The organism is Leptolyngbya sp. BC1307 (assembly GCF_002286735.1).
In the GTDB taxonomy this organism is placed as follows: Bacteria; Cyanobacteriota; Cyanobacteriia; order Phormidesmidales; family Phormidesmidaceae; genus Phormidesmis.
Genome location: NZ_NRTA01000036.1, coordinates 1 through 45,812 on the forward strand (window position 1 = coordinate 1; position 45,812 = coordinate 45,812).

Genomic DNA, 45,812 nt, shown 5'->3' on the forward strand with positions numbered 1-45,812 from the left:
CTATTTGCCTATTTTCGCAGTAGTGAGCACAAGTCCCGGCAAAACTATCTCAAGCTCCTGCGTCATCCGTTTGAGGACTATGTGCTCAACGAATATGCCCAAGCCTACCTGAGCGCTCATGGGCTAGCGTCTCGCCATTTAGAGAAACTGAGCTTTTCTGAGCAGGTGATTTGTCAGGGTGAATCGGCATGGGCAGCTTATTTAGAGCGCCTTGATATCGTCACCCCGCTCGCGGTTAGGTTGGTCACCGAAGCGGCTTTGCTCGGCAGTGTGATTAGCCATGGGGTGTCACCTGAGTTGATTATCCTCAGTGATGGTGCGCCGCAGTTTGTCTTGTTCGTCCATGCCCTGTGCTGGATACATATGGAACGTACCCTGCGCAAATTGAGCGGCGAAACCCCTGCGCAGCTCAACGAAATTGAAGCCCTGCGCTATCAGCTGTGGGCCTACTACCAAGCCTTGAAGTTTTATCGCCAAGACCCCTCTGCTGACGATATACCTGCATTCAACCGAGGCTTTGATGCCATCTTTGCACAGACCTTCGAGGACAATGCGCCCTTAAACGCGGTGCTCAAGCAGTTTACCAACCACAAGGCAGAACTCCTGCGCGTCCTGGAGATGCCAGCGCTGCCTTTGCATACCAATGCCGCTGAATCTGATATTCGCGAGATGGTCACTCGTCGTAAGATTAGTGGCACCACTCGCCATGACTTGGGCAGGCAGGCGCGTGACACCTTTGTCGGCCTCAAAAAAACCTGTCGCAAGCTGGGCTTTTCGTTCTGGCAATATTTGACCTCCAGGCTCAAACACGATGACACTGTTCCCTTGTTGCCTGATGTCATTAGACAAAGAGCGGCTCAGGCAACGGCTCAGGCCCTGCCTGCTGAGTCGGCTTGTTTTGTTGCAAGCTAAAACAAGCTTGCCTTCTACCAGCGGTTATTGAGCTATTGCGTCAAGCCTACCTAGCGTCCTTTTGAGCAAAAGCTGCGAGACACCGCTATCTAACGCCGGACATCGGGCAGTTTGTATCCAAGGAATGTCGCTATAATTGCGTCGGCCTGTACAGTTCAAACTTCAATGTCAGCGCTGTCTTCATTCTTCGCTAATCGGGTCGCGGTGATTGCGACCATGCACCGCAAAGAGGACGTGATCACCCCCCTCATAGAATCGGCGCTGGGGATCAAAACAGTCGTTCCCACAAACTTCAATACCGATAGCTTCGGTACGTTTACCCGAGAGACCGATCGCCCCGCCGACCAGCTGACGACAGCCCGGTTAAAGGCAGAGGCCGCCTTAGAGCTGACTGGGGAAACCCTGGCTATTGCTAGCGAAGGCAGCTTTGGCCCCCACCCTCAAATTCCTTTTGTTGCGTGCAACCGCGAACTGGTGCTGCTGTGTGACTACGAGCATCAGATAGAAGTCGTCGGCGAGGCTTTATCGACTGATACAAACTATCAAAGCCGCGTAGTTGACAGCCCTCAATCCGCACTTGCCTTTGCCAGGTCGGTTGGCTTTCCTGAGCATGGCGTTGTGGTGATGCACGCTGCTGGTGAAAATCCTAAAAACGCTTTTGCGAAAGGAATCACGACAGAGGCCGACTTGTCCCAGGCTGTGACCGCTGTTTTAGAGCGATCGCCCGAGCGAAAAGCCCATATCGAAACCGATATGCGCGCCCTTTACAATCCTACCCGGATGGCGGTGATCGCCCAGGCCACCCAAAATCTGATTAAGACACTGCAACAGCGGTGTCCCAACTGCAACTACCCAGGGTTTAGCATTGTGCAGCGTCGCCCCGGATTGCCTTGCAGCCTGTGCAAAGCACCCACCTTATTAACGCTATCTGTTCTTTATCGCTGTCAGCACTGTCAGTTTCAGCGAGACAAATTGTTTCCAGACTCACTACAGGCTGCCGATCCGGGTCGCTGTCTTTACTGCAATCCTTGAGCGTTGTTTCAGCTTAGAATGCCCTATACAGATTCAGTCGGCGGCTCTAGGGGAAAAGCTATCCAGCACCAAAAATACAGTCCCAAAGCCAGGATAGATGTGACGATGAGCAAGACGACCGCTACTGTGCGGACGGCTAAGACGGGCAGACTCCATCTCTGCGCAATGGCGGCACAACCAGTGGGCGAATACCATTAATGAAATGATTTCAGATAGCTGGGGAGCCGTAGCACACTGGTAGGTAATGCTGCTCACCGAGCATTCGAGGCGATCTCCTAAGCTCATGCCGAGCCCAAGCAATAATCAGTGGGAACATGCCGTAGAAAATGCAGACACTCACTAGAGCAAACTGCTGACGAACCGAGAGCGATCGCCGGATTGCGACCGCCGAAAGCACCGGCCCCAAGAAAAGCAGTATTGCCAGTAGCGGCATATAAATCATGTTGGATTGCTCGTGATTGACGAGCGAGTAGCCGCACGGAGCGCTTATTGCCTTCAGTCGCGCAAGAGCACAATTTTGCCAACGGCTTTTTTCTGTTCTAGCCGATTATGTGCTTGGGCTACTTGAGAGAACCTGAAATTCTCTGTATCCATGAGCGGCCTGAGGTGCCCTGCATCTACCAAGTTAGCGACTTCGCGCAAAATAGCCCCGTGACGCTCTCTGCCCACATCTTTTAGCATGGGCAACAGCATAAAGACAACGTGCAGCGAGAGACCTTTAGCATGCATGATCGAGAGATCGTAGGTATGACTAGAGGAGGGGGTTACGACAGTACCGTTGGGCTTTGCCGCTTCAAATGAACTCGGCAGATTCGCTCCCCCGGTGCTGTCAAAAACAACGTCGAAGCCTTTTCCATCTGTGAGTCGCTCTACGTAATCGGTGACGCCTTCCTCGCGGTAGTTTACGCCTTCATCCGCACCAAAATCTTTGGCAATCTGCAGCTTTTCAGGTGTTGATGCGGTTGCTGTCACCTGTGCGCCGCGCCATTTGGCAAGCTGAAGTGCAATATGGCCTACCCCTCCGGTGCCACCATGGACAAGAACGCGCTGCCCTGGCTGAATATCTGCCTTCTCGATCAGTCCCTCCCAGGCCGTAATCACGACTAGAGGCAGGGCTGCGGCTGCGGCAAAGTCAAGGCTTTCGGGCTTTTTCGCAATTAGCCGAGCATCTGCCAGCATATAGTCTGCGAGTGCCCCGCCCTGACCTTTCACACCGCCTGCGCAGCCATACACCGCATCGCCAGGTTGGAAACTCTCAACGCCTTCACCTACTGCCTCAATCACTCCGGCCACATCCCCATGCAGCACCGCCGGTAGGTCAGGGGCAAACGGTAGCCCGTAGCGTCTGATTTTGTAATCTACCGGATTCACGCTTGAGGCTTCTACGTGGATAAGTACATGCCCTTTCTCTAGCTCCGGTTTGGGCACATCAGCCTGAGTAAAAACAGTACTATCTCCAAATTCCTTAATGAGCATCGCTTTCATTGTGGTGTCCTCTTTTGCTTCTGATAGATGATTTGGGTAGAGTATGGAATGCTAGAGGGCAGAAATACAAGCACTTACATTGCGAGGTTTATAAGCAGGTGCCGCCCAAGATGGAGTATTCGCTGACGGCGTATGGGCGATCGCTCGAACCCGTTATTTTTAGTCTTCGCACCTGGGGAGAAATCCATATGAAAAAGATTGAGTGCGCAGATTTGACGACATCTCGCTGATAGTTGCTCTTGAGATGACTGGTGTTTATTTGCCGATGCAAAAACGGCTAAAGATTTCGTCGAGCATGGATTCAGTAATCTCTTCGCCAGTGACTTCGCCCAGCGCTTGGATGGCCGTTCGCAGGTCAATCGTCCAAAAGTCTAGCGGTAGTTCGTCTTGTATTGTTGACTGAACTTGAGCGATCGCCGTCTCAGCCCGCACCAGCGCCGCCGCCTGCCGCTGATTGATGGCAATATCGGTATCGGCAGCAGCCAGGTTGCCACTACGAACGGCGCTCAGAATAGCTTTTTCTAAGTCTTCAATACCCTGATTTTGGGCGGCGGCTGTATAGACTGTCGCAGCGTTAGGCAGGTGAGTGTCTGACAAAGGATTAACAGATTTAGCACGCGCATTCTCTTTTTCATCCAGCAGATCTATCTTGTTTATAACGAAAATATGAGGCTTGTTTTTAATCTGTTCATACAGTGTTTGTTCGGCGTCGCCCCAGCCGAGAATAGCATCAACGGTTAGCAGTACCAGATCAGCCGCCTGCGCCGCCGCTTGCGATCTGGCAATGCCAATCTTTTCAACTTCATCGACCGATTCGCGGATGCCAGCAGTATCGAGTACCTGTACCGGTATGCCGCCGACGATTAGCTGAGATTCAACAACGTCGCGAGTGGTGCCCGGCAGATTGGTGACAATGGCGCGATCGCTCCGACTCCAGGCATTCAGTAAGCTAGATTTGCCCACGTTGGGCTGGCCCACGATGGCAACTTTGAGGCCGGTGCGCAGCAGCTCACCCTGGCTGGCGGTCGCGAGCAGGTGAGTGATTTGATGATGAATAGACTGCAGTTGCGATCGCACTTCTATCTCATTCAAAGGTGGCAGATCATCGGCAAAATCGACCCGCGCTTCGACTTCGGCTAATACGTCTAAACATTGGCTGCGCAACTGACGAATCGCCTTGGCCAGCTTGCCGCGAATGCCCATCAGCGCAGTTTGAGCCGCCTGAGGCGACTGAGCCCCGACCAAGTCAGCGACGCCTTCTGCCTGCGTGAGATCTAGCCGACCGTTCAAAAACGCTCGCAGGGTAAATTCTCCCGGCTGGGCCAGCCTTGCTCCCTGCTGCAAACACAGCTGCAATACCTGCTGCACCGCCATAATGCCGCCATGACAGTGAAACTCCACCACATCTTCGCGGGTATAAGAGCGCGGCGAATACATCAGTAAAAGCAGTGCTTCGTCAACGGGTTCACCAGAGGGCCGCTGCACTTGGCCGTAGAGAATTCGGTGGCTCTCCCAGGTCTGCTGGCCCGGCGCATAAAAAAGCTGCTGAGCAAGGGCGATCGCCGTCGCGCCCGAAAGCCGCACGATGCCCACGCTGCCCTGCTGCGGCACAATAGCGGTGGCGATCGCCACGATTGTCTCCCTCTGGGATATTTTCTGGGATATTTTCTGGGATATTTTCTGGGTCAAACCGGGTTAGATCCCTGCTAGCGATACGGGTCACTCGATGGGCCAAAGCCCCTGATCAAGCGTAAAGCCTTCACACTGTAAAATGAACCCTGCCGGTTTGTAATATTCAGCATAAACTAGCGGCTCAGCGACGCTGGAGCTAGAACCTTGCTGTAGCATTGGCTCATAGGCTGATAGACAGATATCCTTCTGGTCTCCTGTCAAAAGCGTGGGCAAAATGCAACACTTGTATAGATAGAGGCCTCGTTAAAAGGCCCTATTGAAGAGCGCCGCTTACAAAGACTCAGCCCCAGTCGCTAAAGTGCCATGCCAGACTCGTTCTCAAAACCTAACGCGGTAGGCGACCGGAGAAAAGACGCTTACAGAGAAGACGCTTACTCGGGCCAGTATCGCTCAGGAAAATTGCCGTCTAGATCTTACTCACTGATGGATCGGCCTACCACTCAAACGGGCGCAAACAGCGGAGTTAAAAAAAGACCAGCGAAGAAAAACCGGCGGCCATTACTCCCTCAAAACTTCTTTCTCAAACGGTTAAACGCGCTGTATTGGAAACGGCTGCTGCGCTACCTTTACATTCGGTTTTTGCGGATGGAGGGCAGTCCTGAGGCGATCGCCCGGGGTGTGGCTGCTGGCATGTTTGCGGGCGCTTTCCCACTATTAGGCTTTCAGACCCTGATTGGCATTGCCATAGCAGTGCTGGTTCGAGGCAACAAAATGATGGCCGCTGCAGGCACCTGGATCAGCAATCCTTTCACCTACTTACCGCTGTTTGCACTCAACTTTCACATTGGCTGCTGGCTACTGCGCCTGCCGACGGTCGATGTGCTCCCGACTTCACCCGCTGATCCGCGTGAGTGGATGAATCTGGGCATGTCGGTCACAGCAGCACTGATGGTAGGCTCGTTTGTGGTCGGTATTATCGCCAGCATTTTAGGGTACTACGGCGGGCTGATCGTGGCCCGGCGCATTCGCACGGCTCGGGCTGCAAGAGCGGCAAGACGACTATAGGTCTTGACTATAGGTGTCAGGTGCGCTTTGTTACTAAAACTGAAACCCTCCTTTTTTCTCCTCTATAGCTGTGTAGTCTGTGAATGTTCTATTCATTTACTGCTTGAGGAGTTGTGATGTCAAAGATTTGTCTTAGCCGCCGGTGGGTGCGATCGCTCACCATCGCCACCTTGACCCTAACGCCCATTGCGGGCGGCGTTTTGTTTTCGCCAGCTGCCATGTCTCAACCGCTCTATCAACAGCCCGAAAGGGTGCTCAGCGTCACCGGGCAAGGGATCAATTCGATTCCGACGACGCTCACTCAGGTCAATTTGGGTGTGGTAGTAGAAGCAGAAACCGCTGAAGCAGCCCAGCAGCAAGCAGCTCAACAGTCTACGGCGGTGGTGGAATGGGTGCAATCGCAAAATGTCGAAAAATTAGAAACCACCGGCATTTCGCTCTATCCGCGCTATGACTATGTGGATGACCGGCAGGTGCTGCGAGGCTACCGGGCGACCAATACGATTAGCTTCAGATTGCCGACCGAGAGCGCTGGCGCTGTGATTGATGAGGCCGTTAAAGTAGGCGCGACGCAGATAGACGGCGTGAGCTTTGTGGCAGATGACGCTGCGATCGCAGCCGCCCGTCAACAGGCTTTAGAGCTAGCCGTTCAAGACGCTCAGCAGCAGGCAGACACCGTACTGGCAGCGCTGGGGCTTTCCCGCCAGGAAGTCGTCAACGTCTCAGTCGGCTCAGTCAGCGCGCCGCCCCCCCAGGCAGTCCCTGAAGCCGCTAACCGGCTCCTCAGCGCAGATCAGGCAAAGACACCTGTCGTCGGCCAAGAGCAGACGATCAGTGCTCAAGTCACGCTGCAAATTCGCTATTAGTGGCTGAGCCGCTACGGCTCTAACCGTTACGACTGATACGGAATTCAGATATCATCATAGGCGTAAATCAAGAGAGACTAGGGCAGCAGTGCCGCTGGTCTCAACTGTGAGGTTTGCCTATGGCCGTCAATACGCGAGTCGATATTCCGCTGATCGATTTTGCGCCGTTTCTCTCAGATGATGCAGTAGGCCAGCAGCGGGTGGCTCGCGATATCTTTCGGGCCTGTCATGATGTCGGTTTTTTGTATTTGAAAAATCACGGTATTGATCCGCAGGCGATTGCCCAAGCCTTTGAGCAGTCACGCGCCTTTTTTGACCTGCCGCTGGCCGAAAAGCAGCAGGTTGCCTGGGCTGGCGAATTTAGCAACCGTGGCTACGTGGGCGTGGAGCGAGAACGGCTTGATGAGAGTCAGCCCGGAGATCTCAAAGAGGCTTTTAATGTCGGCAAAGAAGGCTCTCCAGCCGCTGCCGAAAATGCCGCGCTAGTCGTCAATCGCTGGCCTGCTGGTCACCCGCAGGTTCAGCAAACGATTAACGAGTTTTTTGGGCAGTGTGCGGTGGGGGCGGAACGAGTATTTCGGGCGTTTGCGATCGCCCTTTCTATGCCTGCCGACTATCTGACAGCTCGCCATCAAACCCACGGCTACACCCTGCGGCTGCTGCACTATCCACCGCTCTCTGCCGCGCCTAAGCCGGGGCAAATTCGCGCTGGGGCTCACTCCGACTACGGCACGCTAACGCTGCTGTTTCAAGACGAGGTAGGTGGATTAGAAGTGCTCAGTACCGAAGGTGAATGGATAGCGGCCCCGGCTGTTCCTGGCGCGGTGTTAATCAATACGGGCGATCTTACCCAGCGCTGGAGCAACGATGTCTTTCGCTCGACTAAGCACCGAGTGGCGCTGCCCCAATCTAATCAGCAAGATCGCTATTCCATCGCCTTCTTTTGTCAGCCCGATGCCGACGCTGAAATTGTCTGCCTGCCGACCTGTCAGAGTGAAGATAACCCGCCTAAGTATCCTCCTGTGACCTCCGGAGACTACTTACTCAGCCGTCTTCAGGCGACGTATTAGCTTCAACTGGTTAGTTTTAACTGGTTAGTTTTAACTGGCCTGACTCCAGCCCATCTGCTTTGCTCCTGTGTTCCGCTAGCCCCAAATCTATGTATTTTCAAATGACACAACGCTTTTCATCTCAACAACTGCGATCAACATTGGGTCTGGCGATCGCTCTCCCCCTACTAGCCCTGACCGCCTGCGCCTCTGACCCAACCACGACAGAAGCAGATTCAGAAACCACTGAAGCCACCGCAGAGACATCTGCCGAACCGGTGAAGATGGCACTGGTACTCAGCGGTTCATCCAACGACCAATCGTGGGATCAAGCCGCCTTTGACGCAGGTGAGGAGCTGAAGGCAGAGGGGGTAGAGGTCGCGGTTTCGGAAGCAGTCGATCCGGCCAACGCGGCTGGGGTGCTGCGGCAGTATGCCTCAGAAGGGTACGATCTGATTGTGGCGCACTCCTTTAGCTACCAGGATGCAGTCTTCGAAGTCGCGCAGGAGTTCCCCGATGTGAATTTTGCCTGGGCCGGCGGCATTGACGGCACTGCCGAAAACGTAGCCGATTACGATCAGCCTTTTTATCAGGGCGCTTATCTGGTGGGGCTGGTGGCCGCTGAGCTGAGTAAAACCGGTCAGCTCGGGGCGCTCTATGGCTTTGATATTCCGGCCTGCCATGCCATGGGTGAGGCGATGCTGGCAGGGGCTAAGTCGGTCCGGCCTGATGTGACGCTGGTCACGACGGCGGTCGGCGACTGGTACGACGTGGCCAAAGCCAAAGAAGCTGCCCTCTCGCAGGCTGAGACCGGCGTTGATTACTGGATTGGCTGCGGTCAGGGGCCGACGCTCGGCGAGATTGAAGCGGCTAAAGATGTTAATGGCTACGCGACTAGCTATGTGGGCGATATGTCATCACTCGGGCCAGAAGTGGTCGCGGCTAATTTGATCTGGAATATGGAGCCGCTGTTTCAAGAAATGCTGGGCGATACAGCAGGCGATACCTTTGCTGACAAGTACTACCAGCTCGGCGTGCCGGACGATGTGATTACGGTGGAAGTCAATCCTGAGTTTAAATCGCAAGTCGGTGGCGAAACGCTGTCTCAGGTAAAGGAAACCGAAGCGGACATTGCCAGCGGTAAGCTCGAAGTGCCCTTTGTGCCTGAGTAGGCTTGGACTGTCGGGCTATGCAACCCTTACTATCAACTTCTGCTGTTCCTCCCGCTTTGGCCATCGACATGCGACAGATCCTCAAGCGGTTTCCGGGCGTCATTGCCAATCAGCAGGTCGATTTTGCGGTGCAGATGGGAGAAATTCACGCGCTGCTCGGCGAAAATGGGGCGGGCAAAACCACGCTGATGAATATTCTCTGCGGGCTGTATGAGCCCGATGCGGGGGAGATTTATCTGCGAGGTCAGCCGGTGCGATTTGGGCGGCCTGCCGATGCGATCGCCGCTGGTATCAATATGGTGCATCAGCATTTCATGCTGGTGGAGCGCTTTACCGTGGCCGAGAATATCGTTCTCGGGCAGACCCACGGACTGCGGCGAGAAAACCCAAAGAAGCTTCATCAGCGTCTGCTCGCGCTGGCTGAACGGTATCACTTAGAATTAGATCCGGCGGTGCCCGTGTGGCAGCTTTCGGTGGGGCAGCAGCAGCGGGTGGAAATTCTCAAAGCGCTTTACCGGCAGGCGAAAGTGCTGATTTTAGATGAACCGACGGCGGTGCTGACGCCCCAAGAGGCTCAGGGTCTGATGGTAATTTTGAAGCAGCTCGCTGCTCAGGGCACGGCGATTATTTTTATCAGTCACAAGCTGAATGAGGTGCTGGCGCTATGCGATCGCGTTACCGTTTTACGAGATGGTCAGTCGGTAGGAACGAGTGCGATCGCTAATTGCACGGCCCAACAGCTTGCCGAGCAGATGGTCGGTCGCACCGTAGACTTGCAGCGCCCGGATAGAGCGCCGACGCCCGGCAGCGCTTCACCCCGGCTACAGCTTCAGCAGGTGACAGTACCGGGTATTCACAGTCGGCCCGCGCTTCGGCAGGTGTGCTTAACGGTTTGCCCCGGCGAAATTTTAGGCATTGCTGGGGTCGATGGTAATGGTCAGCGCGAGCTAGAAGAAACCGTGATGGGGTTGCGGAAACTGAGCGAGGGGCAGATTCACTGTGAGGGCACGCTGGCCCATATCCCTGCAGAGCGTTACAGTATGGGGCTGATTCGCTCATTTACCGTAGCCGAAAACCTGTTGCTGCGAGAGATTGGTCGGCCTCCCTTCACTCGCTGGGGGTGGCTGCGGCCAAAGGCGATCGCCCGCTACGCAAAGGACCTGGTAGACCGCTATCTCATTCGTACGCCGACGCTTGCAACCGCCTGCGGCAGTCTATCGGGCGGCAATGCGCAAAAAGTTGTGGTCGCCCGCGAACTGGCCCGCAAGCCCGACGTGATTTTGGCGGCGCAGCCCACCCGAGGGCTCGATATTGGGGCGATGGCATACGTTCATGCTCAGCTGATGGCGCAGCGAGATCAGGGCGCAGCAATTTTGCTGATTTCAACGGAGCTAGACGAACTGCTGCGACTGAGCGATCGCATTGCCGTTCTCTATGAAGGCCAAATTGTCGGGCAGATGGACGCGGCCACGGCGGATATTCAAACGCTGGGTCTGATGATGGCCGGACAGCCATTGAACCCGACCAAGCAGGAGACGATTGCGTGACTGTTCAAGCCGCCCCCTCCCCGTCAAAAAAGTCTCTTAAAGTGTTAGCGCCGCTAATTGGCGTCCTGTTGGCACTCATAGTCAGCGGTTTACTTATTGCCCTAGCTGGTGTGAACCCAATTGAGGCCTATGGCAAGCTGGTGACCGGAGCGTTTGGCGGGCCGCGTCAACTTACTGAGGTAATCCTCAAAGCAGCGCCAATTCTGATTATTGCGCTGGGGCTGGCTGTGGCGTTTCAGGCCAGGGTTTGGAATATTGGCGCAGAGGGTCAGTACCATTTGGGAGCGCTGTTTGGCGGCGCGATCGCTCTCACCTTCCCCAATTTGCCGAGCATCGTCCTCATTCCCTTAATGCTGATTGCCGGAACGCTGGGCGGCTTACTCTGGAGCGCACTGGCCGGACTGCTTCACCTCAAGCGAGGGGTGAACCTGATTATTTGCACCCTGATGCTTAACTACATCGGCATTTTGCTGGTGCAGTACGCCGCGCGGGTGCCGCTGCGCGATGACGGCGGATTTTTACCCGAGTCAGCCCGCTTTGTCGCCGCTGCTCAGATGCCCCGGTTGTTCGGCAGTCGGCTCCATATTGGCGTATTGATTGCCCTGCTGTTGGTGGGCGTCATCTACATTTTGCTCTGGCGCACGCCTCTGGGCTTTCAGCTACGAGCGGTGGGGGCCAATCTCAGCGTGGCCCGCGCGGTTGGCATTGACACCAGTCAGCGCATTCTTACCGCGCTGCTGATCAGCGGCGCACTGTCCGGTTTGGCGGGCGTGATTGAGGTGAGCTATACCTACACCCGCCTTAAGCAAAGCGTCTCTGACGGCTACGGCTTTACCGGCATTTTGGTGGCGCTGCTGGGCCAGATGCACCCGGTAGGTGTTTTGGTCGCTGCGGTTTTATTTGCGGCGCTGATGATGGGAGCGCAGGCGTTGAACATTTCGCTGCAAGTGCCGGTCGCGGTGGCGGGCGTACTCCAGGCGCTGCTGGTGTTGGGGGTGCTGGCGGGAAGTGCGATCGCTCAAAAAGAATCTTCCGAATAAGCAACAAACTCGATCTAACAATATTTACCAAACCGCTATGCTCTGGGAACAGGTTTTCACCTTTACTTTTTTGACCGCCATTCTCACCGCCGGTATTCGCCTAGCCGTGCCGGTGCTGCTGGCAGTTTTGGGCGAGATTATCACTCAGCTCTCGGGCGTGATGAATCTGGGGTTAGAAGGGGTGATGTTGGTCGGGGCGCTGGCTGGCTTTGCCACGACGTATTCATTAGAGCAGGCGACCGGCTCAGCGGAGCTAGCCGCCTGGATTGGGCTCGGCGCAGGGCTGCTGGCTGGGGCCGCTATGGGCCTGGTCATGGCCTGGCTATCGATCACTTGCCGGGCCGATCAGGTGGTGGCGGGTATCACTCTGGTGCTGCTAGGTCAGAGCCTGACAACCTATTGCTATCGGGCTGCGCCTGCCCTGGCAAAGGTTCGCATTAGCGGCCTCAGTCCCTGGCCGATCCCAATCCTCTCCAGTGTGCCGGTTGTGGGCAAAATCTTGTTTGACCACAGCCTGGCGGTCTATCTCAGCGTAGCTTTAGTGCCGCTGATTGGCTGGCTGCTTTATCGCACGAGCTGGGGGCTGCAAATTCGTGCGTCTGGAGAACACCCTGAAGCGGTGGAGACTTCTGGTCTGAGCGTTTTGCGCATTCGCTACGCCTGTGTGCTGGCAGGGTCGGCTTTAGCGGGACTAGGCGGCGCGGTGCTGACGGTTGGGCAGCTGAATTTGTTCATTGAGGGAGTCACGGCGGGTCGCGGTTGGATTGCGGTGGCGCTGGTTTATTTTTCTCGCTGGCAGCCGTCTGTCGCCCTGGCAGGGGCGCTGTTGTTTGGCATTGCCGATGCGCTGCAGTTTCGCATTCAGGCGCTGGGGTCAGAAACGCTGCCCTATGAATTTTTGCTGATGCTGCCCTACGCGCTGACGCTGCTGGTGTTGGTGGGAAGTCGCCTGCGCGATCGCACGCCTACCGTACTGGGCATTCCCTACATTAAAGGCCGTCGCTAAGCCAGCCCATTAGCTGGAACCAGCACCACCCTTACCTAAGGCAACCGTTTTTTCTTCGTTTATAGCTTCCGGCACTTTGCTATGGGTTTCCTTTCTCCTTTCTCCTTTCTCCTTTCTCTATTCGATCAGTTCACCACTCTCTTGCAGGGCGTGCAGCCTTTGATAGAGTCCGCCTGCTTCTAGCAGCTCTTCGTGACTGCCAACCTGACTGATACTGCCCTGGTCTAGCACCACAATTTTGTCAGCGTCGCGGACGGTGCTCAGGCGGTGAGCAATGATGATTAGCGTGCGGGTGCCAAAGAGCGATCGCATCGCCACCTGAATTGCCCGCTCCGACTCGTAGTCCAAGCTAGAAGTCGCCTCGTCAAAAACCAGCACATCCGGATTGACAATCAGCGCCCTGGCAATGCCAATTCGCTGCCGCTGCCCGCCCGATAGCCGCACACCGCGCTCGCCGACAGTAGTGGCATATCCCTTCGGCAACTGTTGAATGAAGTCGTCAGCCTGAGCAATTTCACAGGCTCTTTTGATCTCTTCAAAGCTAGCGGTGAGATTGCCGTAGCGTAAATTGTCTATCAGCGTGCCGTTAAAAATATCGACCTCCTGATGCACAATCGCTAAACGCTTGCGATAGCCCGTCACATCTAACCGACGGATATCCTGCCCGTCAATGAGCACCGCACCGCTATCGGGTTCAAAATAGCGAAACAAGAGTTTCACTAACGTAGACTTACCCGACCCGGATCGACCCACTAGCGCCACCGTTTTATACGGCTCAATCAGCAGCTCAATGTTGTCTAACACCGGCTTGTCAGAGCTATAGCCAAAGGTTAGCTGGTGGAAGTGAACTTTACCCGTGAACTGGTACGCCGGGCCGTTGGGCAAGAGCGCGGCTGCATCGCTGCCGGGTGGCAGTGCGGTAAGCTCCTGAAAGCGAGCCATCGGCGCATAGCGGCGAGCAAACATTTCAGCAATTTCGCAAATGGGGTCCACTTCGGCATAGGCCATACTCGCTACCGTCAGCACAGTGATAAAGTGCCCGATAGAGATTTTGCCGCTGACCGTCAGCCACAGACTACAGGCCAGCACCACAAACATGCAGCTCTGCACAATCGTACGCTGATAGGTACTGAGAATGGTGTATCCCTTATGAATACGATAGTCAAGCACTTTAAATTCACGGTCTAGCCGCTGCGTCTGGCGGTGCAGCTCAGTGAGTTCGTTGCCAAAGGCCTTAACGGTTTTGATGTTGGTGATAATCTCTGAATTGCGGCTGTCGGTATTCTCAATATACTGATCGAGCCTTTCTTCTCGCACAGAGAGATCTTTTAGCCCCTGCAGACTGTGCAGCAAAATGCCCGCTACTGAAACAAAAACAACCCCCGCAATTCGCCAGTCAATCAGACCAATCACAACCAAGATGCCGATGACTCTGACTATCTTCGGAATGAACTGTTCAGTGATGCTGGGATAAGTCCAGGTATAGTTAGATAGCCCTTTGTCAACTCGGGCGGCGATGCGACCCGGGTTGTTTTCATCGTAAAACTCTAGTGGCAGGGTGAGGATTTTTCTCAATGCCATTTCAGCGTGGTCGCGGCGAGCCCGAAAGGCCGTATCCCAGCCAAACCAGCCGCCTAGCCAGGGTTGAATAGGGGCGCGGCCTACGGTAACCAGCGCAATTAGCCCGACTAGCACTAGCAGAGAAAACTGCTGCGTAACCGGCTGACCCAAAGTTTTGGCAATCTGATCAATCACCTGCTGAAGTCTGGCATCGACAGTTTGCTGTGAGATCAGATTGAGGATTTGTCCGGTGGCATAGGGAACGAAGAGATCGATCACCTCAAAAAAGCTCATCATTGCAGCGCTAAAGAGAGTAATTTTCCAATAGCGCTGGTAGTAGCTCAAGATGCTGAGAAACTTGTTCATGACTCTAAAAAAAGAAGTTGCTCAAGGAAGATTGGGTGAGACCGGCAGAAAGCAATCCAATGCCTTCCATAGGCAAAGCTTTTGCCTTAAGAGAAAGCTGGGCAGTAGAACTAAGGACTAAGGCAGGAGACATTTTCAGCTATTGCTGAGCGGGTCTAGGCCGAGTAAACCCCCGCTATTTAACGAAAGCCTGCTATCTGGCGATAAAAAAAGGCGCTGTTGCTTTGCTAGCTGCGTCAATGTAGAAAAAACCAGTACGGCAACCTAAACCTGCCGGATGCTACACCGGATGAGATGAAAAAATGTCAAACACCTCTAGCTTGCAAAACTCTTCAGTTTGCAGGTCTAGCTGGTTTGCAACCTTCTTCGGCTCGCAAAGAAAAGCTACTGACATAAGCTCTTGAGGGCCTTTTTCACTGCTGAAAGCAGCCGCAGGCGGCGGATGAGCTTAATACTTGATTTTGGTGAGCAGATAAGTGATGAACATGATGGAAGACCTCCCAGATATTGCTTGAAATGCGCCTGCTCCCTAGCGGACGAGGCTTGAGCAGGTGTCTTGCGCCTTGGAATGAGCTGCGCTTCAGGCCCTTGGCCTAGCTCGTCTATTGCATTGAGTCCCTGACTCTGCGGGACTTTTCACCTGTATAGACTTACGACTTAAGAGAGAGTGACTGAACCATCGCTTAGCTCTAACGCTGTTAGAGTGGCTATGTTATCTGAAAACTTGTAAACCAATTCCGCAATCATACCCAGAGAAAATAAATTGCGCAACTATTCAGGCTACATTTTTTCTTTTGCTCAGTTTCTGGCCTGGCTAAACTGAGGTAGACGGGAAAAGTTTAGAGGTGTTGAGAATGACTACAGATGCTTATGACTGGTTTGAGCCGCTTTATGCTCAGGCGGATGAAGATGTCTCTCAGATACCCTGGGCGCTGCCGGGGGCAGTACCTTATCTGACCCAGTGGCTGTCGAAAAATGAAATTGATGGCAAAGAGCAAACGGCTGTAGTTGTCGGCTGTGGTCTGGGCGACGATGCCGAGGCGCTCTCATCGGCAGGGTTTGCAGTCACTGCGTTTGACGTTTCAGAAAGTGCGATCGCCTGGGCCAAAAAACGCTTTCCTGGCTCTACGGTTAACTACGTCACCGCCGATCTGTTTAAATTACCCGCCGTCTGGCTAGGCGGCTTTGATCTGGTGTTTGACTTTCGCACGATTCAAGCGCTGCCGGTGGCGGTGCGGGCTGAGGCGATCGCTCAAATTGCCTCACTGCCCAAGCCCGGCGGCACCGTCTTAATTATCACCTATGTTCGCGCCGACAAAGCTATTCCGGAAGGCCCGCCCTGGCCGCTGACTGAACAGGAACTCAGCCAGTTTGAAGAAAGTGGGCTGGCAGTTATTGGAAAAGAGACTTTTCGCGAAAAGGAGAGTCGGTTTAGCGATCGCATCCAAATCCAGTACCAAGCGCCTGAGCAAGGCATGTACAAATAAGTAAACAAGATCCATCTACAACTGGGAAAAATAGGGTTTTAAATAATCGGAACCCTACATGTCTTCTATATCGGCTCAGCAAATCAAACTCTCCCAAAGAAAGAGGAAAACAGCGTGCGCGTTTACTAAACTTAATTCACTAAACTTAATTATGTTAACGTTGGCAATCGGCGTCTATGACAGCGGCGTCGTAGTCAATAATGCCAGTGTCACCCAGGCTGACATCCAAGCCAGCAATGGCGTGATTCATCAGGTAAATCGCGTCTTGGTTCCTGAGGCTTTGCAGCGGCAGTTGGCGTCACGTTTAGGCGTCAGCAGTCTATACCAGTAAGTCTGTATCAGTAAATAACTACTTGCTGCCGTACGAGACTCTTATGGCCTGAATGGATATAAGAGCCTTGTACGGCTTTTACCTGCGTAGGCTGCAAAACTTGAGTGCTTGTCACTTGGGCAGTCCATGCCTCTATCTTGCGGAAGACATGGAAATGCTGCCCCTTTGCTTATGCTACTGAAGCTGTAGAGATTTAGAAGGCCAGCCCGCTAGATACTTTTTTCGAGTGCAACTCGCTGGTGAAAAGCTCTACGTGCAGTCTTTTTTTCTGTTGTTTGAGAGGTAAGCAAATGAAATTTCGTGTGTGTTCATTTCGGATAGGTCCGTTTCGGATGGTCGCTAAGCGGTTAGCTTTGTTGATAGTCGGCGCAGTTATGTTCTTAGGGCTGTTTCAAACGGCTGTGTATGCTGCCCCTGTTGCTGAGCCTTCCAGCGCTTCAGGAGATCCGCTTCAGCCCCCTTCGCCAGAAAGCTTGGAGAGGATGCGAGCGCAGCGCCGCGAATTTCAAAGCAAGGCATCCAGAGCTGCTAACGACGAAAAAAAAGCGGATTCAGGGAGCGAGGTGCTAACTGAGAAGCTGAATCTGGATGAAATTGTTGAAGAAAACAAGATTGTTGAAGGCATTCGTAAGTCATTAGATTAGAGCGCTTCGAGCATTGGGTCGGGTGGCCGTCGGCTATAAAATGCTGGTTTTCTGCTGCCAGGTCGCCTTCAGCGTATCTAAGAAGGCGAACACTGGCGGCGTTTGCAGCGCATTAGCCAGCGTGATCACCCCAATTACCCTTTGTAAAGGGGCAGGCAGTTGGCAAACGACAACATCTTCTGGGATCGGCTCAGCCGCTAGCTTGGCAATAATGGTGGTGCCTAATCCCCGACGTACCATGCTCACTACCGTAGAGTCTTCTTTCACTTCGTAAGCGGGCGTGACGACCTGGCCATGACGCAGCAAATACTGATCGACGTTGTAGCGACAGCCATCATCCGGCAGCGGTAAGATCAACGGCAGTGCTGTGAGTTGCTCCCAGGTTAACGGCTCACCGGCGATCGCCTGGCCTGGCACTTTGGCCATGGGCAACAGCGCTACATAATCATCGCGAAACAGTTCCCAAGCGTCAAAAGCGTCGTCTACCGGCAGATAGGTAAAGCCAATGTCAGCCTCACCCCGACGCAAAATTTCTTCTGCCCCCCGCACATCGCTACCTTCGCCAATAGAGACACTAATGCCGGGATACTGCTGACGAAATCGCTCGATCACCGCTGGCAGCACATGAGTCGCCACACTGCGAAAGCCGACTACCCTCACCAGTCCGGCCTGCAGCCCTTTAGCATCTTGAGCCTTACGCCCAATCGTCTTAAGCAAAGCCAACATTTTTGCGGCTTCATTTGTAATTTCTTGGCCGACTGGTGTCAGCACCGCGCCCTGTCGCCCCCGGCTGAGCAGGCTCACGCCCAGTTCTTCTTCTAGGGTAGCGATCGCATGACTCACCGCCGACTGCGACAGCTCTAGCTGAGAAGCCGCATCACTAAAGGTACCGGTTTGCGCGATCGCCACCAGTGCCCGCAGCTGTGACAGCTTAATTCGATTAATATTAATCTCCGCCATAATAATCGATAGTACTAGAGAAGCCCGACCAAAAAGCCCGATCACACGCATGACAGCCCAATCCCTATCATAGCCGCTCTCCCTTCGCCGCTCTCTCGCTCACATTAGCTGAGCGTAGCCAAATCCATGCCGCCTGCCCTCATCACCGTCCGCCCTGAAGGTCTCTACTGCGCCGCTGGCAACTTTTACATAGATCCCTGGAAACCGGTAGACACTGCCCTGATCACCCATGCTCACGCCGACCACGCCTACAGCGGCCACGCGCACTACTACGCCACGGCCATTTCAGAAGGCATTTTACGCCGTCGCTTAGGCAAAGATATTAACCTCAGCGGCGTTGCCTACGGCGACCCAATCAAACTAGGTGACACCTGGATTTCTTTTCATTCTGCTGGCCACGTCTTAGGGTCTGCTCAGGTACGGGTTGAGCACAAAGGTGAAGTTTGGGCCATCTCTGGCGACTACAAACGCGACGCTGACCCCTCCTGCGATCCTTTCGAAGTCGTCGAGTGCGACACCTTCATCACCGAATCGACCTTTGGCCTGCCGATTTACCGCTGGGACAGCGGCGAAGTTACCGCTGAGCAAATCTGCCAGTGGTGGCAAGGCGACCCGACTCGCCCCTCCCTGCTCTTTTGCTATTCCTTTGGTAAATCTCAAAGAGTCCTGGCAGAGCTGACCAAATTCACAGATAAAACCGTTTACCTGCACGGCGCAGTTCACAATCTCACAGAGATTTACCGCGAGGTGGGCGTTAAAATGCTGCCGACCATCCCAGTTTCTCAGATGGAGAAATCCTATAAGTTCGAGGGCGATCTGATTATTTCGCCGCCATCCGGCCACCGCTCTAGCTGGATGAAGCGCTTCAAACGCCCTCAGACCGCCTTTGCCTCTGGCTGGATGGCCGTACGTGGAGCCCGCAGACGACGCGGCTATGAACGCGGCTTTGTGCTTTCTGACCATGCCGACTGGCCTGGCCTGATTAAGACGGTAGAGCAAACTAAAGCCCAAACGGTCTACGTGACCCACGGTCAAAACGACGTACTCTCTCGCTACCTGAGCGAAAGTATGGGGATAGCCGCTAGCCCGCTCAAAACACTCTTTGAAGGCGAGACCGACGAAGGTCTAGCAGTATAAAATCCCTATTCCATGCCTTCAATCGGGGCGAAGCCCTGACGCTGAACGTTTTCGGTCACAGTGCGCGGGTCGAGAAACTGCAGCAGATAGTCGGGGCCACCGGCTTTGGAGCCAACGCCTGAAAGCTTGTAGCCGCCAAAGGGCTGACGAGCGACAATCGCACCAGTAATCGTGCGGTTGATATAGAGGTTGCCGACTTCAAAGTCTCTGTAGGCTTGCTCAATGTGAGAGGGCGTACGGGAATAGAGGCCGCCGGTCAGCGCGTAGTTGGTGTTGTTAGCGATCGCTAACCCTTCCTCAAAATTTGCCGCCTTAATCACCGACAGCACCGGCCCGAATATCTCTTCCTGAGCAATCGTCGCCTGCGGATCAACATCGGTGAAAATCACCGGTCCGACAAAGTAACCCGGCTCAGGGGAGGGCAATTCGAGGGCTAAGGTCGCTTCCGCTTTGCCTTTTTCGATGTATTCACGAATTCGCTTTTGAGCGGTCTCATCAATCACCGGGCCGACTTGCGTACCCGGATGAGTGGCATCACCGACATTGAGCGACTTAGTGGCTTCTACCAGACGATTGACAAATGCCTCATAAACCGGCGCTAGCACAATCACCCGAGAGCAAGCAGAGCACTTCTGACCGCTGTAGCCAAAGGCCGAATAGACAACGCCCTGCACCGCCTGATCCAGGTCAGCACTCTCATCAACAATCAGGCCATTCTTACCGCCCATCTCGGCCACTACCCGCTTCAGATGCTTCTGCCCCGGCTGCAAAATCGCGGCGTCCGCATAGATTTGACAGCCCACTTCTTGCGAGCCAGTGAACACAATCATGTTCACATCAGGATGCTTGACCAGGTGGTTGCCCACCGTCGAGCCCCTGCCGGGTAAGTACTGAAAAACGCCTTTAGGCACACCCGCTTCTACCAAAATATCGGCTAGTTTGGCCGCAATAACAGAGGTGACCGCTGCCGGTTTGAGCATCACACAGTTGCCCGTTACCAGCGCTGCAACAGTCATGCCCGTGGGGATCGCCAGCGGAAAGTTCCAGGGCGAAATCACCAGGACGATGCCTTTGGGCCGGTAGAAATAGCGATCATTCTCCCCTGCCACATCATAGACCACCGGATCGTCTAGCCGCTCCATCTCAGCAGCGTAATAGCGACAAAAGTCGGCTGCTTCTGAAACTTCTGCGTCGGCCTGCTGTAAGGGTTTGCCGCCTTCTAACACCATCCAGGCATTGAGATCGTGGCGACGGGCCTCTAGCAGGTCTGCGGCCCGGCTGATAATGGCGGCTCGCTCTCGGGCCGGGGTGCGGCTCCAGCTTTCAAAGGCGGTTTTAGCGGCGGCGACGGCTTGGTCTGCCTGGTCTATATCAATCTGACCGATAGTGCCGACCGTTTCAGCCGGATTACACGGATTCACAGAAGGAATCCGGGCTTCGGTCTGCACAGATTCGCCGTCGATCAGTGGCCAGTAGGTTTCGCCGAGCCGCTGCTGCACAGATTTGAGGGCGGCGATCGCTGCCTGACGGTGATGCAAAACCGCATAGTCAGTATCCGCCGATGGATCGATCCGCGTCACTGTATCGGTAGGTGAGGCAATGGCTTTAGGCGCGACCTCATCGTCATCTTGGTCGCCTTCACCCCAAACGGGAATTGCCAGCAATTCTTCTGCCGGGCGATCTTCTAAGCTCTGGCGTAAAAATGAGCTATTGGCCGTATTCTCTAGCAGTCGCCGGATCAGGTAAGACATGCCCGGAATCAGCTCACCGTAAGGGCAGTAAACCCGTACCCGATGCCCCTGCTTGACCAGCGCGGTCGCCAGCGTATCGGCCATGCCGTAGAGCACCTGAAACTCAACGTGGCGCGGCGGAATTTGCAGGGCTTTAACAATGGCCAGCGCATGGGCCTGAGAGCGCACGTTATGACTGCCGATGGCGGCGTAAAGGTGCTCGTGGTTTTCCAGCAGCAGCTGCGTCATCCGCTCAAAGTTGACATCGGTCGAAGACTTGTGATTGTAGACCGGGGTCGGCCAATAGTTCTGACGGACGGTGATGGTCTCTTGATCCCAATAAGCGCCTTTGACTAGCCGAACCGTGACCGGATTGCCGCGCGTCTTCGCCCAGTCGATCAGGTCTTTTAGATCTTGATAGCTGTCGCGCAGGTAGGCTTGCAAGGTGACGCCGATGTCAGTGCGATCTTGAAACTCGTCTTCCATCAACAGCTGCTTTAGCGTATCGAGGGTAGCGTCTTTGTAGCGGTACTGCTCCATATCGAAGTGAACCGCTGCTCCCAACTCTTTCGCCCGGCGCAGTAAGGTGCGAATGCGATCGCCCACCTTCGCCTGAGATCCTTCCACATCTAAGGGGTCAAACTGAGAGTAAAACGCTGTCAGCTTGACCGTTACCTGCACCTTGGGCAGATGCTCTTCACCCGCCAGGTCTATTTGGGGTACCGTAGACCATTTTTTTGCCGCTGCGGTCAGCTCAGCCATCAGATTTAGATAGCGGTCTAAATAAGCCTGCGCCTCGGTCTCGGTGACGACCGCCTCGCCTAGCAGATCGACGGTAAATGTCATCGACTGTTTACGCAGCCGCTCAATGCTTTTCAGCGCCTGGTTGAGATTTTCCCCGGCAATGTATTTGCGGGCCAGCGTTTCGACCGCGCCTGAGAGCGTGGTGGCCGCTACCTGAGCCGGCATCGAGTCCGGGTCGGCAAAGTTGAGCAGTCCTTTGAGCGCTTGCGGTAGCTCAACGCTAGCATCGCCCAAATACTCTTGCAAGTGACGAGCAATTTCCGCCTTGGTCGTCAGCGCGGGCAAACAGTCAATCAGGCGGAACATCTGCACCCGGAGGCCCGGATTGTCCATCGTCCAGCCCAGCAGTTTGTCATCCCAGCGCAGCTGATCGCGCACTTTAGAAAAGAGCGATCGCTTACCCTGACTATCGGCCAAAAGCTGCCGGGCGATCGCCTGAGTTTTGTCTTCGTAGTCAGACTGAGCCGCTTGCTTAGTATCAGGTCGAAAGGCGTTGATAACCATTAAAAAAGTGAGTCTCCTAATTGCTTAGACGCTTAGCTCTACCCATTGCAGCAGGCCAGCTTAAGAAGGGGTGGCGGCTACATTGGGCGCTGATGTCTCTGAACCTACATTAGCGCTCACCATCGGGATTTGGCCACTCGGCGATGAACCGTTAGAATTCAGCTTGTAAGCACCTTCCAAGGAGTCCAGGCTGTCGGGAATCGGGCCTCGGGCATTGATCAGCGCGATCGCCCGCGTAACGCTATCTGGCAAAACGACAACCAGTCCCTGGTCGGGCGCGTTGTCTAAAGCCCATTCAATGGCGCTAGCCTCGTCTAGATGCACAACCGGAGTAGGTGCATCCGGAGTAGGCGCATCTGCTGCTGCTTGGGCAATGCCCTGCATAATCAGCTCAGCCGCCTCCCCACGCGGACGCCCCCGAGTATCGTCGTCTTCTTTGATCACAATGTGGTCAAAAATCTCAGCGGACAGCTTGCCCAGCGCCACAAAGTCTTCGTCGCGCCGATCTCCTGGTCCACCGACAACGCCCATCGAAGGGCCGGGCCAATTTTTCACAAAGCTGCCGACCGCCTCGTAGCCAGCCGGATTGTGCGCGTAGTCAACCAGTGCATGACAGCGCCCCAAGTTGAATAAATTCATCCGTCCCGGAATTTGCTTAGCCGATGCCTTGAAGCTCCGCAGCGCCGCTCGGATATCTTCTATCTTCACGCCCTGTACAAAGCCGACCAGACTGGCCGCCAGAGCATTGGCAATCATAAAGGGCGCTCTACCGTCCATGGTGATTGGGATGCGCTCTGCCTTTTCAATTCGCAGCAGCCAGTCATTCTGCAAAATTGACAGATAGCCCTCTTCATAAATGGCGGCGATCCCACCGTTTTGAACATGTGATCGCACCAGCAGATGATCAGGGTTCATCGAAAAGTAGGCGATCTTCGCGTCTACATGGTCAGCCATCGCCGCCACCCGCTCATCTTCCGCATTTAGCACCGCGTAGCCGTTAGCATGAACCGCTTCTGCCACCACCGCTTTCAGCTTAGCCAGCTCGTCAATTGTATTGATATCGCCCAGGCCCAAATGGTCAGCTGCGACATTGAGCACTACGCCCACATCACAATGCTGAAAGGCTAGACCCGAGCGCAGCAGACCGCCCCGAGCCGTCTCTAAAACAGCGATCTCCACCGTCGGATCTTGCAAGATCATCCGCGCACTTTGAGGCCCAGTCGTATCGCCTTTTTCGACAAGATGGTTGCCCAGGTAGATACCGTCTGTCGTCGTAAAGCCAACGGTATCGTAAATCTGACGGAAGATATGAGCGATCAGCCGGGTCGTCGTTGTTTTGCCGTTGGTGCCGGTAATGGCCACGATGGGAATGCGCGTCGGCACCCCCGGCGGAAAGAGCATATCGAGAATGGGGCCAGCGACGTTGCGAGCAACGCCTTCACTCGGTGCGACGTGCATCCGTAGACCCGGAGCCGCATTGACTTCTACAATCACCCCGTCTACCGCCTGTAGAGGCTGAGAGATATCGGTAGTGACCGCATCAATGCCCACCACGTCCAGATCGATCAGCCGCGAGGCCCGCTCAGCCATCCAGACCGTATCCGGATGAATTTCGTCGGTGCGATCAATGGCGATCCCGCCCGTACTGAGATTAGCCGTCTCTCTCAGATAGCAAATTTTACCGGCCTCTAAAACGCTCTCCAGCGAGTAGCCCTGATTGCTCAGCAGCTCGTCAGTTCGGCGGTCTAGCTGAATTTGAGTGAGGATATTGTCATGGCCTTCGCCACGTCGGGGGTCGCGATTGGTCTGCTCAATCAGCGCCGTAATCGTGTCTTTGCCGTTACCGACAACGTGGGCAGGTTGCCGCTCTGCCACGGCAACTACTTTGTGATTAACCACCAAAATGCGGTGATCGCGTCCGGTGTAATAGTGCTCGACGATCACTCCGTCGGCGACTTCTCTGGCCTTGTCGTAGGCGGCTTCTGCCTCCCGCCACGACTGGATATCTAGCGTGATTCCCCGACCGTGGTTACCGTCTAGCGGCTTGATGACAATTGGATAGCCTCCCAACCAGTCGAGGGAGTCTTCCAGCTCGCGCAGGGAGTAGACAACGCTGCCCTTGGGCACCGGAATGCCGGCCCCTGCCAGAATCTGCTTTGTGCTCTCTTTGTCACAGGCCAGCTCAACGCCCAAAATATTACTGTAGGCCGTCAGCGAGGCTTGGGCACGCTTTTGGTGCAGACCATACCCAAACTGCAGCAGATTGCGCACGTCCAGCTCAAACCAGGGAATGTCTCGCGCTTCGGCCTCCCGCACGAGAGCCTCAGTCGTCGGCCCTAAAGCAGCGCCTACCCGCAGCTCCCTGAGGTCTTCTAAGTCTTTTTGAAGCTCGCTGTTGGCGTAGCTGCCTGTTTCAATCACGCTTTCGCATAGCCGTAGGGCAGCCCGAGCCGCGTAGCGTCCGGCCTGTTCGTTTTCGTACTGGAAAATGACCTGATAGACGCCCGGTGTAGCGGTTTCCCGCGTGCGGCCAAAACCCACGTCCATCCCTGCCAGGGTTTGCAGCTCTAGCGCTACATGCTCAATGATGTGTCCCATCATCGTGCCCTCCTGCAGTCGGCTCAAAAAGCCGCCCCGATAGCCAGGCGAGCAAAAGTGCTCTATCAGGCTAGGCAAGGCGGTGACCAAGCCGTCATAAAATCCTGGGATCGTATCCGAAGGCCGCTCAGCGAGATCTTCTAGATCTAGCCGCACAACGATTAGCTTGGCGTAGCGAATGCTCCAATAGTTGGGGCCACGGAGTGTTTGGGTTTTGAGGATTTTCATAAGTTTTAAAGAGGGCTGTTAGCCTGTTGCCAATAACCTAGATACAACCTTGATTCGCTTTGGATAAAACTGCTTTAGGCAGCCATCTGGCTGACGCTGCCACCAGATGCTGACGCTGAATGTTTAAAGAATGACACGGTTCTTAAAGTCGTAGCGATCGCCCTGATTCAAGATGTGAACCCTCAAGTTGTGCAGGCTGAGAGGATCACTTTCGCTGGTATCAGCGTAGTTAGTCTGCAGCAAACTACCGGGATCGACAATCGTAACCGTGCCTTTGCCCAAGACGTGAAATGTCCCGTCGCCCATCATGGCAATGCAGGTATCTTCGTCAATGCCAATGCCGAGCTTGTCGGGGTGAGCGGCGATCGCGCTCAGCAGCCGGGCCATCCGGTTACGATTGTGAAAATGCTGATCAACCAGTAGCTCGGGTACGATGCCCAAACCATTGGTTAGGTCTACCAGGGCCGGGTTAGGCGACTCACCGCTACTGCCGCCAGCGATCATTTTTTCGCCCATAATGGCCGCGCCAGCACTGGTACCCGCCAAGGCCAGACTGCCGCCTTTGACCTTTTGCTTAATAATCTCAATCAGGCGGGTTCCCTCAATTAGGTCGCGCAGTCGCAGCTGATCGCCCCCAGTGACAAAAACGCCGCTACAGACATCTAGAATGTCCAACCAGCGAGGCTCATCACATTCGTCACGCTGACGAATATCCAAAATCTGAACCTGCCTAGCGCCCATCTTTTGAAAGATCTGAAAGTAGCGATCGCCGACAATACTTGGCTCCCGCGACGCAGACGGCACAATCCCAATCGTCGCGTCTTCCCCACCCGCGCTCTCAAAAAATGCCCTCAAAATATCGCACTCATTCGTCTTATCTTCTGCTCCGCCAATGATCATCACTGGGTAGCGGGTAGAAGTTATCATAGACCGTTGAGCTAAACGAGATTTCAGTTCCAACATAGAACCATCCCAGGGATTAATTAAGGACATTAGGGGGAAGTAGAACAAACACTACCTGGTTGCTGCCAATCAACGCATAAACCTGACTCAAGTTGAAATACATTGCTATTTCTAAGCCTAGCAACAGCCCTGCGTGCGGTTTTGTATTGAATGTGACCAGTTTTCATTTGGCGACATCAGGGAATGACCCCTAGCCCTTTGTATCAGAGCCTCAGCGGTCTCATTCTATGGGCCAACTTTGATCGACAGGTCGATAATTGACTGATACCAGATTCAGCAGTATATACTACGACGCGCTACCGACATCCATCTGCCGTTAGCTAGATCTGCTGGTAGCTAAAACCTATAAACGATGACCTAGTCACCGCTGCTCTGAATAATTGCAAAGCGCCACGCGGTGGGCTTTACAATAGAAGCGACCTCACTACAGCCTACTTCACAGCATAAATCGCCATGAGCAACGAAGAAATTAACCAGTCTATAGAAGCGCTTCACACCGAGATTAGCCAGCTCAATACGACTGATAAAGCGGTAAAGGACAGATTACTCTCACTCGTAACTGATCTGGAAGATCAGATACAAAATCCGGATAGCCCAGAGCGCAGGAAAACAACGGCGCAAGGTCTACCGACGCTGATCGAGCAGTTTGAGAGCGATCACCCTCGGGTCACTGACACGCTCAGTCGCCTGCTAACGACGCTGAGCGGTATGGGTATATAGGGCGTGAGTACTCGTCAAAAATCATTCAGCTCAGCGCTGACCGATAGCACCGCTTACCCGTGGCAGTGCTTGAACTTTTTACCGCTGCCACACCAGCAGGGCTGGCTCCGCTGAGGCTGATAGGGCATCAAGATATCGCCGCCTACATAGAACCAGCGATGGCCTGCTCGAATAAACCGAGACCTCTCGTGTAGCTGCGCCACTGGCTCAGTGACAGCAGTACTGGTCAGCCTGAGGGCGGGCCGATAAGCCGCGACGAATTCCACAGTTCCAGATTGATCTTTCGCCTGCCCTTTGTGAGCGCTAACAATCAGCAAATTAACCCACCGGGTATTTTTAACGCTCTTGATCAGGTCGGTTCGCTCGTTAGGGGGGCGACTATCCAGCTGGTGGGTCGCGATCAGGTAGTCAATATTGCCTTGATAAAAAGCGCTGTAGCGCGATCGCATCAAAGCTTCAGCCGTTGGCGCTGTCGCCTCACCCGCTAGATAAGGGCCGCAGCAATTCGCATATTGCCGCTGGCTGCCGCACATACACTGCTTGCTCATGGCTCCATCCATTCCCTTTGAGGTCATTATCAGACCCCGATTTCACGCTTTGCCAGCATCTAGGCTAATGAGTCCGGGGCCATAGGCAATTACCATCATCAGCCCGCCAATCAGCGCCAGATTTTTCAAAACGCCTGATAGGTCTGTTGCAATCGGGTGAAAAAACAGGGTTGCTGGTATCAAAAAGAGAATGATCAGTAAAGCGCCGATTCTGGCCTTATAGCCTAAAATCAGCGATACCGACCCCAGCAATAAAAACGCAACGGTACCGGCTGCCAATACCTGTGGCAGGGGCAGACCTTGGCTCGCAATTGTCGGGACAAACTCTGAAAATCCGGTCAGGTGTCTTATTCCCGAGTTCAAAAACAGTAGCGCTAGAAAAATGCGTGCGGCTAAAGGTACGTAAGTCATAAGGATTCTAATGTCTTCTGTCAAAAGGCTAAGGACTTCTTTATTAAGTTAACCGTCTCCCGACTAAATAGTATGAAAGGCTGCTGAAAACCTGCGGGCACAATGGAGGCGATCGCGCCTTCAAAAACCATTCCGAAAGCCCACCTCAGAACGCGGCTACAATAAGCCATAGATCAACCGCTCAGATCAACCGCTCACTCATGCCTCAGACCTCGCCGACGACCGCCGCTGATTCTGCAGCGGGCATTCCTCAGGTATTGCCCGGTATTGACCTAAGTCAGCAGCAGTGGGACGCGCTGCAGGCATTAGAAGCTTTTGTGCGCAGCGACGAAAAAATCTATTTGCTTACGGGCTACGCGGGCACTGGCAAGACCACGCTGCTACAGGCGCTGATTGCCTGGCTTCAGCAGCAGCGCGACGGTAGAGCGATCGCCCTGACAGCGCTCAGCAATAAGGCTACCAAAGTATTGCAGGCAATGGCTTACCGCTGGGGCTGCGAGGTTGACTGCATGACCTGCTGTAAGCTGCTTGGCCTGCGACCAGTGATTGATAAAGAGACCGGCGGCCAAAAGTTTGAACCGGATAGAGATCGCAAAAATCTGACCACTGAGTACGATCTAGTCGTCGTAGACGAATGCTCTATGATCAACCAGGAAATGTGGGATCTGCTGATCACTTCAGTCTCTACACTGACCCAGGGCACCAAACTTTTGTTCGTGGGCGATTCGGCCCAGCTGCCGCCGGTCGGTGAGACTGAAGCGCCCTGTTTTGAGAGGATTTTTCACCGCAGCGACCTAACCGAAGTGATTCGCTATGGCGGTGCGATTGGGTTGCTCGCTGAAGAGGTGCGGACGCATTTAGATAGGCCGATGATGCCAAGGCCGCAGAGCGATCGCAACGCCACTAACACCGAAGGCATTTTCACTCTGCCTCTCCCCCACTGGGAGAAGCTTATGCTGCGTGCCTTTGCCAGCGCTGCCTACGAAAAAGATCCCGACCAGGTGCGTGTGCTTGCCTACACCAACCAACGAGTCAACTACCTCAACAATAAAATTCGCGCCGCTATCTACGGCGACAAAGCCGCTCGATTTGTCGCGGGTGAAAGGCTGGTTGCCAAAAACGTTTGCTTAGGGAGAGACGGCATTTTGCTGCAGACTTCTGAAGAATGCACCGTCTTAGACGCCTACCTGACCCGATTTGAAGGCTGGCTAGTGTGGGAGCTAGAGATAGAAACCGAAGAACATCAGGAGCGCAAGCTCAGAGTACTTCACGAAGATGAACAACTGCGTCTGAAAGATCTTCTCTCAGACTACGCAGAGAAAAAACAGTGGATGTCTTTTTGGGATTATAAACAGCTCTTTCACGAGGTTAGCTACGCCTACAGCCTGACCGTTCACAAAAGCCAGGGCTCTACTTTTCAAGATGTGTTTGTAGATGTGCCCAATCTGATGCTGAATCGTAAAGTCACCGAACGTAATCAACTGTATTACGTCGCCTTTACCCGCGCTGCCAAACGGCTGTTTTTATGCCAATAAGATCGCAGATAGAATGCTTGTATGATCCGATTGCTGATTTGGTTTAAAGCATCGTTTTTGCTTTGCAAATATTCTTGCAAAAACTGGGTGGCCAGGCGGTAAGCTGATTTGACCAGCTCATACAACGCTCCAAAAATGCAACATTCTCTTTCCCCAAAGTCACTTGCTGTTCTTGGACTGACGATTGCTTTTTGTGCCCCTGGATATGCTCATCCGTCTAGTCCTGCCAATGAAGATGTTCAATCTTCTCAGCAGACTGCTGAAACGCATACTCATCCAGCGGTTCAACACGCTTTTGCCCCTGCCGGCGAACCCCCGCTCACTCAGTCGCTTCAAGATGTCCGCTATCAGGAACTCACTGAAGCCACTCAAAACTTTTTATCTTTGCTAGACGAAACTCAGCGTGCAGCCGTTGTCGTGCCCTTTGAAGATCCCTTTCGCACCAGAGCCTTTTGCTACGTTCTCGCCCGCTGCAATAACGACTATGTTGGATTGCGGCTGTCAGCGCTCAACCCTGCTCAGAAAATAGCGCTGAACAATCTGTTGATGAAAAGCTTTAGCGGCGCGGGCTATTCGAGAGCAATTCAAACGATGAACCGCGAATGGCTGGTTGAAGGAGCACGCCTTATCTCTTTGGCAGATGATCGGCAGGAACAGTCGGGCTGTGATAGATAGACGGTTTTAAGCTCTGATTGGCTCTTTTGATTGCTTCCAGACGGCTGGTTAAGATATTCTCCGGCGGTAGCATGTCTAGTACCTCCAGGGCTGTCAGCCGTTCTTTCACCAGCCCTTTTGCGCCCACAATAAAAACGGTTCGCTGCTGGTTGCACGCATCTCGCACCATATTTTCTACTGCCAGCGAAGCGGTTACGCCTAACTTGGGTACATCTGCCAGATCTAAAATCAATACTTCAAACTCACTGACTATGCTCATCCGCTGAGAGATAGTTTTGGCCGCACCGAAGCTCATTGGCCCGCTTAGACGAAACAACAACACTCGCCCAGCGACTGCTGCCAGGGAGACTTGTTCTTCTTCGGTCAGCGTGTCGTCTGTAGGACTGACAATGGCCTGCACATGGCGATTTTGTTCGTCTGTCAGCTTCTTGACTGCCAGCAAATTTGCGACAAACGTACCGGCTGCCACCGCCGTGATCAGGTCAACAAACACCGTCAGAAACAGCACCCCGTACATCACCGCCGCTGCCTCCCAAGACACGCGATGCGCCCGCTTTAGAAAGCTCCAGTCAATAATGTCGAGCCCGACTTTGATCAAAATACCGGCTAGTACCGCTACCGGAATTTGTGCCGTTAGCGGGCCAGCGCCTAGCAGTACGGCAGTCAGCAGCAGGGCGTGGATCATCCCTGAAAGCGGTGTCTGTCCGCCCGACTTGACATTGATTACCGTCCGCATGGTGGCCCCTGCCCCAGGCAAGCCGCCAAACAGCCCTGAGACCATGTTGCCGATTCCCTGACCGATTAGCTCCCGGTCGGAGTCATGCTGAGTGCGGGTAATATTATCGGCGACTAAAGAGGTGAGCAGCGAATCGATCGCGCCCAACGTTGCCAGTACAATGCCATAGCCCAGCATGTCTTTGATCGCGCCCCACTCTGCCCGAGGCCACTGAAAGGCGGGGAGCCCAGTGGAAATTTCGCCGATGCGCGGCACCGTGCTACTCGTCATAGCGAGAGAAACGAGAGTGCCGACCACCAGCGCTACCAGGGGAGCCGGTAAAATTCGACTGAGTCGCGACGGCATGCCAAAAACGATGATCAGCGTCAGCAGACCCAGGCCCAAGGCGTAAATATTGGGCTGCCAGAGCACGTCAGGCAGTTTCTGAATAGAGTCGATGACGCTGGCTGAGCCTGCCTGGCCGAACAGCGGCGCTAGCTGTAATATGAAAATAATTACCCCGACCCCTGACATAAAGCCAGAAATCACGGTGTAGGGCATGAGGGTAATATATTCTCCTAATCGCAGCAGCCCGAACCCGATTTGGAACGCTCCCCCCAGAATGACGACTGTAAAAGCAAGCGCTAGCCCGCTCTCTGGATACTTGGCAATCAGCGCTGTAAAAACGGTGGCCATGACCACGGTCATTGGGCCGGTGGGGCCAGAAATTTGGGCAGGGGTGCCGCCGAAGAGGGCCGCGAAAAAACCAGTTGCAATGGCCCCATACAGACCAGCTGTCGCCCCCGCCCCCGATGCGACGCCAAACGCTAACGCCAAAGGGAGCGCGACAATGGCCGCTGTCAGCCCACCAAAAAAGTCACCGCGTAAATTGTGCAGGTGTAATTTGTTAATCTTAAATGTGTGAGCCATAGCATTAAACCTGAATGATCGAGCAATCGATTACCCGCTAGACAAACCACTTTTAAGTTCCTTATCGTTATGCCGAATTAACCAACGAGCTGCCTGCAGCGCGATCGCTCCAGCAATCCACCCGATAGTAAATGGAAACGCTAGCGCTAAAGGCAATGTTCATCACAAACTGGCGATCGCGCCTCAGGCCAGAAAATCTCTCCTTCTTCCTATCTAAAAGCTGGCACCGTTCCGCCTACCGTCTGAGCGATCGCCTCAACCGCTTGATCAACCTGCCCCCGCGTCACCATCAAGTTAGTCACCGCCCGAATCCGCTGGGGGCCAGTCGCCAAGACAGCCACGCCCTGCTGAGCCAGCTCTTTGACTACCTCTGCTGCTGGCTGGCCGGGCACCTCGAAGTTAACAATGTTGGTTTCCACAGTCGCCGGGTCAATGACCACACCCTTCATGCCTTGCAGCCCACGGGCCAGCCGCTGAGCGTTTTCGTGGTCTTCTGCCAGGCGATCGCGCTGATACTGCAAAGCATAGAGCGCCCCTGCCGCAATCATTCCAGCCTGACGCATGCCGCCGCCAAACATCTTGCGAAACCGCCGCGCTTTCACCATCTGCTCTGCCGACCCCACCAGCGCCGATCCCACTGGCGCACCTAGCCCCTTAGAGAAGCAAACGCTCAGCGTATCAAAGGGCTCAGCGTATACCGATTCGCTGATGCCCGTCGCGATACAGGCATTCCAAAACCGCGCCCCGTCCATATGCAGCTGCAGATCGTGCTGCTGACAGACCTGGGCAATTTCACGGATAGTCTCCAGTGGAAAGATCCGTCCGCCGCTGCGGTTGTGGGTATTTTCTACACAGACTAACCGGGCTCGGGGGAAGTGCGGATCTACAGGGCGCAGGTGTCGCTCAACCTCCGCTGCCGTAAACGCGCCGCCGTCTCCTGGCAATAGCCGACAGCTCACCCCCGACAGCGCAGCGGGGCCGCCCCCTTCGTAGTAGTAAATATGGGCTTCTGACTCTAACAAGATCTCGTCGCCGGGCTGAGTGTGCGATCGCAGCGCCACCTGATTAGTCATCGTTCCCGAAGGCATATATACTGCCGCTTCCTTCCCCAGTAGCTCAGCAACGTAGGCTTCTAGTGCATTCACAGTCGGATCATCGCCGAGCACGTCATCGCCGACGGGGGCTTGCACCATTGCCTGACGCATCCCGTCAGTTGGCTGCGTCACTGTGTCACTGCGGAGGTCAATCATCTTTTCACCTGGCTATTGATGCATAGAGCGCTGTCTTCACAGAAAATTCTAACGGCTTTTTAATAGCAGTGATGTCTCCGATAGCATATCTCTAACTGTATGATGCGTAAGTGTTTAGAGGCGATTGAGAGATCGCATACTGCTAAACAGATATTCGATCTCTGGGCAAATATGGCCTCGCATACTCAGCGACTGGTAGCAGGCATAGGCCGTGGGCACAGTATGTCTATCGTTCTTTCTGACCGACTCTATACAGACCTCATCTTTGACATGCACCCATCAGCCAACCAAAACCCCTATACTCAGCGGATGCTAAAGAGAATGCCAGCGGAAATAAGCGCTACGTTCTCGCCTACTCAGATTCAGGCTATAGAAAGCGCTATCAGCCCCCACCAGCACGCGATTGATCTGCGTCTGACGCTGCCGTTACCGGGCCAGGGAATATACCTTGTATTTTTGGCTGGTCGTAACCGACGGGCCTACTACCGCGATCTGCAAAACCGCCATTCGCTAATCATGCCAATAGTCATGGCTGGCATTATTGCAGGGGCCGCTGCTATCTTCGCACTTATACACTTGAAAAATAGTCAAACTCTGACAGAATCAAACCCGGTCTTTGAAGAAAATCAAGAGTTTTACCCTACGGTTGTACCGTTCAAAAAAGACCGAAAATCGTGCGAAGAAAGCGAACGCCAATGGATAGACGGTCAGTGCCTCGACACCATACACGATCCTAACTTCTAGCCGCTTAGACCACACCAAATTTTGTGGCAGTGGGTGTGCCATACGTGTTAACACGCAGAGAGATACCCCCATTGGGCAGGCAGATCAGTATGTACCGCAGCTTCTAGAAGAGTTTATGAAACTCCTTCGAGATTGGCCTGTTGGTAGCTAGAGAGTGAACAAACTCTACATATATTCGGGAAAAGTAGAGTTATTACATAGCGCCCACCCCTATGACCTCCCCCGTCGTCTACCCTCAAATTCAGCGGACTCTGGCCGCCATCGTGGTAACCGATGCTGTTGGCTTTAGTAAGCGTATGTCGCAGGATGAAGACCGGGCGCTAGCGGTGATCAACCGCGACTTACAGCTCATTTCAGAGCTGTGCGAATTTTTTGAGGGGCAGGTGCTTAAGACCATTGGCGACGGCGTGCTGATGTACTTTGTCAGTGCCGTGCAGGCCGCAGCCTGCGCCATCGAGATGCAAAAAACCTTTGCTGGCTTTGCCAAAACCGGTCAGGCGAGCGATCACTTTACCCATCGTGTGGGTGTTCATCTGGGCGATATTTTTTTCAACCAGCAAGACATGATGGGCACGGGGGTCAATATCGCTGCCCGGCTGGAGTCGGAAGCTAAGCCCGGTGCTATCTGCATGTCTCAGGTGGTCTATGAGGTTGTCAAATCGCGCTTAGAGCTAGACGTTAGCTACATTGGTGAACTGTCGCTCAAAAATATTGAAGAGGCTGTAGCTGCCTATCATGTATGGCCGGTGGGTATGCGCCCCGAAAATAGCAAAGAAGAGACGACAGAAGCGATCGCCCCACTGACACTGACTCCCCTCTATACAGCGCTTAGAGCACTTTCAGAGCATCCGAACAGCCGCCGTATCAAAAAGCTGCTCTACGGGGCGCACTATTCTGCTTGGGAAAACGATGCTGTGGTGTTAGAGGGAATACCGCTCAAAGTGCTGCTGGAGTCTCTGACTGACCGCAGTACCAGCCTGAATGAATGCCGCCACCACCTCTATCAGATTGTCGGCACGCTCAACCGCCAAGAGGCTTACACGCAAGTAGCTGAGGTCGTTCTCAAGCATCTGCGTACCTTTTATGCCAATCCGACCCAGGTAGTAGATGTAGAAAAAGCGCTTTCTAAAACCTCAGAGGCTCTGGCAGGGGAGCCATCTGGCCCGATTGAAACCTTTCAAGAAGACTCTGGCGCTCTGAGTCAGCCGATTGCGACCCTTTGTCAAGATATCGCCGACCGACTAGAGCTAACATCCGAAAAGATTCGCCTGAAGAAGATGCTCTACTGTCTGTGCTACGACAGCTGGGAAAACGACAGCGATCGCATTGCTCAAATTCACACCAGTAGCCTGATCAAAGAGCTGCGTCGGCAGGTGGCCACCCTGCAAGACTTACAGAGCCGCCTGCGCATCATTTTGCTCCGGCTCAACCGCAAGGCAAAATACGCGCCAGTAGCCGATACGCTTTTCCAAGAGTGCCAGACGCTCTATGCCGAAAGCGACGGCCCCCTTTCGCTGCCCAGCGCCATTGACCTAGAAGACGCCGCCGCTGACAATACTCAAATCAATCTGCGTAAAAAGCCGACTCAGCGCTGGGTCTCTCAATCGGCTATCCCGCCCGTTATTCCGCCATCTGTCTTAATCCGTTCCACCGCACTGAATCAAAAGCGGATAGACAGACTCGCTGAATAGCTGGCCCAATAGCTGGCCCAATAGCTGGCCAGAACAGCTTTATAGCGCCAAATCCGATAAGATAGCTTACTGGATTGGCGATAGCGGAGGTTGGCTGCAGTGCAGCTAAATTAACGGATGGGCGTTTCGACCGTTTTTATTGATGGTGAAGCCGGAACAACTGGGCTGCAGATTTATCAGCGCCTAGCTGAGCGTGACGATATTAAAGTTATCAGTATCGACCCAGATAAGCGTAAAGACACCACTGAGCGCACCAAACTGCTCAACGCTGCTGATGTCTCTATTCTCTGCTTGCCCGACGACGCTGCCCTAGAGGCCGTTAGCTGGGTGACCAACCCCAAAACCAAAATATTGGATGCCAGCACCGCCCATCGTACTAATAAAAACTGGGCCTATGGATTTCCGGAACTAACCTCAGGTCAGCGATCGCAGATCGCGAAATCTACTCGGGTCAGCAATCCGGGCTGCTACCCGACAGGCTTTTTAGCCGTTGTTTCACCGCTGGTCAGCACCGGTACCTTACCTGCCGATTTGCCAATGACCGTCAACGCAATTTCTGGCTACTCAGGTGGCGGTAAAAAGCTAATCGCCCAGTACGAAGCCTCTCACCAAGAAAATCAGCAGCAGGGACGCGAATCGGTTGCGCCCTACAGCCCTTACGGGCTCCAGTTTGGTCATAAGCACGTCAAAGAGATGCAAACATATGCAGGGCTAAGCCACGCGCCGCTGTTTGTGCCCGCAGTCGGTGATTTTGCCCAGGGGATGGTGGTGCAGGTGCCGCTGCCGCTGTGGACGCTAGATCAACCCCCCACAGGTCAGCAGCTACACGATGTATTAAGCGAGCACTACGCAGACGAGCCCTTTGTCCGAGTGATGCCTTACCCAGCAGTCAATGAGCTGCGCGATCGCACCTTTTTAGAAGCGAAAAGCGCAAATCATACCAACGAGGTGCAGCTATTTGTCTTTGCTAACGACGTTACCCAAGAAGCGCTGCTAGTCGCCCGGCTAGACAATTTGGGCAAAGGAGCCTCAGGAGCCGCTGTGCAAAATCTCAACATCATGCTGTCCCTCCCTGAGAGCGCAGGGCTAACCCAGTAGCGACAGCAGTTGGGCATTGCTGTAGAAGATATTGAGATTGCTATGTTTGAGCTGCCCAGGCACAACTGGGGCATTCGAGGTGTCCCAGGTGACGAGCTGGTGCTGGACTATACCGTGTAAGTACAACAAAATAGCCGCGGCTCATAAGGAGCCGCGGCTATCCAATAATTAGACAAACATAGATAAACAACTGTCAGCGTTTGGCTAAGTCGAGAGGTCTAGCCTGTCTATGACTACGATCTCTCACCACAGTTTTTACCACAGCGCCCGAGGGGGAGCTTCAGGCTGTGTGGGAGGCGTTGCTGGCTGTCTGGGCTGAGGCGTTGCTGGCTGTCTGGGCTGAGGCGTTGCTGGCTGCTCAACATTCGTCAGAATAGGGCCAACTAGCGCTAGCACTTCATCTTGGGTGGCATAGCCGTCAAACGCATCAGAGCTAAAGGGAATGGGCGTACCAGTCCGGTTTTCGTTATAGATAACTTCGCTGCTGCTGGCGTTTTCCGATATCCAGGGTCTGACATCAGCGCCGAGTAGCGACTGCCGCAGATACCTCACACCCGCTGCGTGGCGAGCTTCGACGCTGTGGATGGCCAAGGCTGCCGCTAATACAGTTTTACCAGCGTCACCCGCTGCCAACAGGTTTTGCACCTGTCCTTTGTAAGCAGCGACACCTAAATCTTCAACATACTGCCCGGCTAGCAAAAAATCTGCGGGGTTGGCAAATGGGTCGCGCCCTAAAATTGCCGAATAGTTTGGGTTAGACGGAATCGTAACGATGTTAGGGTCGCCGCCCAAACTAGGGAGAACAGCCGAGAGATCGGCGACATGGGTGGCCTCATCTTGGCCGTAGGAGACGATAATTTCTTTGGCAAACTGCGGGACGCTAGCTAGACCGCCGCTCTGAGCTGCAATCGCCGCCCGACGATAAAAGTCAGCTTCCAGTTTTTCTAAAGTCAAGGCGTATTCAGTCACCTGCCGGGGCGTCAAAACCGCTTGAGCTTGGGCTGGAGAAGCGGGGCTCAGAAACAGCAGCAGCAGTGCCAACGGCAAAACTATAGCCGCACTAAAGCGAGTAAAAGAGAGTTTGAGCGAATAAGATAAAAACGATAAAACTTGGGTCGCCTGCTGCGCGATTAGGGTTAAGTAGGGTTTCATGGGGTTCTTCATGATTTTAAGCAACGAGCGCACCGTTAATGGGATTGTTAATCAGGTTAAGTGAGCCGACGATGGACACGACCTGGTTGGGGCTGTATAGCTCGTCGTAAGCCCTACCTTTAAATGGATTGAGGCTGGCAACTAGGTCTTCGTCGGGGACTAGACGATCGCTATCTGGCTGAGTTGTAGGTCTGCCTAGCAAGGCCCGTACGCCGCCTGCATGGCGCGCTTCAACTGAGACAATTGAGCCTGCAGCCAAAAGGTAAGTGGGGTTAGTTAGAAATAGGCCAGCGCCATTGTAGGCATGGACGCCGACATCTTCTAGAGCAACTGCTGTATTGAGAATAGTGTCGCGATCGCTCAAAATAGCCGCTAAACCGTCTGGATTAAAGCTAATATCTTCGGTCTCAAACAGCACCTGATCGCCTAAGACACCTCGTAAGAAGGTGACGTGCGCCGCTTCTTGAGCGCCTAAGACTCTGATGTACTCTAGCTCTGTGCTATCGGTAACCATGCCCGAATCGGCTGCTGCCGCATAGAAAGCTGCTTCAAGCTCCTCTAGCAGCAGGGCAAAATTGAGAATGCCAACGTCGTCAGCCTCAAAAGTAAGGGTGGCGATACCATTCGACTGCGCGCTTACCACTTTGGGCAAAGTCGAAATCATCAGGCCGCCAAAACCACATAGGCCCCACTTGAGCAGGCTACGGCGCGAGGCGGATAGTGTTTTTATCTGATTCACAGTGACATCTCCCGAACATGATCTATATGCATTTGCTAATTGTGTGATTTAGTTTGCAGAATTTTCGAAGTCTAAGCCATTCGAGGCTATGTCATGCTTCTACCAGAACTTCTCTGTCAAAAGGGATAAGTTCCGCCGAACGGCTACGAGTAATAGGTGAAGCTCGCTGCTGTAATTCCCAGCACGGCAAGCATCGCCGTGTACCTGTAATTTAGTGAGTAAGAGAAGCTATGACCAGTCCAAAAACTGTTCAGTCTTTGTTCACTGTAGGTTGGTCACTTTGCTGAGGTCTATCACACCGGCTGAAAGCCTTGTGTTTCAACGGGCAAAGTGACTCGCGGTTCCCGTAGGTTAGTCTTCTCTATGAGTATGCATCCGGGAACCGCTATGTGCCGAAAATTACGGCTCTGAGCACGCAGCGAACGGCATGGAGTTTCGCACAAACCCCTATGGACTATGGATGATGGATAGCTTTTCAAGCCCATTTGGAATTTATCCCTTGCCAGCTCTAGGGTTCGACAATAACCGGTGTGCCTATCGCTACCACGTCGTACAGCGCCCGGACATCTTCGTTGTACATGCGAACACAGCCGTGAGAGGCTGCCTTGCCAACAGAATCACGGTTGGGCGTGCCGTGAAAGCCAATCACATTGTTACCGTCTGACCAAAAGCCAATCCAGCGCTCGCCTAGCGGATTGTCAGGGCCAGGGGGTGAGACTTCATCGGTAAAGGGGTTAGTCCACCCAGGATCGACTATCTGAGAAAACACAGAAAACTCGCCGGGAGGCGTTTCCCAGCCGGACCGCCCAATCGCGACCGGATAGCTGACTTCTACTGTTTCGCCCCGATAGACGTACACCCGCCGGTCGCTCAGGCTCAGCCGTAGCCGCACCGTTTGATCTGCTGTTTCTGGCGCGATCGCGGGTTCCTCAGACTCAGCAGTTGGCGCTGGCGCAACGGTAGAACGGGGTGGAATCGAGTTTAATAGGCCAGGCAAACTCGGGGCGGCTTGCGAGGTTGAGGGTGACGGCGTCAGCACCGCTGGGTCATTTTCCTCAGCGAAAGCACCGGCTATCCCTACGCTGCTCAGCAGCAGACTACCCAGGCCAGCAGCCAGTGAGCGATAGGCTAATCCCTTGTAAAACCCTAATTTTTGATCCATAAATTCCATAAATAGTGTCAAGCTGTATAAATAAATCTACCAACGAAAAAATTCGGTAAATCACCGGTCGAATCATAGCTCAAACCGGTCACGAAATAGGTTGTCTTACTTTCCGCCTTTCAAACTGTCACACTCAAGTTTTAAGCATTCAGTCGAGTCTCTGATACATCAAAGCAAAATCACCGAGTGAGAGAGACCACCCGGTGATTTTCCATTTGCTGTGACTCAGATTTCGTAGTTATCAGATTTCGTAGCTAGAAGAAGCTAGCAGTGAGTTCTTCCGCTTCATCAGTCAGAACGAGTTCATCAAGCTGTGATTCTTCTGAGCGCTGATGCAAGTTAGCCTCTGGTAGATACTCAAAGTTGGGAATTCTTGCCAGCATCTTGATCTTAGCGACACAGGTTTTTTGGATAAGGGCAATGCCTTGCTCGCGTTCTTTGCTAGCTGGCAGCGTTTTTAAGAGACTGCTCACCTGATTCAGCTGATTCAACGCGCTTTTCATATGCAGGCGAATGTCAGAGACCAGTGCCGCTTGATCCTGGTCGAGGGCATCTCGAAACTGCTGATTTTCTTGCTGAAGGGCTTCGAGCTCCTGGTTGCTGTCGGCTTTGTACTGTTCAGCGATCGCCGCTTGTTTTTGTAGCCGAGTTTCGATAGCGCCGATCACCTCCATGCAGGTAAACGGTTTCGTTAGATAGTCATCAGCACCTAACGCCATACCCTGACGAATATCGCCTTTGTCAGCCAAGGCCGTTAAAAAGATAAAGGGAATAGACGCTGTCTCTGGTTCTTGTCGCAGCGCGCTCAGCACATCGTGCCCGTCTAGCTCAGGCATCATCACATCGCACAAAATCAGGTCGGGCTTGTGTTCCATAGCGCCGATTAAGCCAGTGATGCCATTGTCTGCGCCAACGATGTCGTATCCTTCTAGCGCCAGCAGCTCCAGAAGATTTGCCCGAATTTCGATTTCGTCTTCAATGACTAAAACTTTAACCATGATGTCTCCTGACTAGAAAAGAGATTGTTTGAAAAGGATCAATGTGTCTTTGTTGAAATACAGCGGTGCTACAGCGGTGCTATAGCGCTCAAGCCAACCAGTCTCTAATAGACAGCTTGAGCTGGTATAGCTGGCAGCCGGTCAGAGGACAACCCTAGCGGGAGACTGACGATAAAAGTTGTTCCCTGGCCAATCTGGCTTTGACAGTCAATGGAGCCCTGATGCACCTCAACCGACTTTTTCACAATCGCCAGTCCTAGCCCAGTGCCTGAAATAGTGCCGACGTTGCCGCCGCGAACAAACGACTCAAACAAAGTAGCCCGGGCCTCTTCAGGTATACCAATGCCAGAGTCGGTGACCTGTAGCTCTACCCTATCTTTGGACTGTGCTAGTGATAGCAAAATTTCGCCGCCGCTGGGAGAATAGTTGATGGCATTTGAGAGTAGATTAGTGAGAATGTGCCGCATGAGCTTGCGGTCGATCGGTAAGGGGTTAGCGGGTATTTGCGATCGCATGACCAGGTTGTGAGCGCCGGTTGTAATCTGTAGTTCCTCCATGATTTCTCGGCAGAACTCTTCTAGCAGCGTATCCTGCGGCTTGAATTCTACTTTACCCGCTTCAGCTTTGTTAATTAGCAGCACATCGTTGAGCAGATCTGTCATGTGCCTGGCAGCGGTTTGAATTTTGTGCAAATACTGAACTTGCTTAGGAGCATCCCAACGCTCTCTGTAGTGCTCTAGCAGTTCTGCTGATGACATAATGGTGGTCAGCGGCGTCCGAAACTCGTGGGAAGTCATTGAGACAAATCGAGTCTTCATTTCGTTGAGTTCGCGCTCGCGTTCGAGGGCTGTCCGGATTTCGGCTTCTCCGCGCTTGCGCTCAGTGATGTCACGGGTGATCATAACGATTTCGTCGGGAGCGCTAATGGCAATTCGCGCTTCGAAATCGAGAGACGCTTCTGCTGTAGGTAGCTGAAACTCGATAATCTGCATGTCGTCAGTTTCTAGCGCCTGCTGTATGGCGGTCACGACTGCCACCGCTGCTGCAGGCGGAAACACTTCTGATAGATGACATTGCAAACAATTATCAGGATCAAACGGTAGGGTGTGATGTTTGGGCGTTTTGAAGTTTACAAAATTACCGCCCCGGTCGATGCGAAACATCGGATCTGGAATGGCGTTGAGTAAAGCGCGGTTGGTCGCGTAGCTGGCCAGCAGGGCCTTTTCTTCTCTTTTGAGACGGCTACTCGCCTCGTGAAACTGTAGCGTTCGCTTCTTAACTTCTGACTCTAGATGATCATGCAGGGCCTTAAGTTCGTTCTCTGCTCGTTTTCGGTCAGTGATTTCGACCAAATAGCTGCGGATCAGATCGCTCTGTCGAATATAGCTGAGCGACTGCTCAAAGATGCGGCCATCAATTGCGATTTCTCTGACGGACTGCTCTTTCTGATTGGCTTTAACAGCCTCAATGACCCCTGTCAAAACTGGGTGGTTGATCTTTTCAGTCTGAATCTTGGGAAATTGTCTGACGGCTGCAGGATTTATGTAGGTAACATCGCCAGACAGTGTGATTTCAATAATGGGATGCGCAAACAGCTCAGGAAAGGAGGCAAACCGCGCTAAAACTGAGTCATCCAGCGAATTTTCCTCTTCGGCAGATGACTCAGCCGGTGTACAAATCATCGTTGACATGAAGTCAATTGCCTCACTGTCTCCAGATATGAGCCACTCAAGATCTGTCCCTTCTTCGACTTGAAAGTAGCGCGCCTCAACCTGAGCGCCAAAAACTACTTCATCTCCGTGGCGTAAGGTGTGAGAAGTTCGCTGCTTGCCGTTGATAAACAGTCCATTGGTACTGGGTTTGCCTTGCAAGTTGCCGTCAATGAGACGGAATTCGTGCTCATCTTTGCCTGGAGGCGTGACGCGCATCAAAATGGCATGTTGGCGAGAGACCTCGCGAGAATGCAGAACAATAGAGTTTCTCGGATCGCGGCCAATTGAGCTAGAAGCTGCATGTAGCTCTACGGTGCGCTCGCCGTCATCATCCCGAACAAGTAGCAGATGCTGCATAGTAAAAGTTAAGAAAGGTGACTCAGTAAAGCTATAGAAATATCTTTGCCAAGAACCGATTTTCATCGCTATTTTCTACCACCGGGCAACCGCCCGCTATGCGAGGAAATGCGTAAGTTAATATTTCCTACCTCTCTAGAAGTGCGTGGATATGACTATTCTATTTAGGCATTCTTTAGCGCGGCTACTTTAGCCCAGGTGCCGGGGCCGACTTCTTTTTCAAATTCTTGAATAATCCAGTCGCTTGATTTGCCAAGTCGACGGGCGCTCTTGTTTAAGTAGTCGGCGATCGCTAGCTGCTCTTCTCCCGTGGGCCGAGCGCCAAATAGTGAGCCAAAACACCAGCGCTGATCGGGCGGGCGATCGCACTGTTCGTAAAAGGCTCTATCGGCCCAGGTCGGCGCATAGCCTCGCTTAAAGGCCCGCCGCCGATGGCTATGGTACAGCTCAATGAGCGTCGGCACATCGCGAATCTGCCTGGCCTGAGCATTGGAGTAAATCTCCACCATGTCTTCTGTATTGACGGGCCTTTCGCTTACCCATTGATGGGCACAGTCAGGGCATTTGACAATGAAAGCCAGTACGATCCGACCGCAGGCGGGACAGGGCTTGGTCGGGGCGACACCGCCACCGCCAGCAGATTTGTTTTGAGTCGGCAGGGTGTAGTCTTCTACATCTTCAGGAAAGCCCAGCCGCTGCAAGTTACCCGCCTGATCGAGAATGATGCCGCATGCTTTACCCGTCTGCGGAGAGATCCGCATGACTCGCCCCAACTGCTGAAAATGCATAGCGCTGGACTGGGTAGGCCGCAACATCAGCCCGACTTCGACGCTGGGTTCATCAAAGCCAATGCTAATGACATTGCAGGAGGTGAGTACTGTCAGCTCTCCGGTCTTGAGGGCGTGGTATAGCTTTTTACGATCTTTAATTGAGGTATTGCCATCTACCGTGCCGGCAGTGACGCCCGCTTGACGGAAAGCTTCGGCGACGTGATTGGCGTGCTCTATATCGACGCAAAAGGCGATGGTGCGCTTGCCTTTGCCGATGCGCTGCCACTCTTCGACAATTTTTTCGATCAGTTCGGTGCGATCGCAAGCATTCTTTAAATCTCTCTCATCGTAGTCACCCTTAGCCGTGCGGACTTCTTCTAAGTTGGCCATGCTGTCTCTGGGCATGCTGTAATATTTCATCCGAGAGAGATAGCCCATCTCTTGCAAATCGCTGGGCACTGGCGAAGAGACCAGCGTGTCTAGATAGTCACCGAGCTGTTCTTTCCCTAATCGCAGCGGCGTTGCTGTCATCACTAGATGCACTGCGTCTGGGTGAGTTTTGAGCATGACCTTTTTGCCCACCTGACTAAAAAGCGTGATGTGCCCCTCATCGTAAAACACCACGTCGGCGGGCCACTTGTGCCACCAGCGGCGCTTGGCCATCGTCTGAATGCTGGCAATTTGAATGGGCGCAGCGCGGTTTTCTTCCCAACCTGCTTTGATAAAGCCGCACTGCAAGCCGAATGCCTTCATCTTTTCGTAGGTTTGGCCGACCAGCACATCTAAATGCACCAAAAACATCAGTCGCTTACCGGCATCTTCAGCATGTGCGCAGATCTGACCACTGATGATGGTTTTGCCAGCCCCGGTGCCTGCAATAATCGCTACCCGTTTGTGCCCTTCATTGAGCGCGCGGTAAAGGTCATTGACGAGCTGTACCTGGTAGGGCCTGAGCCTGGGGGGCTGTGGCCGAGGGGAGGGAACCGACTGGGCTGCTTCACTGGAAGGATCGGTATTTGAGGAATCGGTGGCTACTGCGTCGGTGGCAGCGCTGTGGGCGGAGTTGGGCAGGGGACGGTCAGACATAGGGCGATCGCAGGTGCCGTGGCCTTAGAGTATAAGTGTATTACAGCGAGAGCCGCTCAGGGGGCGGGCCGTTGACGCAAATACGGTACCAGGCTAGAAGCGTGCTGACTTCCTTAACGGCGTAGAGAGTTTTTTGCCTACTCTTCACATTCTAGTCAGTGTGAAGTTTTAGATGAAGTTTTAGATATAGACGCGCTCGACCAGGGTTGGCAATTTACAGCGCCGATGCTAAATGGTCGGGTATTACCCGATGCGGTACTGTTGCCGGATGGGACGGTGTTTGTCTGTGGCGGCAGCAGTACCGCATCGGCTGATGTGGCCAGAACGCCTGTGTTTCAGGCAGAGATTTACGATCCTCAGACGAATCAATGGACGGCGATGGGCGCTATGCATGTGCCCCGGCTGTATCAGGCGGCGGCGATTTTGCTGCCGAGTGGGGAGATTATGACCTCGGGCACTGACAAGTTTTATAATATTGCGCCGTTTGACCATGCTGAGAATCGGGTAGAGGTGTTTAAGCCGCCGTATTTGTTTAAGGGAAAGCGACCAGCGATCGCTTCTGTTACCAACCAGGTTCGCCATGGCGATCTCTTCAGCGTTTTTACACCCGATGTCGATTCTATTGCTTCTGCCTGCTTTATTGCCTTGGGCGCATCGACCCATTCGTTTAACATGTAGCAGCGACTGGTCGGGCTGAAGCAGCTAAATACGCAAGTGCCTAATGAGATCACGTTAGAGGCTCCGCCTAATAGCAACATCGCGCCGCCGGGTTACTATATGCTGTTTTTATTGAACAACAGCGGCGTTCCCTCGGAAGCTAAGTTTGTGAAGCTACAGGCTTAGGGATGGAAATTTGACAACATACTGATCTCACTTGCCGGAATGACACAACGGCCTGATCAACTGGCAAAAGTCTGTTTACTTAGGATAGGCAAGAATCTGAGCGGTAAATTTTAGAGAAAAATAGTCGCTGAGGTACTTGAGGGAAGATATCAAGGGGACAGACTCAAAGCTGTTCAGAAAGCGCCCTTGAGAGAATGGATGGCCCCTGCTGAATGAAGCGGCGATGTGGGTGAATCAGAACCATCCCGATACGAGTGATCGTGATCGCCTGTGCTTATTTCGTGATCCCTCGTACCTGCTTTTCGATGGGATGTACTTACCAGCCCTCTAAAGGTCATTCCAAGGCTGCTTAATAATTTCTGTAACCCTTTCTATAGGGAGCTTTGGCTTATCAGTCCCGAAAACGCCAATCGTTAAGTTGGTTAAAGCAAGCGTGCCACCGCCCTGCTAGCGGTTGAATGATGGAGAGGTAGCCGCACAAAAGCAGGTCAATTCAACGATGATTTTGGCAGAAGTATTTGAACGTTTCGTCAGCGAAAGTCCGCTAACGGTGATGTT

39 protein-coding genes and 1 pseudogene are annotated in these 45,812 nt (G+C 53.5%); 22 read left to right on the plus strand and 18 right to left on the minus strand.

Annotation, left to right across the window (positions count from 1 at the left end; all coding sequences use genetic code 11):
- The coding region (locus CKL79_RS16630) for a transposase (protein ID WP_141242221.1) at positions 1-912 on the plus strand (912 nt) is incomplete at its 5' end.
- A gap of 165 nt (positions 913-1,077) precedes the next feature.
- Entirely contained in the window at positions 1,078-1,944 is an 867-nt protein-coding gene (locus CKL79_RS16635) for a DUF6671 family protein (protein WP_121970705.1), read from the plus strand.
- A 208-nt stretch (positions 1,945-2,152) separates the two neighbouring features.
- On the opposite strand, the gene CKL79_RS22905 is transcribed toward CKL79_RS16635, so the two are convergent.
- Both CKL79_RS22905 and CKL79_RS16645 read right to left on the minus strand, forming a co-directional pair.
- Positions 2,153-2,386: a hypothetical protein gene (locus tag CKL79_RS22905; RefSeq protein WP_141242224.1), complete on the minus strand. Its 234-nt coding sequence runs from the start codon at positions 2,384-2,386 to the stop codon at positions 2,153-2,155.
- 53 nt (positions 2,387-2,439) lie between these two features.
- Positions 2,440-3,429 carry a zinc-dependent alcohol dehydrogenase family protein gene (locus tag CKL79_RS16645; protein ID WP_121970707.1) on the minus strand — a complete coding sequence of 330 codons (990 nt, stop codon included), beginning with the start codon at positions 3,427-3,429 and terminating at the stop codon, positions 2,440-2,442.
- A gap of 14 nt (positions 3,430-3,443) precedes the next feature.
- Between CKL79_RS16645 and CKL79_RS23240 the strand changes: the two genes are divergently transcribed.
- Entirely contained in the window at positions 3,444-3,659 is a 216-nt protein-coding gene (locus CKL79_RS23240; RefSeq protein ID WP_276300636.1) for a winged helix-turn-helix transcriptional regulator, read from the plus strand.
- A gap of 25 nt (positions 3,660-3,684) precedes the next feature.
- On the opposite strand, the gene mnmE is transcribed toward CKL79_RS23240, so the two are convergent.
- Complete coding sequence (gene mnmE, locus CKL79_RS16655; RefSeq protein ID WP_121970737.1) at positions 3,685-5,094, minus strand: tRNA uridine-5-carboxymethylaminomethyl(34) synthesis GTPase MnmE; 1,410 nt, start codon at positions 5,092-5,094, stop codon at positions 3,685-3,687.
- A gap of 330 nt (positions 5,095-5,424) precedes the next feature.
- Between mnmE and CKL79_RS16660 the strand changes: the two genes are divergently transcribed.
- The 7 genes from CKL79_RS16660 (at position 5,425) to CKL79_RS16690 (ending at position 12,806) form a co-directional block, all read left to right on the plus strand.
- Positions 5,425-6,126 (plus strand): DUF2062 domain-containing protein, encoded by a 702-nt coding sequence (locus CKL79_RS16660; RefSeq protein WP_121970708.1) that lies wholly within the window; start codon positions 5,425-5,427, stop codon positions 6,124-6,126.
- A gap of 116 nt (positions 6,127-6,242) precedes the next feature.
- Positions 6,243-6,992 carry an SIMPL domain-containing protein gene (locus CKL79_RS16665; RefSeq protein ID WP_121970709.1) on the plus strand — a complete coding sequence of 250 codons (750 nt, stop codon included), beginning with the start codon at positions 6,243-6,245 and terminating at the stop codon, positions 6,990-6,992.
- A 119-nt stretch (positions 6,993-7,111) separates the two neighbouring features.
- Complete coding sequence (locus tag CKL79_RS16670) at positions 7,112-8,062, plus strand: 2-oxoglutarate and iron-dependent oxygenase domain-containing protein (protein ID WP_121970710.1); 951 nt, start codon at positions 7,112-7,114, stop codon at positions 8,060-8,062.
- A 101-nt stretch (positions 8,063-8,163) separates the two neighbouring features.
- The gene (locus tag CKL79_RS16675) at positions 8,164-9,213 is read left to right on the plus strand and encodes a BMP family protein (RefSeq protein WP_121970738.1); all 1,050 of its coding nucleotides are present in this window, start codon (positions 8,164-8,166) and stop codon (positions 9,211-9,213) included.
- Positions 9,214-9,230: 17 nt separating this feature from the next.
- On the plus strand, positions 9,231-10,760 hold the full coding sequence (locus CKL79_RS16680; protein WP_240518915.1) for an ABC transporter ATP-binding protein: 1,530 nt from the start codon (positions 9,231-9,233) through the stop codon (positions 10,758-10,760).
- Entirely contained in the window at positions 10,757-11,800 is a 1,044-nt protein-coding gene (locus CKL79_RS16685; protein ID WP_121970712.1) for an ABC transporter permease, read from the plus strand. Before CKL79_RS16680 ends, CKL79_RS16685 begins: the two co-directional genes overlap by 4 nt.
- Before the next feature lie 37 nt (positions 11,801-11,837).
- Positions 11,838-12,806 (plus strand): ABC transporter permease, encoded by a 969-nt coding sequence (locus tag CKL79_RS16690; protein WP_121970713.1) that lies wholly within the window; start codon positions 11,838-11,840, stop codon positions 12,804-12,806.
- A 117-nt stretch (positions 12,807-12,923) separates the two neighbouring features.
- Here the strand turns inward: CKL79_RS16690 and CKL79_RS16695 are convergent, their stop codons facing one another.
- Positions 12,924-14,732 carry an ABC transporter ATP-binding protein gene (locus CKL79_RS16695; RefSeq protein WP_121970714.1) on the minus strand — a complete coding sequence of 603 codons (1,809 nt, stop codon included), beginning with the start codon at positions 14,730-14,732 and terminating at the stop codon, positions 12,924-12,926.
- A gap of 854 nt (positions 14,733-15,586) precedes the next feature.
- Between CKL79_RS16695 and CKL79_RS16700 the strand changes: the two genes are divergently transcribed.
- From CKL79_RS16700 to CKL79_RS16710, 3 genes are all read left to right on the plus strand, one after another.
- Positions 15,587-16,219: a methyltransferase domain-containing protein gene (locus CKL79_RS16700; protein ID WP_121970715.1), complete on the plus strand. Its 633-nt coding sequence runs from the start codon at positions 15,587-15,589 to the stop codon at positions 16,217-16,219.
- 58 nt (positions 16,220-16,277) lie between these two features.
- Entirely contained in the window at positions 16,278-16,550 is a 273-nt protein-coding gene (locus CKL79_RS16705) for a fasciclin domain-containing protein (RefSeq protein WP_121970716.1), read from the plus strand.
- 290 nt (positions 16,551-16,840) lie between these two features.
- Positions 16,841-17,194, plus strand: coding sequence for a hypothetical protein (locus tag CKL79_RS16710; protein ID WP_141242225.1), 354 nt, complete (start codon positions 16,841-16,843; stop codon positions 17,192-17,194).
- 33 nt (positions 17,195-17,227) lie between these two features.
- On the opposite strand, the gene CKL79_RS16715 is transcribed toward CKL79_RS16710, so the two are convergent.
- Positions 17,228-18,154: a LysR family transcriptional regulator gene (locus CKL79_RS16715; protein WP_121970739.1), complete on the minus strand. Its 927-nt coding sequence runs from the start codon at positions 18,152-18,154 to the stop codon at positions 17,228-17,230.
- A gap of 126 nt (positions 18,155-18,280) precedes the next feature.
- On the opposite strand from CKL79_RS16715, the gene CKL79_RS16720 reads away from it, so the two are divergent.
- On the plus strand, positions 18,281-19,291 hold the full coding sequence (locus tag CKL79_RS16720) for a ligase-associated DNA damage response exonuclease (protein WP_121970718.1): 1,011 nt from the start codon (positions 18,281-18,283) through the stop codon (positions 19,289-19,291).
- Positions 19,292-19,296: 5 nt separating this feature from the next.
- Here CKL79_RS16720 and pruA read toward each other — a convergent pair whose 3' ends face one another.
- The 3 genes from pruA to CKL79_RS16735 form a co-directional block, all read right to left on the minus strand.
- Positions 19,297-22,329 carry an L-glutamate gamma-semialdehyde dehydrogenase gene (gene pruA / locus CKL79_RS16725; protein WP_121970719.1) on the minus strand — a complete coding sequence of 1,011 codons (3,033 nt, stop codon included), beginning with the start codon at positions 22,327-22,329 and terminating at the stop codon, positions 19,297-19,299.
- Between the two features lie 60 nt (positions 22,330-22,389).
- A complete protein-coding gene (gene cphA / locus CKL79_RS16730) occupies positions 22,390-25,155 on the minus strand; it encodes a cyanophycin synthetase (protein ID WP_121970720.1) in 2,766 nt (921 codons plus the stop codon).
- Between the two features lie 123 nt (positions 25,156-25,278).
- The gene (locus CKL79_RS16735; protein WP_121970740.1) at positions 25,279-26,118 is read right to left on the minus strand and encodes a cyanophycinase; all 840 of its coding nucleotides are present in this window, start codon (positions 26,116-26,118) and stop codon (positions 25,279-25,281) included.
- Positions 26,119-26,571: 453 nt separating this feature from the next.
- Here CKL79_RS16735 and CKL79_RS16740 point away from each other — a divergent pair, with 453 nt between their 5' ends.
- Complete coding sequence (locus tag CKL79_RS16740; RefSeq protein WP_121970721.1) at positions 26,572-26,838, plus strand: DUF4404 family protein; 267 nt, start codon at positions 26,572-26,574, stop codon at positions 26,836-26,838.
- A 53-nt stretch (positions 26,839-26,891) separates the two neighbouring features.
- On the opposite strand, the gene CKL79_RS16745 is transcribed toward CKL79_RS16740, so the two are convergent.
- Together CKL79_RS16745 and CKL79_RS16750 are read right to left on the minus strand one after the other, a co-directional pair.
- Positions 26,892-27,386 carry a YchJ family metal-binding protein gene (locus tag CKL79_RS16745; RefSeq protein WP_121970741.1) on the minus strand — a complete coding sequence of 165 codons (495 nt, stop codon included), beginning with the start codon at positions 27,384-27,386 and terminating at the stop codon, positions 26,892-26,894.
- A 42-nt stretch (positions 27,387-27,428) separates the two neighbouring features.
- On the minus strand, positions 27,429-27,797 hold the full coding sequence (locus CKL79_RS16750; RefSeq protein ID WP_121970722.1) for a DoxX family protein: 369 nt from the start codon (positions 27,795-27,797) through the stop codon (positions 27,429-27,431).
- A 200-nt stretch (positions 27,798-27,997) separates the two neighbouring features.
- Between CKL79_RS16750 and CKL79_RS16755 the strand changes: the two genes are divergently transcribed.
- Positions 27,998-29,332 (plus strand): AAA family ATPase, encoded by a 1,335-nt coding sequence (locus CKL79_RS16755; RefSeq protein ID WP_121970723.1) that lies wholly within the window; start codon positions 27,998-28,000, stop codon positions 29,330-29,332.
- A 135-nt stretch (positions 29,333-29,467) separates the two neighbouring features.
- Positions 29,468-30,007 carry a DUF3500 domain-containing protein gene (locus CKL79_RS16760; protein ID WP_121970724.1) on the plus strand — a complete coding sequence of 180 codons (540 nt, stop codon included), beginning with the start codon at positions 29,468-29,470 and terminating at the stop codon, positions 30,005-30,007.
- On the opposite strand, the gene CKL79_RS16765 is transcribed toward CKL79_RS16760, so the two are convergent.
- A complete protein-coding gene (locus tag CKL79_RS16765; protein ID WP_121970725.1) occupies positions 29,958-31,652 on the minus strand; it encodes a SulP family inorganic anion transporter in 1,695 nt (564 codons plus the stop codon). The genes CKL79_RS16760 and CKL79_RS16765 overlap by 50 nt on opposite strands.
- Before the next feature lie 209 nt (positions 31,653-31,861).
- Entirely contained in the window at positions 31,862-32,902 is a 1,041-nt protein-coding gene (locus CKL79_RS16770; RefSeq protein ID WP_121970726.1) for a GntG family PLP-dependent aldolase, read from the minus strand.
- Positions 32,903-33,001: 99 nt separating this feature from the next.
- Between CKL79_RS16770 and CKL79_RS16775 the strand changes: the two genes are divergently transcribed.
- The 4 genes and pseudogenes from CKL79_RS16775 to CKL79_RS23955 all read left to right on the plus strand — a co-directional run.
- The gene (locus CKL79_RS16775; RefSeq protein WP_121970727.1) at positions 33,002-33,646 is read left to right on the plus strand and encodes a hypothetical protein; all 645 of its coding nucleotides are present in this window, start codon (positions 33,002-33,004) and stop codon (positions 33,644-33,646) included.
- Positions 33,647-33,858: 212 nt separating this feature from the next.
- The gene (locus CKL79_RS16780) at positions 33,859-35,337 is read left to right on the plus strand and encodes an adenylate/guanylate cyclase domain-containing protein (protein WP_121970728.1); all 1,479 of its coding nucleotides are present in this window, start codon (positions 33,859-33,861) and stop codon (positions 35,335-35,337) included.
- A 117-nt stretch (positions 35,338-35,454) separates the two neighbouring features.
- Complete coding sequence (gene argC, locus CKL79_RS16785) at positions 35,455-36,435, plus strand: N-acetyl-gamma-glutamyl-phosphate reductase (RefSeq protein WP_121970729.1); 981 nt, start codon at positions 35,455-35,457, stop codon at positions 36,433-36,435.
- Positions 36,436-36,444: 9 nt separating this feature from the next.
- Positions 36,445-36,555, plus strand: a pseudogene (locus CKL79_RS23955) (tautomerase family protein); the annotation flags it as partial.
- 135 nt (positions 36,556-36,690) lie between these two features.
- Here CKL79_RS23955 and CKL79_RS16795 read toward each other — a convergent pair.
- From CKL79_RS16795 to CKL79_RS16820, 6 genes are all read right to left on the minus strand, one after another.
- Complete coding sequence (locus CKL79_RS16795; RefSeq protein ID WP_121970730.1) at positions 36,691-37,587, minus strand: ferritin-like domain-containing protein; 897 nt, start codon at positions 37,585-37,587, stop codon at positions 36,691-36,693.
- Positions 37,588-37,603: 16 nt separating this feature from the next.
- Entirely contained in the window at positions 37,604-38,326 is a 723-nt protein-coding gene (locus CKL79_RS16800; protein WP_121970731.1) for a ferritin-like domain-containing protein, read from the minus strand.
- Positions 38,327-38,834: 508 nt separating this feature from the next.
- Entirely contained in the window at positions 38,835-39,488 is a 654-nt protein-coding gene (locus CKL79_RS16805; protein ID WP_121970742.1) for a L,D-transpeptidase, read from the minus strand.
- Positions 39,489-39,742: 254 nt separating this feature from the next.
- Positions 39,743-40,486 (minus strand): response regulator, encoded by a 744-nt coding sequence (locus tag CKL79_RS16810; RefSeq protein WP_121970732.1) that lies wholly within the window; start codon positions 40,484-40,486, stop codon positions 39,743-39,745.
- 104 nt (positions 40,487-40,590) lie between these two features.
- Positions 40,591-42,555 (minus strand): ATP-binding protein, encoded by a 1,965-nt coding sequence (locus CKL79_RS16815; RefSeq protein WP_121970743.1) that lies wholly within the window; start codon positions 42,553-42,555, stop codon positions 40,591-40,593.
- 164 nt (positions 42,556-42,719) lie between these two features.
- Complete coding sequence (locus tag CKL79_RS16820) at positions 42,720-44,411, minus strand: DEAD/DEAH box helicase family protein (RefSeq protein WP_121970733.1); 1,692 nt, start codon at positions 44,409-44,411, stop codon at positions 42,720-42,722.
- Between the two features lie 225 nt (positions 44,412-44,636).
- On the opposite strand from CKL79_RS16820, the gene CKL79_RS16825 reads away from it, so the two are divergent.
- Complete coding sequence (locus CKL79_RS16825; protein ID WP_121970734.1) at positions 44,637-45,089, plus strand: kelch repeat-containing protein; 453 nt, start codon at positions 44,637-44,639, stop codon at positions 45,087-45,089.
- Positions 45,090-45,812: the final 723 nt, after the last annotated feature.

Coding starts and splice junctions, on each gene's coding strand:
- CKL79_RS16795 (WP_121970730.1), bottom strand. CDS start 37,587: ATGAAACCCTACTTAACCCTAATCGCGCAGCAGGCGACCCAAGTTTTA.
- pruA (WP_121970719.1), bottom strand. CDS start 22,329: ATGGTTATCAACGCCTTTCGACCTGATACTAAGCAAGCGGCTCAGTCT.
- argC (WP_121970729.1), top strand. CDS start 35,455: ATGGGCGTTTCGACCGTTTTTATTGATGGTGAAGCCGGAACAACTGGG.
- CKL79_RS16690 (WP_121970713.1), top strand. CDS start 11,838: ATGCTCTGGGAACAGGTTTTCACCTTTACTTTTTTGACCGCCATTCTC.
- CKL79_RS16755 (WP_121970723.1), top strand. CDS start 27,998: ATGCCTCAGACCTCGCCGACGACCGCCGCTGATTCTGCAGCGGGCATT.
- CKL79_RS16680 (WP_240518915.1), top strand. CDS start 9,231: ATGCAACCCTTACTATCAACTTCTGCTGTTCCTCCCGCTTTGGCCATC.
- CKL79_RS16815 (WP_121970743.1), bottom strand. CDS start 42,555: ATGCAGCATCTGCTACTTGTTCGGGATGATGACGGCGAGCGCACCGTA.
- CKL79_RS16665 (WP_121970709.1), top strand. CDS start 6,243: ATGTCAAAGATTTGTCTTAGCCGCCGGTGGGTGCGATCGCTCACCATC.
- CKL79_RS16740 (WP_121970721.1), top strand. CDS start 26,572: ATGAGCAACGAAGAAATTAACCAGTCTATAGAAGCGCTTCACACCGAG.
- CKL79_RS16760 (WP_121970724.1), top strand. CDS start 29,468: ATGCAACATTCTCTTTCCCCAAAGTCACTTGCTGTTCTTGGACTGACG.
- CKL79_RS16810 (WP_121970732.1), bottom strand. CDS start 40,486: ATGGTTAAAGTTTTAGTCATTGAAGACGAAATCGAAATTCGGGCAAAT.
- CKL79_RS16750 (WP_121970722.1), bottom strand. CDS start 27,797: ATGACTTACGTACCTTTAGCCGCACGCATTTTTCTAGCGCTACTGTTT.
- CKL79_RS16720 (WP_121970718.1), top strand. CDS start 18,281: ATGCCGCCTGCCCTCATCACCGTCCGCCCTGAAGGTCTCTACTGCGCC.
- CKL79_RS16745 (WP_121970741.1), bottom strand. CDS start 27,386: ATGAGCAAGCAGTGTATGTGCGGCAGCCAGCGGCAATATGCGAATTGC.
- CKL79_RS16710 (WP_141242225.1), top strand. CDS start 16,841: ATGAAATTTCGTGTGTGTTCATTTCGGATAGGTCCGTTTCGGATGGTC.
- CKL79_RS16670 (WP_121970710.1), top strand. CDS start 7,112: ATGGCCGTCAATACGCGAGTCGATATTCCGCTGATCGATTTTGCGCCG.
- CKL79_RS16765 (WP_121970725.1), bottom strand. CDS start 31,652: ATGGCTCACACATTTAAGATTAACAAATTACACCTGCACAATTTACGC.
- cphA (WP_121970720.1), bottom strand. CDS start 25,155: ATGAAAATCCTCAAAACCCAAACACTCCGTGGCCCCAACTATTGGAGC.
- CKL79_RS16735 (WP_121970740.1), bottom strand. CDS start 26,118: ATGTTGGAACTGAAATCTCGTTTAGCTCAACGGTCTATGATAACTTCT.
- CKL79_RS16805 (WP_121970742.1), bottom strand. CDS start 39,488: ATGGATCAAAAATTAGGGTTTTACAAGGGATTAGCCTATCGCTCACTG.
- CKL79_RS16715 (WP_121970739.1), bottom strand. CDS start 18,154: ATGGCGGAGATTAATATTAATCGAATTAAGCTGTCACAGCTGCGGGCA.
- CKL79_RS16700 (WP_121970715.1), top strand. CDS start 15,587: ATGACTACAGATGCTTATGACTGGTTTGAGCCGCTTTATGCTCAGGCG.
- CKL79_RS16820 (WP_121970733.1), bottom strand. CDS start 44,411: ATGTCTGACCGTCCCCTGCCCAACTCCGCCCACAGCGCTGCCACCGAC.
- CKL79_RS16695 (WP_121970714.1), bottom strand. CDS start 14,732: ATGAACAAGTTTCTCAGCATCTTGAGCTACTACCAGCGCTATTGGAAA.
- CKL79_RS16770 (WP_121970726.1), bottom strand. CDS start 32,902: ATGATTGACCTCCGCAGTGACACAGTGACGCAGCCAACTGACGGGATG.
- CKL79_RS16825 (WP_121970734.1), top strand. CDS start 44,637: ATGCTAAATGGTCGGGTATTACCCGATGCGGTACTGTTGCCGGATGGG.
- CKL79_RS16780 (WP_121970728.1), top strand. CDS start 33,859: ATGACCTCCCCCGTCGTCTACCCTCAAATTCAGCGGACTCTGGCCGCC.
- CKL79_RS16705 (WP_121970716.1), top strand. CDS start 16,278: ATGTCTTCTATATCGGCTCAGCAAATCAAACTCTCCCAAAGAAAGAGG.
- CKL79_RS22905 (WP_141242224.1), bottom strand. CDS start 2,386: ATGATTTATATGCCGCTACTGGCAATACTGCTTTTCTTGGGGCCGGTG.
- CKL79_RS16775 (WP_121970727.1), top strand. CDS start 33,002: ATGATGCGTAAGTGTTTAGAGGCGATTGAGAGATCGCATACTGCTAAA.
- CKL79_RS16635 (WP_121970705.1), top strand. CDS start 1,078: ATGTCAGCGCTGTCTTCATTCTTCGCTAATCGGGTCGCGGTGATTGCG.
- CKL79_RS16645 (WP_121970707.1), bottom strand. CDS start 3,429: ATGAAAGCGATGCTCATTAAGGAATTTGGAGATAGTACTGTTTTTACT.
- CKL79_RS16660 (WP_121970708.1), top strand. CDS start 5,425: ATGCCAGACTCGTTCTCAAAACCTAACGCGGTAGGCGACCGGAGAAAA.
- CKL79_RS16675 (WP_121970738.1), top strand. CDS start 8,164: ATGACACAACGCTTTTCATCTCAACAACTGCGATCAACATTGGGTCTG.